This window comes from Marinigracilibium pacificum (genome assembly GCF_012926615.1).
Lineage (GTDB): Bacteria > Bacteroidota > Bacteroidia > Cytophagales > Cyclobacteriaceae > Mangrovivirga > Mangrovivirga pacifica.
Genome location: NZ_JABBNU010000003.1, coordinates 403,701 through 461,371 on the forward strand (window position 1 = coordinate 403,701; position 57,671 = coordinate 461,371).

Annotated in this window: 41 protein-coding genes (1 of these 41 only partly in view); 21 read left to right on the forward strand and 20 right to left on the reverse strand. The window is 35.4% G+C overall.

The annotated features are described in order from the left end of the window. Positions 1–76 precede the first annotated feature (76 nt). Positions 77–871, reverse strand: a complete 795-nt coding sequence (locus HH304_RS06655) for a thymidylate synthase (RefSeq protein ID WP_169679286.1) — start codon at positions 869–871, stop codon at positions 77–79. A 118-nt stretch (positions 872–989) separates the two neighbouring features. On the opposite strand from HH304_RS06655, the gene HH304_RS06660 reads away from it, so the two are divergent. Beyond that, positions 990–3,260 carry an efflux RND transporter permease subunit gene (locus tag HH304_RS06660; protein ID WP_169679290.1) on the forward strand — a complete coding sequence of 757 codons (2,271 nt, stop codon included), beginning with the start codon at positions 990–992 and terminating at the stop codon, positions 3,258–3,260. 2 nt (positions 3,261–3,262) lie between these two features. Here the strand turns inward: HH304_RS06660 and HH304_RS06665 are convergent, their stop codons facing one another. Next, positions 3,263–3,490: a PspC domain-containing protein gene (locus HH304_RS06665; protein WP_169679293.1), complete on the reverse strand. Its 228-nt coding sequence runs from the start codon at positions 3,488–3,490 to the stop codon at positions 3,263–3,265. 643 nt (positions 3,491–4,133) lie between these two features. Continuing rightward, positions 4,134–5,075 carry a 3-oxoacyl-ACP synthase III family protein gene (locus HH304_RS06670; protein ID WP_169679295.1) on the reverse strand — a complete coding sequence of 314 codons (942 nt, stop codon included), beginning with the start codon at positions 5,073–5,075 and terminating at the stop codon, positions 4,134–4,136. A 59-nt stretch (positions 5,076–5,134) separates the two neighbouring features. On the opposite strand from HH304_RS06670, the gene HH304_RS06675 reads away from it, so the two are divergent. Continuing rightward, entirely contained in the window at positions 5,135–6,013 is an 879-nt protein-coding gene (locus HH304_RS06675; protein WP_169679298.1) for an alpha/beta hydrolase, read from the forward strand. A 67-nt stretch (positions 6,014–6,080) separates the two neighbouring features. Here the strand turns inward: HH304_RS06675 and HH304_RS06680 are convergent, their stop codons facing one another. Further along, positions 6,081–6,362 carry a hypothetical protein gene (locus HH304_RS06680; protein WP_169679301.1) on the reverse strand — a complete coding sequence of 94 codons (282 nt, stop codon included), beginning with the start codon at positions 6,360–6,362 and terminating at the stop codon, positions 6,081–6,083. 382 nt (positions 6,363–6,744) lie between these two features. Here HH304_RS06680 and leuS point away from each other — a divergent pair, with 382 nt between their 5' ends. Next, positions 6,745–9,516 (forward strand): leucine--tRNA ligase, encoded by a 2,772-nt coding sequence (gene leuS / locus HH304_RS06685; protein WP_169679304.1) that lies wholly within the window; start codon positions 6,745–6,747, stop codon positions 9,514–9,516. A 235-nt stretch (positions 9,517–9,751) separates the two neighbouring features. Here the strand turns inward: leuS and HH304_RS06690 are convergent, their stop codons facing one another. Next, on the reverse strand, positions 9,752–11,305 hold the full coding sequence (locus tag HH304_RS06690) for a peptide MFS transporter (RefSeq protein ID WP_169679306.1): 1,554 nt from the start codon (positions 11,303–11,305) through the stop codon (positions 9,752–9,754). 199 nt (positions 11,306–11,504) lie between these two features. Between HH304_RS06690 and pckA the strand changes: the two genes are divergently transcribed. Beyond that, positions 11,505–13,124 (forward strand): phosphoenolpyruvate carboxykinase (ATP), encoded by a 1,620-nt coding sequence (gene pckA, locus HH304_RS06695; RefSeq protein ID WP_169679309.1) that lies wholly within the window; start codon positions 11,505–11,507, stop codon positions 13,122–13,124. A gap of 69 nt (positions 13,125–13,193) precedes the next feature. On the opposite strand, the gene HH304_RS06700 is transcribed toward pckA, so the two are convergent. From HH304_RS06700 to HH304_RS06730, 7 genes are all read right to left on the reverse strand, one after another. Further along, positions 13,194–14,183 carry a SusF/SusE family outer membrane protein gene (locus HH304_RS06700; RefSeq protein WP_169679312.1) on the reverse strand — a complete coding sequence of 330 codons (990 nt, stop codon included), beginning with the start codon at positions 14,181–14,183 and terminating at the stop codon, positions 13,194–13,196. A 145-nt stretch (positions 14,184–14,328) separates the two neighbouring features. Next, on the reverse strand, positions 14,329–15,678 hold the full coding sequence (locus tag HH304_RS06705) for a vanadium-dependent haloperoxidase (RefSeq protein ID WP_169679316.1): 1,350 nt from the start codon (positions 15,676–15,678) through the stop codon (positions 14,329–14,331). Then, complete coding sequence (locus HH304_RS06710; RefSeq protein ID WP_169679319.1) at positions 15,675–19,010, reverse strand: VCBS repeat-containing protein; 3,336 nt, start codon at positions 19,008–19,010, stop codon at positions 15,675–15,677. The genes HH304_RS06705 and HH304_RS06710 overlap by 4 nt, the downstream gene beginning before the upstream one ends. Positions 19,011–19,015: 5 nt before the next feature. Then, positions 19,016–22,375: a VCBS repeat-containing protein gene (locus HH304_RS06715; protein WP_456298949.1), complete on the reverse strand. Its 3,360-nt coding sequence runs from the start codon at positions 22,373–22,375 to the stop codon at positions 19,016–19,018. Further along, the gene (locus HH304_RS06720; RefSeq protein ID WP_169679326.1) at positions 22,354–22,860 is read right to left on the reverse strand and encodes a hypothetical protein; all 507 of its coding nucleotides are present in this window, start codon (positions 22,858–22,860) and stop codon (positions 22,354–22,356) included. The genes HH304_RS06715 and HH304_RS06720 overlap by 22 nt, the downstream gene beginning before the upstream one ends. A gap of 73 nt (positions 22,861–22,933) precedes the next feature. Then, entirely contained in the window at positions 22,934–24,409 is a 1,476-nt protein-coding gene (locus HH304_RS06725) for a RagB/SusD family nutrient uptake outer membrane protein (protein WP_169679329.1), read from the reverse strand. Positions 24,410–24,413: 4 nt separating this feature from the next. Next, positions 24,414–27,422 carry a SusC/RagA family TonB-linked outer membrane protein gene (locus HH304_RS06730; protein WP_169679332.1) on the reverse strand — a complete coding sequence of 1,003 codons (3,009 nt, stop codon included), beginning with the start codon at positions 27,420–27,422 and terminating at the stop codon, positions 24,414–24,416. Positions 27,423–27,787: 365 nt separating this feature from the next. On the opposite strand from HH304_RS06730, the gene HH304_RS06735 reads away from it, so the two are divergent. Continuing rightward, positions 27,788–28,789, forward strand: a complete 1,002-nt coding sequence (locus HH304_RS06735) for a zinc-binding dehydrogenase (RefSeq protein ID WP_169679335.1) — start codon at positions 27,788–27,790, stop codon at positions 28,787–28,789. A gap of 104 nt (positions 28,790–28,893) precedes the next feature. Here the strand turns inward: HH304_RS06735 and HH304_RS06740 are convergent, their stop codons facing one another. Then, positions 28,894–29,214 (reverse strand): tetratricopeptide repeat protein, encoded by a 321-nt coding sequence (locus HH304_RS06740; RefSeq protein ID WP_169679338.1) that lies wholly within the window; start codon positions 29,212–29,214, stop codon positions 28,894–28,896. Positions 29,215–29,299: 85 nt separating this feature from the next. Here HH304_RS06740 and HH304_RS06745 point away from each other — a divergent pair, with 85 nt between their 5' ends. The 5 genes from HH304_RS06745 (at position 29,300) to treF (ending at position 34,710) form a co-directional block, all read left to right on the forward strand. Further along, positions 29,300–30,037, forward strand: coding sequence for an electron transfer flavoprotein subunit beta/FixA family protein (locus HH304_RS06745; RefSeq protein WP_169679342.1), 738 nt, complete (start codon positions 29,300–29,302; stop codon positions 30,035–30,037). A gap of 21 nt (positions 30,038–30,058) precedes the next feature. Further along, on the forward strand, positions 30,059–31,018 hold the full coding sequence (locus HH304_RS06750; protein ID WP_169679345.1) for an electron transfer flavoprotein subunit alpha/FixB family protein: 960 nt from the start codon (positions 30,059–30,061) through the stop codon (positions 31,016–31,018). Positions 31,019–31,035: 17 nt separating this feature from the next. Next, positions 31,036–31,638, forward strand: coding sequence for a bifunctional nuclease family protein (locus tag HH304_RS06755; protein WP_169679348.1), 603 nt, complete (start codon positions 31,036–31,038; stop codon positions 31,636–31,638). An 88-nt stretch (positions 31,639–31,726) separates the two neighbouring features. Beyond that, positions 31,727–33,046: a NupC/NupG family nucleoside CNT transporter gene (locus HH304_RS06760; protein ID WP_169679351.1), complete on the forward strand. Its 1,320-nt coding sequence runs from the start codon at positions 31,727–31,729 to the stop codon at positions 33,044–33,046. 59 nt (positions 33,047–33,105) lie between these two features. Continuing rightward, on the forward strand, positions 33,106–34,710 hold the full coding sequence (gene treF, locus HH304_RS06765; protein ID WP_169679354.1) for an alpha,alpha-trehalase TreF: 1,605 nt from the start codon (positions 33,106–33,108) through the stop codon (positions 34,708–34,710). A gap of 916 nt (positions 34,711–35,626) precedes the next feature. Here the strand turns inward: treF and HH304_RS06770 are convergent. Continuing rightward, positions 35,627–35,947, reverse strand: a complete 321-nt coding sequence (locus HH304_RS06770) for a hypothetical protein (RefSeq protein ID WP_271711526.1) — start codon at positions 35,945–35,947, stop codon at positions 35,627–35,629. Between the two features lie 282 nt (positions 35,948–36,229). Next, a complete protein-coding gene (locus HH304_RS06775; RefSeq protein ID WP_169679360.1) occupies positions 36,230–36,475 on the reverse strand; it encodes a hypothetical protein in 246 nt (81 codons plus the stop codon). Positions 36,476–37,020: 545 nt separating this feature from the next. Here HH304_RS06775 and HH304_RS06780 point away from each other — a divergent pair. Next, positions 37,021–38,151 (forward strand): hypothetical protein, encoded by a 1,131-nt coding sequence (locus tag HH304_RS06780; protein WP_169679363.1) that lies wholly within the window; start codon positions 37,021–37,023, stop codon positions 38,149–38,151. 142 nt (positions 38,152–38,293) lie between these two features. On the opposite strand, the gene pulA is transcribed toward HH304_RS06780, so the two are convergent. Further along, positions 38,294–40,288, reverse strand: coding sequence for a type I pullulanase (gene pulA, locus HH304_RS06785; RefSeq protein WP_271711527.1), 1,995 nt, complete (start codon positions 40,286–40,288; stop codon positions 38,294–38,296). A gap of 74 nt (positions 40,289–40,362) precedes the next feature. Then, positions 40,363–41,988, reverse strand: coding sequence for a replicative DNA helicase (gene dnaB, locus HH304_RS06790; protein WP_169679369.1), 1,626 nt, complete (start codon positions 41,986–41,988; stop codon positions 40,363–40,365). Between the two features lie 260 nt (positions 41,989–42,248). Here dnaB and HH304_RS06795 point away from each other — a divergent pair, with 260 nt between their 5' ends. The 3 genes from HH304_RS06795 (at position 42,249) to HH304_RS06805 (ending at position 46,740) form a co-directional block, all read left to right on the forward strand. Further along, the gene (locus HH304_RS06795) at positions 42,249–43,613 is read left to right on the forward strand and encodes a UDP-N-acetylmuramate--L-alanine ligase (RefSeq protein ID WP_169679372.1); all 1,365 of its coding nucleotides are present in this window, start codon (positions 42,249–42,251) and stop codon (positions 43,611–43,613) included. A 3-nt stretch (positions 43,614–43,616) separates the two neighbouring features. Beyond that, positions 43,617–44,423: a 3'-5' exonuclease gene (locus HH304_RS06800; RefSeq protein WP_169679375.1), complete on the forward strand. Its 807-nt coding sequence runs from the start codon at positions 43,617–43,619 to the stop codon at positions 44,421–44,423. Positions 44,424–44,565: 142 nt separating this feature from the next. Continuing rightward, positions 44,566–46,740 carry a bifunctional alpha,alpha-trehalose-phosphate synthase (UDP-forming)/trehalose-phosphatase gene (locus HH304_RS06805; RefSeq protein WP_169679378.1) on the forward strand — a complete coding sequence of 725 codons (2,175 nt, stop codon included), beginning with the start codon at positions 44,566–44,568 and terminating at the stop codon, positions 46,738–46,740. A 76-nt stretch (positions 46,741–46,816) separates the two neighbouring features. Here HH304_RS06805 and HH304_RS06810 read toward each other — a convergent pair whose 3' ends face one another. The 3 genes from HH304_RS06810 to HH304_RS06820 all read right to left on the reverse strand — a co-directional run bounded on the left by HH304_RS06810 (position 46,817) and on the right by HH304_RS06820 (position 50,551). Beyond that, positions 46,817–47,758 carry an alpha/beta hydrolase gene (locus tag HH304_RS06810; protein ID WP_169679381.1) on the reverse strand — a complete coding sequence of 314 codons (942 nt, stop codon included), beginning with the start codon at positions 47,756–47,758 and terminating at the stop codon, positions 46,817–46,819. Continuing rightward, positions 47,755–49,545, reverse strand: a complete 1,791-nt coding sequence (locus tag HH304_RS06815; RefSeq protein WP_169679384.1) for a glycoside hydrolase family 15 protein — start codon at positions 49,543–49,545, stop codon at positions 47,755–47,757. Before HH304_RS06815 ends, HH304_RS06810 begins: the two co-directional genes overlap by 4 nt. A 208-nt stretch (positions 49,546–49,753) precedes the next feature. Next, complete coding sequence (locus tag HH304_RS06820; RefSeq protein ID WP_169679386.1) at positions 49,754–50,551, reverse strand: M48 family metallopeptidase; 798 nt, start codon at positions 50,549–50,551, stop codon at positions 49,754–49,756. Positions 50,552–50,648: 97 nt separating this feature from the next. Here HH304_RS06820 and HH304_RS06825 point away from each other — a divergent pair, with 97 nt between their 5' ends. The 7 genes from HH304_RS06825 to HH304_RS06855 all read left to right on the forward strand — a co-directional run. Beyond that, positions 50,649–51,260, forward strand: a complete 612-nt coding sequence (locus HH304_RS06825; RefSeq protein ID WP_169679389.1) for a fumarylacetoacetate hydrolase family protein — start codon at positions 50,649–50,651, stop codon at positions 51,258–51,260. 1 nt (position 51,261) lies between these two features. Further along, positions 51,262–53,166: a M23 family metallopeptidase gene (locus tag HH304_RS06830; RefSeq protein WP_169679392.1), complete on the forward strand. Its 1,905-nt coding sequence runs from the start codon at positions 51,262–51,264 to the stop codon at positions 53,164–53,166. Positions 53,167–53,183: 17 nt separating this feature from the next. After that, a complete protein-coding gene (gene bcp / locus HH304_RS06835) occupies positions 53,184–53,633 on the forward strand; it encodes a thioredoxin-dependent thiol peroxidase (RefSeq protein ID WP_169679395.1) in 450 nt (149 codons plus the stop codon). A 134-nt stretch (positions 53,634–53,767) separates the two neighbouring features. After that, positions 53,768–54,619 carry a transketolase gene (locus HH304_RS06840; RefSeq protein ID WP_169679398.1) on the forward strand — a complete coding sequence of 284 codons (852 nt, stop codon included), beginning with the start codon at positions 53,768–53,770 and terminating at the stop codon, positions 54,617–54,619. A 64-nt stretch (positions 54,620–54,683) separates the two neighbouring features. Next, a complete protein-coding gene (locus tag HH304_RS06845; protein WP_169679401.1) occupies positions 54,684–55,634 on the forward strand; it encodes a transketolase family protein in 951 nt (316 codons plus the stop codon). A 107-nt stretch (positions 55,635–55,741) separates the two neighbouring features. Continuing rightward, positions 55,742–57,430, forward strand: coding sequence for a 2-succinyl-5-enolpyruvyl-6-hydroxy-3-cyclohexene-1-carboxylic-acid synthase (menD, locus tag HH304_RS06850; RefSeq protein ID WP_169679404.1), 1,689 nt, complete (start codon positions 55,742–55,744; stop codon positions 57,428–57,430). A 1-nt stretch (position 57,431) separates the two neighbouring features. Next, on the forward strand, positions 57,432–57,671 hold the 5' end (the start) of the coding sequence (locus HH304_RS06855) for an AMP-binding protein (RefSeq protein ID WP_169679407.1). Its footprint extends 843 nt past the window's final position; 240 of the gene's 1,083 nt are visible here — the first part of the coding sequence; the start codon lies at positions 57,432–57,434; the stop codon falls past the right edge of the window.

Here is a 57,671-nt window from a genome sequence, read left to right on the forward strand (position 1 = left end):
TGATATATGATAAAATAACGACAATTATTAAAAAAGTCCTAATAAACTTTCTTTTTTTACACTTTTTTAACCCAACCTATACTGCAACTTCTGCTTTAATATGAGGATGTGGATCATATCCTACCAATTCAAAATCTTCAAATTTGAATTCAAAAATATCCTTTACATCCGGATTAATCTTCATTTGAGGTAATGATCGATGTTCCCTTGATAACTGAAGTTTGGCCTGATCAAAATGATTTGAATATAGGTGAGCATCCCCAAAAGTGTGAATAAATTCATGAGGAACCAGATCACACACCTGTGCCATCATCATTGTTAATAATGCATAAGATGCAATATTAAACGGTACTCCCAAAAATACATCTGCACTTCGTTGGTACAACTGACAAGAAAGCTTACCCTCTGCTACATAAAATTGAAACATTGTGTGACATGGAGGTAAAGCCATGCTTTGAATATCACTTACATTCCATGCACTTACAATTAGTCTTCTCGAATCCGGATTATTCTGGATCATATCAACCAATTGGCTTATCTGGTCAACTGTATTTCCATCAGGAGTTGGCCAACTTCTCCATTGATGACCATATACCGGTCCCAACTCTCCGTTTTCATCCGCCCATTCATCCCAGATTCGGACCCCGTTTTCTTTTAGATATTTTATATTGGTATCACCACTCAAAAACCATAGCAATTCATGAATAATTGATCTTAAATGAAGCTTTTTTGTTGTCACAAGTGGAAAACCTTCCTGAAGGTCAAACCTCATCTGATGACCAAATATTGATCGGGTTCCGGTACCGGTTCTATCACTTTTATCTGTCCCTTCGTTCAGAATCTTTTCCATTAAGGCATGATATTGCTCCATAAGTAATGCTTATTTTCAGGTGATATTTTTCAAAACAATATACAAATTTATAAGATTATATCGGAATAACATTAACTTGATACCAGAATACCAAAATCACTATTGACCTCAATCTTTCATGTATAGAAAACTTGCAAGATATTTTCTTTTTACAGCCCTGTTATTCACAATTTTCTTTGGCTACTCACTAAAAGATGTTGGCTTTGATTATGATTTCGAACGTTTCTTTCCAGAGAAAGATCCGGATTTAACTTATTACAATAAGTATAGAGAGGTTTTTGGTGAGGACAATGACTATTTTCTGCTTGGAATAAATTCTGAGAATGAAAATTTTCTAGATACCTCATTTCTTAAAAAAACAATCATACTCAAAGATTCGCTCCTTAAAATAAAAGGTATCACTAATATCATTTCGCCACTTGATGCCAAAAAGATGGTGAAAACACCACTTGGAATGGTTCAAGTCCCATACTTCCACCCTGATTCTCACTCAAAACTAAATCAGGATATTGAAAGATGGGAAAATGAAAAACCTGCACCTTTCTATGATCTAACAAATATAGATAAAGGAGCAATTGCTCTACTAATTATTCATGAACCTATAAAAGAGGATATTGGAGCCTCAAGAGATTTATTTCAAAAAATAGAATCTACTACAGGAGCTTTTTTTAAAGACTACAAACTCGCCGGGAAGCTGAAAGCTCAACCGGTCTTTGTAGATAAAATGCAAAAGGAACTATTACTATTTCTTTCCATATCGGTGGTATTAACAACCATCATTCTATTTTTAGTTTTCAGAAGTTTCAGAGGGATAATCTTTCCACTTTTGATTGTGGTTGTGTCAGTATTATGGACAATTGGATTCATGACAATTACTGGTAAAAAACTTGACTTACTTATGGTTATGCTACCTACAATCCTGTTTGTTGTGGGTATGTCTGATGTCATTCATTTCTCCAACAAATACATTGAAGAATTAAGACAAGGTAAACCAAAACTTAAGGCATTAATTAAAACAGTAAGAGAAATCGGACTAGCGACATTCCTTACCTCATTAACCACAGCAATAGGTTTTTTCACTTTATATACTCTAAACATTGCGCCGATTAGAGAATTTGGAATCTATACAGGTATAGGAGTTTTTATGGCTTATATGGTAACACTCCTTGTATTGCCATCTCTATATATTTTCACAAAGAAGCCAAGGCAATCACACAACCAAAACAATAAAACCTTCTGGCTAAAACTGATGAGTAAATGCTTTAGGTTCGTCTTTAAAAACAGAAGAGCAATTCTTATTTCTTCAATTGTTTTGACCTCAATATGTCTTATAGGAACATCCAGTATAAAAGTTAATGCATTTCTTATTGATGACTTGCCTAAAGATGATCCACTGAAACAGTCATTTGTATATTTTGATGAAAACTTCGGTGGAGTAAGACCTCTGGAAATAGCTATTAAAAGCGAGGACAATAATTCATTATTAGATTTAAAGCATGCAAAGGAGATTGAAAAAGTAGTAAACTTTATAGATACAGCCTACCATGCGGGAAATATATTATCAATCAATACCATAATTAAAAACACTAACCAGGCACTTCATTCAGGGAAATATGAATTTCATAAAATCCCTGAATCAACTAATGATTTTAGAAAAATCGAACCTATGCTTGATGTTTTAAGGAAGCGGGGTGATTTAGATATTTTACTTGATAGTGGCGAAACTTATTCAAGGATCACAGCCAAAATCAAAGATTACGGTAGTGAAATAACCACTCAAAAAAATATTCAGTTTAAGGAATATATAGAAAGTAACATTGACAATTCGCTAATCAGTGTACGATTAACAGGTACCTCAATTTTAATTGACAAATCAAATAATCTATTAATAGGTAATGTTCTAAAAGGAATGGCTATTGCATTAATTGTAGTAGCATTATTGATGGCAATACTTTTCAGAAGCTGGAAAATGATTATCATTACCTGGATTCCGAATTTAATTCCATTATTGATAATGGCTGCAATCATGGGATTTTTTGATATTAACCTCAGACTTAGTACCGGAATAATATTTACAATTGCTTTTGGAATTGCTGTTGATGATAGCATACATTTTTTATCAAAGTTCAAACTAGAACTAGATGAAGGAAAAAGTGTGCTTTACTCCTTAAAAAGAGCTTACCTCAGTACCGGAAAAGCAATAATCCTGACATCATTAATATTAGTGTCAGGATTTCTAAGCTTGGTGCTATCTGATTTTGGAGGAACCTTTTATACAGGATTACTAATCGGAATCACATTACTCATTGCAATGGTTATCGACTTGACTGTATTACCGGTCCTTATATTATTAATTTTCAGAGATAGCGATTCCAGAATAAGAAGATAAAGCTAGTATCCTCTATTATTTCCGTAATATTGTCTCTCCGGCATTATAACCCATAAAATAATGTATACTATTAATCCAGGAAATGCAGCACTGAATAATGACACTAATACATAAATGATTCTTAGCAGACTAGAATCCATATTAAAATACTCTGCCAGACCGCCAATTACTCCTGCCACCATTTTATCTCTTGAAGATCTTCTCAACTCTTTTTCATTATAATTCGCCATACTGCTATAAGTTTAAATTCAATTAATAAGGTAATAGATATTAACTTTTTGTTGCAATATATCAAAAACCATTTAAGCATTCTTCGATACAAAGCATCATAACAATATCTAATCACAATTCATTCCTAAGTTTTCAAACGATTGATTATCAATAATTTAACATAAACACACTAAATTATTTCTGTCCAATACTGAACACCCTTATTGAAAAAATGTACACTATACCTAATAGATATTTCTTTCATCGAAATCTCACATACTTTATGATGCATACAATAATGACAATCTATTAACACATAATAAAATTAAAGTCAAAACACCCAAAAGCACTCCAAAACAAAATTTTAAACTGAATTAACCACAACTAACCAAATAATCACACACCATTAAACAATAAACTAAAAATTTTCATTTGCAAATAATTAAAAAAACTTACATCTATAAGATTTTAAAAAATTGTTAATGTTTAAGTGACAGATTATGAGATAGCTTTGTAAGACTAGCTAACTAAGGAGATATAAGTGAGATATGGATTTGTTAAGTATTTTTGTTTTTGCGATAGTTGTTGGTGGACTGATGTTTGGTAAATCAATTAAGCACGAGATTAAACACAGTAAATAATTTTTTTATATTTCTTATGGGGCTATTTTTTCAACAGCATACTCCCATAAGAATAACCACCTCCAAACACACTGAGGGCGATAAGGTCATCTTTCGACAATCTATCAAATCTTTCTGATAGACCAATTGTACATCCGGCACAACCAGTATTACCCAGGTATTCAACATTGGAAACTGTTTGCTCAGTTCTTAGACCAAGTTGATCTCCTACATTTTTGGTAATTCTGAGATTTGCCTGGTGTGGAATAAAGTAATTAAGATCCTCTGGAGTTAAATCATTCTTAGAAAGAATTTCTCTGGTGATTTCAGTCATATACTGACAGGCATGAATGAAAACATCTCTCCCGTTTGGCATATACAAACCATCAATAAGATTCAAATTCACACTTTCATTTGCCTTCCCTAGTGTACCGCCTCCACGAGTAATAATATCAAGAACCTTAACACTTTCTTCAGAATGCTTCTTTTTAGTTATATAAAGAGCTGAGGCTCCATCACCCCATAAATGCCCAGCCTTTTTATCTGTCACATCTGCAAATCTTGAATTATGGTCAGAAACCACAGCAAGGGCTTTAGTTGCTTTTCCCATAGCAAAATACCCTTCTATTACTTCCATAACATTAATAAAAGAAGAACAAGCAGAGCTTAAAGATAAAACCATGGCATTTTCTGCACCCACATATCGTTGTACAGCATGACCCAAAGTAAATATAGTATCAAATGGAGTATAAGTTCCTCCAACAATTAGATCTACATCTGATAAATCAACATCAATTTTTAATTGAAGATGCTTTACGGCATCAATACCCATAGTATTGGTATTCTCATCATCTTCGGCTTTACGGCGTTCTCTCATCCCTGTTCTTTCTGTAATCCACTCATCCGAAAGACCGGATTTATCCAAAAAGAAATCATTATTCACTACCGAATGAGGCAGGTAATGGGCAATTTGATCAATATACATTTGCTGGTTGAGTTAATTCGGTGTCAAATATTTAAATTAATGAGCAAAATTCCTTTAAAATGAAGCAATATTTTAGTTCTTTTCTATCATACGTATTTTTTTCAACTTTGATTACCTGCGCTTTGCATGCTCAGGAACTAGAAGAAAATACTTTATTAAATAACAGTTGGGTAAAAGCTAAGTCACTTTCTTCAAACTCTCGAGCTAACGATAATGTCTATGTTTATACAGATTCATTATCCAACCAATATATTAAAGGAAAGCGAGGCTTAATTATTGCTTTACCTAATTCGTATTTTGAGAATCCAGCAAAACACTACCCTGTTATTTACATGATGGATGGTCAGAATTTATTTGATGCTGAAACTTCCTATGCAGGTGAATGGAATGCAGACTCTACCCTCCTAGCATCAGGTAGCCAGTTGATTATTGTGGGCATTGATAATGGTAGCGCCCAACGCATAAATGACTATACGCCACGTGAACACAATGAATATGGAGGGGGCAATGGCAAAAACTTTCTGAAGTTTATTATTGAAACTGTAAAGCCTTTAATAGACACTCAACTTAGAACCATACCAGATAGAAATCACACATATATCGGAGGTAGTTCATTAGGAGGATTAATAAGTATTTATGCCCTCATGAACTTTGAAGAAACCTTTAGTAAAGGAATAATCTTTTCCCCATCATTTTGGTTTGATGACCTGATCATGGGTGAATTAAAAGAATGGAATCCCAAACATAAAATTAGTTTATATCTCCTAGTAGGTGGAAAAGAAGGTGAATCTATGGTTCCCGATACTGAATTAGCATATTCAATCTTAAAAACGAAAAAAAAGATCAGAAGCAAACAAATTACCGACATAAATGGAGAACACAATGAAAGATTCTGGTCTAAATACCTGTCATACGCCATTGAATTCATAAAATACTAAAAAAAACCCTCAGATGAATTTTTCAACTGAGGGTACCACACATAAAGAAACCAAAATAAACTAATTGTTATTTTCTGTAACTAGTCTTTACTTTATCAGCTTCAGACTTGTCACCATTATTTATCATTACTTTTTGCTGCTCCTTTTTCTCATATCGGCTTCTTGCAGCTTCGAAGTAACTAATGTTTTTTGCTGTCTTTTTATTTTCATTAACCTCGCTATTCCCCTGAGCTTCTTTGGTGCCTGTTCCATCCGGAGATTCTACTCCTTCTGTGATACTTTGCCCATTCACAAATGTTGCAGACAATACAAATAAAAATAGGGCTCCAAATAAATTTCTTTTAATCATAATCTTTTCCTTTTTAACTTAATAAACATTTTAGCTGGTCGAGGAATAATACAAATGTAGTTATTCCATTAATCATAAAAACGCGGGGTTCTCTCCATATATTACATATGTATTCATTTAAAAAAGAATAGAAAAGAATTGTCTCAGCACTAAAAGACAGTAATTAATAACGTCAGTTTCAAATAAAATACTGCTGTGTTTATTTAAATATTAGAATTAATCAACATAATTCATTCTGTATGTCCACATATATTACTCCTGATTGGCGAATAGGTTTTTGAATACTGACTAAGGGAGTTTTGTGCAATTCATATAAATAATCTTTTGTGTAATCCGAGTTAAAAAAGGTATTTTTGCCTCAAATCGGAAATTCATAATAATTATGCCTCAATACGATCATAAGGCTATAGAAGCCAAATGGAAAAAATTTTGGAAAGAAAATAAAACCTATCAAGTTACTGAAGATACAACAAAGCCAAAATTTTATGCTTTGGATATGTTCCCGTATCCTTCAGGCGCCGGCTTACACGTAGGTCACCCACTAGGTTATATTGCTTCAGACATTGTTGCAAGATATAAAAGGAATAAAGGCTTTAATGTATTGCACCCTATGGGATTTGATTCATTTGGTCTTCCTGCTGAGCAATATGCTATTCAGACCGGACAGCATCCTGCTATTACAACTGCAGAAAATATAAAAAGATATAAAGAACAGCTAGAGAATATTGGATTCAGCTATGATATGTCAAGAGAGGTACAAACAAGCTCTCCTGAGTATTATAAATGGACACAATGGATCTTTATGCAATTATTTAATCATTATTACGATAATAATGAAGACAAGGCTGTACCTGTTAGTATACTAGTTGAAAAACTAAAAACAAATGGCTCTGCAGGTGTCAATGCTACCTGCGATGATGACACCCCTCAAATAAGTGCTGATGACTGGCAACAAATGAATGAGGATGAGCAACAAAAATATTTGCTTCACTATAGGTTAGCCTTCCTTTCAGACGCTATAGTTAACTGGTGTCCTGGCCTTGGTACGGTTTTAGCCAATGACGAGGTTAAAGACGGAGTATCAGAAAGAGGCGGATTCCCTGTTGAAAGAAAGAAAATGAGACAGTGGAGTTTGCGCATTACTGCTTATGCTGACAGGCTGTTAAAAGGTCTTGAGACAATCGAATGGCCTGAAGCAGTTAAGGAAATGCAGAAAAACTGGATCGGAAAGAGTGTTGGAGCTCAGGTAACCTTTGATTTAGAAAATTCTGATCACCAGATAAAAGTTTTCACCACTCGTGTTGACACCATTTATGGGGTAACATTCCTTGTACTTGCTCCGGAAAGTGAAATTATAGATGATATAGTCACTGCAGAGCAAAAGGAAAAGGTTGATGCTTATGTTACTGAAGCAAAAAACCGATCTGAAAGAGAGCGAATGACGGATGTAAAAAACATCTCAGGGGTTTTCACAGGAGCTCATGGTATTCACCCATTTACCGGTGAAAAAGTACCTGTATGGGTTGCCGATTATGTACTTGGAGGTTACGGTACAGGTGCCGTTATGGCAGTACCTTCCGGTGACCAGCGAGATTATGATTTTGCTAAGCATTTTGATCTTCCAATTGTTCAAATAATCGATGCCCAGAAAATAGAAGATCAGGCCGACCCTACCAAGGAAGGTAAAATGGTGAATTCAGGTTTTATTAATGGGTTATCTGTTACTGAGGCTACAAAAAAAGCTATTGAAATTCTTGAAGAAAAAGGAAAAGGCTTTGCCAAGATTAACTACAGAATGCGTGATGCTGTATTTAGCAGACAACGCTACTGGGGTGAACCTATTCCGGTATATTTCAAAAATGAGGTTCCATATTTGATCAATGAAAGTGAACTTCCTTTAGAACTACCGGAAGTTGACAAGTATTTACCAACAGAAGATGGTGAACCTCCTTTGGCAAGAGCTGAGAACTGGAAAACTTCAGAAGGGTATGAATATGAAAAGAGCACAATGCCAGGATGGGCTGGATCAAGCTGGTATCTATTCAGGTATATGGACCCTAAAAATGAAAACACCTTTGCCGATAAGGAAATACTGAAATACTGGAAAAATGTAGACCTTTATATTGGAGGTTCTGAACACGCAACAGGACACTTATTATATAGTCGTTTCTGGACAAAATTCTTAAAAGACATAGGTTACTTAACAGTTGAAGAGCCTTTTAAAAAGTTAGTAAACCAGGGAATGATCCAGGGAAGATCTAACTTTGCTTATCGAGTTAAAGATTCACATAAGTTCGTTTCATATAATCTTAAAGATGATTATGATGTATCAGCTATCCATGTTGATGTATCATTAGTTCATGGAAATGATGAATTGGACACTGAAGCCTTTAAAAGCTGGAGACCAGATCTGAAAGATGCAGAATTTATTCTGGAAGATGGAAAATACATCTGTGGCTGGGAAGTTGAAAAAATGTCTAAGAGTAAATATAATGTTGTCAACCCTGATGATATTATCGAGCAATATGGTGCTGATACTCTAAGAATGTATGAAATGTTTCTGGGGCCTCTTGAGCAATTTAAACCATGGAACACCCATGGTATTGATGGGGTTGCTAAGTTTCTAAGAAAATTCTGGAAACTGTTCTATAATGAAGAAGGAGAATTAATCGTAAATGATACCCCAGCTGATAAAAAAGCATTAAAGGTAACTCATGCTACGATCAAAAAGACAATTGAAGACATCGATAGTCTTTCTTTCAATACAGTGGTGAGTGCGTTTATGATCTGCACGAATGAGCTAACGAAAATGGATTGCCATAGCAAAGAAGTTCTTGAGCCATTGGTTATTGCCTTATCACCATTTGCGCCTCACATATGTGAAGAATTATGGGAAGGATTGGGTAATAGCGAAAGTATAACGAAGGCAGAATTCCCTTCTTATAATGAGACATATCTTGTTGAGGATAGTCATGAATATCCAATCATGATTAACGGAAAAATGAGAACTAAAATATCATTTTCATTAGATACGCCAGTTTCTGAAATGGAACAAACAGTTAAAGAAAATGAGGTTGTTCAAAAATGGCTTGAAGGCAAAGATCCTAAAAAGATCATTGTTGTTCCGAAAAAGATTGTGAATGTTGTTATTTAGCGACAAAACAAATATTAAAAAAAATACAAAAGGCCTCAATTGAGGCCTTTTGTATTTTTTTTAATGGTATTCGATTATTTTGGTGATATATCGAACCTTTAAAATAGGAGGTCTAAAACCCTCTATCTTAAAATAACCATTTATGCTTCGGTTTCAATTGGAACTGGTATTAAATAAAAATCCCGGCTCTTTGAGGAACCGGGATATTTTTATATTATGATTATGTATATCTTATTTAGTGAACATTGGCCATCCAACGTTTCATTAATGGAGCAATAATCAATGCTACTAAAGCAGCTCCAAATGCATAATACGCTATTAATTGAAATCCTTCAGAGTATACTCCTAAAGAAGCTACAGTATCAAAATCACCACTTGGATTTTCCTCAATAGCTAATTGCTTCGCTACAAAACCAACAACCTGGAATGCATAAGCAGAAGACAAGAACCAAACTCCCATCATAAAAGCTACGAATTTTTGAGGAGAGAGATCAGTAATCTTAGATAATCCAACAGGAGACATAAATAACTCACCTCCTGAAATGAAGAAATACATTATGTATAGGAAAATAGCAGGAACCATACCTTCAGCTGATGCACTTCCCTTTCCTAAATAAAGAATGTAAAAACCAATACCTAATAAGGCTAATCCCATAGAGAACTTAAATGGCGTTCTAGGGTTTGCTTTATGCTTACTTAAAAAGCCCCAAAGCGCAGACATTGGAATAGATAATAATATGATAAATGCCGGATTAATAAAGTTTGTCTGAGCAGCATTTAAGAATACCAGGTCAACATTTCTTTTAGCAAAAAGAGTTAATACAGATCCACTTAGTTCATGAAAACCCCAGAAGACAGTCATAAACAAAGTAAGAAGAACAGCTGAGATCAACTTAAGCCTTGCTACTTTATCTACTTGATATAAAATCCAGATGATATAGGCTAAAATTATAACACCTAATAACCTGAATAAAATATTAACTACAGTTACTTCACCAAAATAAGGGTTCAGGAAGCCTATATAATTATAGCTAGATAATAAAAGAGCTACTACAGGAACTGCAATAAAAGACAAAATAACTACCCAGTGTCCAGTTTTGACTCCTAAAGTTTTGTTATCAATCAATCTATCCTCAGGAGGCATACCTTTATCACCAAATACACCTTTCTTCATCCCTGCATAGAAAAACAACAGTCCGGTTAACATACCAAAACCTGCTAATCCAAATCCATAATGGTATCCAAATGCTGTTGCCAGGTAACCACATAAAAGAGGTGAAACAAAAGCACCGATGTTAATACCCATATAGAATATGGTAAAGCCTTTATCTTTTCGGACATCGCCAGTCTCATATAAGGTTCCAACAAAAGTTGATATATTAGGTTTAAAGAAACCATTACCGACAATGATGAAAGAAAGGGCGAGGTAAAACATAATGTTATTCTCAAAGGCAAGGATAAAGTGTCCGATAGCCATAAGAACTCCACCAAGCATGATGGAATTACGATACCCCATTATTTTATCAGAAAGACGGCCGCCAATTACAGTTGAAGCATAAACCATTGAACCATAAGAGGAGTAGACAATAGCTGCAATTGCATCTTTGGCTTGCAAGGCCTCAAATACCTTTTCGACCATGTAGAGCGTAAGTAACGCTCGCATTCCATAAAAACTAAATCTTTCCCACAGTTCGGCAAAGAATAGGTAAAATAATCCTTTAGGGTGGCCGAACATTTCATTCTTACCTGTAGATATTGAGTTATCTAAGGGTTCTACTGTTTGACTCATAGGTTATTGTTAAGTTTTTTCCAGTTTTCAAAAAAATCTGCTAAATCTACAATCTGTATTGCGGAAATACAACTGAAAAGCACATAAGGTAGGAAAGAGGGATAAAATAGCATTTTTGTTTTCCATGTTAATTAATTAATAATTAGTTTTGCGAAAACGTTTGAAATCAACAAAAAACCCTTATTTAATCAATATTGCAATGGTAGAATACGGCTTGAAGTCAACGGTCGCTGGATTAGACAGATATGAAATCGACCGGGCAAGACAGGTATTTTGGAATTTGACCCCCGCAGAATTAGTTGAGCATGCCTTAAATAATGAAGAAGGCAAATTAACTGATACTGGTGCACTTATGTGTGACACTGGAAAATTTACCGGACGCTCTCCAAAAGATCGTTTTGTTGTAGAAGATGAAAAAACAAAAGATTCTGTATGGTGGGGAGACATCAACATTCCGATTTCTCCGGAAAACTTTGACAGGATCTATAATAAAATGATCGCTAACCTTGAAGGTAAAAACCTTTATGTTCGCGATGCTTTTGCTGGTGCTGATCCTCGATACAGACTTAATCTGAGAGTGATCAATACAAAAGCATGGCAGAATTTATTCTGCAATAACATGTTTATGAGACCAGAACGCAACGAACTAAAGGACTTTGATCCGAACTTTACTATCATTTGCGACCCTGATTTTAAAGCTGATCCTTCAACCGATGGAACTCGTCAGGATAATTTCGCTATTATCAACTTTACAAAAAGAATGATATTGATTGGCGGAACAGGTTATGCAGGTGAAATGAAGAAAGGTATCTTCTCTGTTCTTAATTTTATTTTACCTCATGATGAAAGTGTATTATCAATGCACTGTTCAGCGAACATGAGTACTGATGAAACTGATACGGCAATATTCTTTGGTCTTTCAGGAACAGGAAAAACAACTCTTTCGGCTGATCCGAACAGACTCCTTATTGGTGATGATGAGCACGGCTGGACTGATAATGGTGTATTCAATTTTGAGGGCGGATGTTATGCAAAGGTTATTGACCTTAGCAGAGAAAAAGAGCCTGAAATTTGGGATGCTATTAAATTTGGTGCTATTGTAGAAAACACAAGATTCCATGAAGGAAGCAGAACTGTTGACTACAAAAACACATCAGTAACAGAGAATACAAGAACAGCCTACCCTATTGATCATATTGCAAATGCAAGAATCCCATCTATGGGTGGCATTCCTAAAAACATATTCTTCCTGACTTGTGATGCTTTCGGTGTGTTACCTCCTATTTCAAGATTATCTAAAGGTCAGGCAATGTTCCATTTCATTTCAGGATATACAGCTAAGGTTGCAGGAACTGAAGCAGGAATTACAGAACCTCAATCAGCATTCTCTGCTTGCTTTGGCGCTCCTTTCCTACCTCTTCACCCAACTAAATATGCTGAAATGCTTGGTGAAAAGATGGAACAGTATGATGTCAACGTTTGGCTAGTGAATACTGGCTGGAGCGGTGGACCATATGGTGTAGGTTCAAGAATGAAATTACCTTATACCAGAGCAATGATCACTGCTGCATTAGATGGCAGCCTTGCTAAAGGTGATTTTGTTAAGCACAATATCTTTGGTTGTGAAATGCCAACAGCATGTCCAGGTGTTCCTGATGAGGTATTAGACCCAAGAAATACATGGAGTGATAAGAGCGCTTATGATGAGAAAGCTAGTAACCTTGCAGCGATGTTCGTTAAAAACTTCGATAAATTCTCAGACTTTGCTAATGACGAAATCATGGCAGGAGCTCCTGTAGCAAGTGAAAAAGTAAAATAATCTGATAATTAACTCAAATAAAAAAGGGATCCGATTGGATCCCTTTTTGCATTTACTATAAATTCTTAATTAGTTTTTAGTAACTGTATAAGTGTTGTCAAGGAAGTTAATAGAAACGGTATAATTACCATCTTCAGCAATAGCAATATTACCACCCTTATATTCCAAATTCCCAGAGCTTCCACCCCAATCATCAGTCCAGTCATCATCCGCTCTAAACTTAATTTCGCCAACTACTAAATCAAGTGTTATACTATAAATATTTGATCCTGCTGATTCTTGTGTCATATTTTGATCAGCGTTCCAACCTTCAGGAGTTGCCGAACCAATTATACCAATAGAATTTAATTGTTTGAAGCTATAAGTTTGAGTTTCTGCTCCTAAAATATAATCCATGGTAATTAAATATGTCCCTTCACTGATTGGGATATTGGGTCCATCTTGTGTACCAACTTGATCTATTCCAATATCACCTCCATAATTCTCAGCCCAGTCATCATTCATTCTGAATTTTGCCTGTCCATCTACTAATGCAAGGGTTGTTCTATATAAATATTCAGTAGGTGAATTTTCAATTTTCTGCAAATCTGTATCAGCTCCCCATCCTCCTGGAGTTGCATCACCAATGATACCTAACTCTTTCACGGGTTGAATAATAGCACTTTTTTCTTCAATTGTAGTAACAACTCCTCTAATATCAGTTACACTACCTGAAATTAATATTGAATCACCTAACTCCAAAATACCTTCTTCATCCATCCAGATCAGGGTAGTATCTTTTACTCCATTCAGATCTAGAGCATCTATTACAGCACCTGATCCAATCTGACTACCATCTTTATAAGTGACAGTATACTGTGCGGAGGCAAGTCCTCTATCATCATGAAGAATCAGGTCAACTCCTGTTCCAAATGGATAACCACCTAAAGCAAGAGATGCATCTGGAATTCTTATTACAGGATTGGCATTTGCATCAGTATTGATCGATAAGTCTTCCTCACAGGAAATCAATGTGCCAATAAAAATCATGGCAAACATCAATTGTAAAATTTTATTCATTCTTTTCATGTTTATTTAGGTTTTAGTATTCAAATATTATGTTTATCAGTCTATTATTCAGTCTAATATATTAAGTTTTTTGATGTTATATGAAGAAAATTTCTTAAAAAAACACCGCAAACGATTGAAATAAGCCATTTTCTACTTATTCACCCTGTAATGCCATTTGTTCTGTAGCTTCTTTTGTTTTAAGGTTTTCAATTATATAACGGCCTACCCTTTCACCTTGCTTTACACCTTCTTCGATCGCTGGACGATAATGAATTCCCCCATAAAGACGACTCACTGCCGCTTCTTCCGAAGCTTCCATAAATGAATTAAAATTTCGTGCTGGCAGACCATATCTTTCTTCTGTATCATCATAGAAAGAAAACTCTTCTCCATACAAATAGGTTAAAACTGTTGCCGCAGATCTTGATATCACACTATGTCCACTAGTATACTCCGGAAATGGTGGTGTCTGTAATAATGGCACCCATTCTTCATCTACAATCTGATTAATAATGGTTTCAGGTCTTACCAATGAACTTCTATATTTTTCATCCCAGCATGAAATAAATCCATCTGCTAAAGCCACAGAAACCCATGTATACGCTTCAATTGTTTCCGAAAAGTCATTATCAGCCTTATCTGTCACCAATCTTACAATTTCTATCCAATGTCCTCCAGGTGTTATTTTCTTGGTAGCAAACATCATATGCCCTTGTTGATGAGCCACATAAGGATTACAGTCCCAAAACTTGGCAATTGCTTCCTGCTCCTTAGTTAAATTCACTCCAACGTTATATACCTCCATCATTTCTGAATAGAACTTAGATTCCTTATCAGTAGAAAATGGTGTCGGAGGAATAGGCTTAAATTGACTGGCTGAATCAATCACAAAAGGTCTTATTTTATCCCAATGGGGCTCAATCCCTTCCATATATGCTGGTGGGGTCGGTTTCCAATAAGCATCCCCTTCCATAATCGCATATTTCTCAAATGATCTCGTTTGTTTATAGTTATCTTTATCTGCCCATTTCAATACTTCCGCAGATGCCATTGCAGCATATTCCTTCGCATTATCAATTTCAGTCTGGGGAATACCACTTGCAATAAATACAGAATCTAGATCATTTACATAATCTGATATCATATCTTCAGAAAATATTAATGCCCTACCAGTGTTAAGAGCTCCATAAATAGCACTTAATTCATAATTCAAACTAGTATCAGCAGCAGGTTCAAAAGATTTAAAATCAGTTAACTGGCCAGATAAACTAACATATTCGTCATTATTCACTGCCATGATTTCATAGCCTGTGATATTAGTGTAGGCATAGATCCTTGATGCTACAGGTGGAGAAAAAATATCATGAACAATAACATCAGTCAGTTTTGTTAATGACTCTCTATAAAGCGAATCATAATCAATTGAAACCCTCTCTACTTTCTTTGTATCACAACTAATGCCTAAAGCTGCGATAAATAAAAACCCTGCAATTAGCCTTCTCATAGCTTTCCCTCAGATTTATTTATAAAAAATGTTTTTAATTTATCATTGTAGCTACTCACAATAGCAACTTTACCTTTTATTGTATTGAATACTTCAATATCCCGAAAATCAGTAAAACCCAAATTAAGTGATTCAATTTTAAGCTGAGTTCCAATATCGGTAATACAAATACCAGAATTAGCATCAAGCCTTCCAAATTCTGGTCTTAAACCATGGAAATTCCCAATAGCTATTACACCAGATTCTTCTTCATCTATTACCACTGAGGAGTTTATCGGGCCGTACTGGCCAGCAAGAGGCAGGTCATTTACTTGAGCACCTTTATCATCAAAAGATATCATCACGTTTGATAATGTAGTTAGTTCCTTCTCTTCTATTCCTTCAGTTCTCAGACCTTCCAACACCTTACTAACAGGTTGTTCACTAAATTCACTGTAAAATAAATATTTCTTTTTCAGTAATGGAAGTTCTGAAGTCAAAACGTTCTTTCCATATACAGTAAAATACTGATTTTCATAGTAATGAGCAAGAATTTGATCTATTGAACCATTTGCATTGAAATCACCAACATACATTTTTACAGGGTTCTTTGCCGAAACTCTGAGCTTTAGGTTCGGACTCATATTACCTAATAATACAGTTGTAGAGTTATCAGATTTTTTGAATAAATTAACTGACCTCCATAAGCCTTTCAGGTTCTCAAGATTATCCGGTGTGATAACCTCAAAATTCTTTATTCCCCTCCTAAAAGATACTATCTTTGGAGACATCCATTCACCAACTACCAATAATTCTGATCCATCAGAATCTTTGATAATATCTTCAAACAATGCATCAGTAATCATTCCTCCAAATGAAAGCCTGGTTATAAAATCAAATGATTCCTTTTCTTTATCCCACGTAAACACTACAGCAGCTCCATCCCGACCATACTTTTGAATAACTGATCGTTCTCCTATAAACAAATCAATATTCCCATCTAAATCAAAGTCTTCCAGAATCAATGCACCAACATTCAGGTGATTTTCGTTTTGTTTAAATGCATTTTTCCTTTTATAGGAATATTCACCATCTTCACTTAGATAAACCCTGATCATATTCCCTTTATTCAGATCAGCTTCGACAAGTCCAGAACTCCCAAGTACAATATCAGGGATACCATCATTATTCAAATCCTCAATAACCATAGCAACATCTTCAAAGGCACTATCCTGTTCAATTGCTAAAATCGGCATATGAATAAAGGCCCCTGATTTATCCTGAATAAATAAACGTGTTGGTTGTTGTCTACCTCCTGTTAAGAAAAAGTCCTCCAAACCATCACCATTCATATCATATTTAACAATCTCAGCCCCTTCTGTTGATGTCATAAAAGGCTTTAATGACTCAGCAGCATACTCATTATAAAACTGGTCTTGATGATATACATCCCCATCAATAAAAGCATTACTCAATGAAGTAAATGAATATCTGAAATTCCTATTTCTAGGATCTTCTACCAATTCAGCAGAGTTATCATATGTTATTATAATTTTATTACATCCACTAGACAGAGAAACTTCATGAATTCTGAATTTTTGTTCGCCAGGCCACTGGACAAATACTTTTGTTGATAAAGCCCCACTATCCAGGTTAAAAATCAATTCATTCGAAACTGAACTTTGCCATCCCTTATTGACATAGTGTTCTCTAAGCAAATACCCAGACTTATTTCCTACCAGTACTTTAGCTCCAATTCCATTTCTATTTTTAACCTCCGGGTTTAATAAACTCAGTTTTAATATAGCTTTGGAATTGTCACATGGATTAGAAGTATTTTCAAGAATAGTTACTTCATCATTTATATTGTTAATCACCAGGTCAAGATCACCATCATTATCAAGGTCTGAATAAGCTCCGCCAGTAGAATAAGTACTATCAGTGGATCCACTAAAGGTGTAATTCCTGATAAATCCACCTGCCTTATTTAAAAACAATGTGTTGGGGAATTTACCATCAGGCATTTTATTCATTGCCTCATTAAAAATAGAATCATTAAATTCATTCATCAATTTACTTACCCTGCTATTGGATATGAAATTGATGTAATCAAGATCATTCGGACGTTTCATTATTCCATTGGTAATAAAAATATCATTTGACCCATCCCCGTCAAAATCTGCGATTAGCGGTCCCCAGCTCCAGTCTGTTGCATCTACATTGCTTGCTACAGCAATATCCTTAAACGTTCCACCCTGATTTATTTGCAACGAATTACGAGGATTTTGCTCGTAGTAGCCAAAAGACCTCTTGAGTTTATATATTTCATAGCTATCATCTCCACCTGATCTTTTTAGTATACTCTCATCTTCCGGCATCATATCACATACAAAAAGATCACTAAACCCGTCTCCATTTAAATCTCCAAAATCACTTCCCATGGAAAACCTTGAAGTATGCCCAAATCGTAGTTCTAATTCTTCCTTAAAAGTACCGTCTTTCTTGTTTATGTATAAATAATCATTTTCATGAAAATCATTAGCAACATAGATATCCGGATAACCGTCATTATTAACATCTGAAAAACTTACAGATAATCCATAGCCAAGAGCAGAAGAATATATACCTGATTCTAATGTTCGATCATAAAATTTTCCATTTTCTTGAATAAACAGCCGATCTCCGGCTAGATTATCCTGAACAGTTCTCTGAGTAGTCTTTCCATATGATCTAGCTGTATGTACAGAGTGATTTAGAAGATACATATCTAGATCGCCATCATTATCCGCATCAAAAAAGCCTGCATGAGTAGAGTAGCCAGAAAAATCAAGTCCATACTCTTCAGCAGATTCGGTAAAAGTCAGGTCTCCATTATTGATATAAAGTTCATTTCTTCCATGGAAAGCAAGAAATCCACTTACGTTACAGACATATAAATCCAGATATCCATCTCCATTAACATCAGCCATAACAGTACCCGTAGACCAGTTTCCCATTTTACCGATTCCTGCCTCACTTGTAATCTTCTTAAACTTCATTCCTCCAAGGTTCAAGTAAAGCTCATTTTGCTCCATATTGGAAGTCAGGAAAATATCCGGGAGCGAATCATTATTAATATCACCTATGCTTACTCCTCCTCCATTATAATAATAGAGGTAATCAATAATGTTGAAAGAATCTCTTACTGTTAAGGAATTTTTGAAATCAACACCTGTTTTTTCTTTAGATAAATCATTAAAAATTCTATATTCAATAATATTCGATTGAGCACCAGGTTCATTATTAACTTTTCTATTGCAGGAAAAAACAATTGTAATACTTATCAAAAAAATGAATTTAAAAACCTTTGCCATACTGATTAATCTTTGCTGATGGAGGGAGTTTGAGTCTCAATTCTAAATAATGACAGAGGTCCATTATTATTTGCATTTACTAAAAATAAATCACCTCCCTGATTTAACAATTTCAAGTCTCTCACTGCCCCAGGTAAATTCAGTCCAGTAATTGAATTCGGAATTACTTCAAACTCATCATAATTATGATTATATATCAAAAGAGTTCCAAATGATGCATCATAGGCTCCAATCTCTGGTTTAACTTCCATAAAATTTCCTCCCAGTAATATCTCTAATTTACCATCATTGTTAACATCTAAAAAAACCGAACTTTCTACAGTACTAAACTGAGCTTGATCAGGAAAAGGTTTCCATTTAAAACCATTATCCTTTTGAAAAAGAACTCCACTTGATAAATTACTTATTGAAAGGTCGATTGCAGAATTTAATCCTTCTCCAAAAATTTGTTGAACTGTCTTATTCTTAAAATCATTATATTTAAGAAATCTTTTATTAAGATAGGGCATTTGCTTAACCAGATCATGTCTTAATGCTGTTGGATATAATTTACCACCCTTCTGATACTGTGCAAAAACGTGATCTACTGCACCATTTTTATCAAAATCATTTATGAACAAATGTAATGGCTGATTGACAGAAGCCTGAAATCTGGTATTTAAACCCAGATTACCTAAAATAATATCGGTTTTACCATCTTTATTAATATCTTCCAGATTTACTGACCTGTACCATCCACTTAATTCATGCTTATTTTCGAAGGAAATTATAAATCCCTTATTCTTATTCATTAAAATAACTGGAGACATCCACTCACCAACAACTACCAGATCCGGATACTCATCATCGTTTATATAACCTACCTTCAAATCGGTTATCATTCCAAGATGACTTTTTAAATCTTTTGGGAGTTTGTTCGATGAATCTACAAATTTCCCATGACCGGTATTCTCCAAAAGAATAATATTTGAAGGTGCTCCTATTCCAACAACTGAATAACGTTCTGCAATAATTAAATCATAATCACCATCAAGGTCAAAATCAATAATATCAACAGATGAAGACGATGATGGATTATTTCTATTAGGTAAATTCCCGGTTGCATTCGAAAAACCTCCTTTTCCATCATTTAATAACAAAACATCTTCAACTTGTGCAGAATATATATCATATTCTCTTCCACCTCTAGCTATGAATATATCTAGATCATTATCATTATCTGCATCAAAGAGCACAGCATCAACATCTTCACCCTCTTTAAGTTTAAATAATATTTCTGGTGTAACAATTGTATAACCACCTGATAATGATCCTAATATAATTTGTGAAGAATTACCCTTTGCTCCTCCTAAAAAGAAATCACTTATTCCATCTCCATTTATATCACCAATTGAAAGCGCAGGACCTTCTGTTGACCTCATATTATACACAAGTCGATCCTTATCAAAATCAACAAATCTATTTTCCTTATGTTGGGTAATAATCACCTCATCGGTGAAAATTTCTATTGAAGGATTACCTTGAATAAATGGTTTATGAGAAACTGTTTCTGATTTAATGATTGTATTTAGATTATTTAATTCAGTAGACGTTACCTTTTGCCATGACATGTCAGGCCATTGCACCCAGACTGAATCAATTTGCGAGTATTTGCCCAACCCAAAATTAGCCCTGATATCTGAACAAGATTGAAACCCGCGAACTGGGACTATAATCTGATTTTGATAATTACTATTGTACCATATATGAATTATAGCACCTACCGCATTTATATTTCCTGAGCCTGGTTGTTTTAAGAGAAACTTAATAAAATTCGTTGAGTCTTTTTGTATCGTTTTATTTTCATATACAAAAGCATTCATTTCATTATTATTAATTACCAGATCAAGATCACCATCATTATCAAGATCACCATAAGCAGACCCATTACTAAAAGAAGGTGTACTCAGTCCCCAGTCAGATGATTTTTCATCGAATTTTAGTCCATTCAAATTTTTAAATATCTGATTAGGAATTTTTTGTTCTGGTATTAAATCAATAAGTTCCTTATAATCTATTTTACCTCCTTCAAGAATCTTTTGAGTTACATTTTTGTTGGAAATATAGGTGATAAAATCCAGATCAGTCATATCCTTTAAAATGCCATTTGACACAAATAGATCTTTCAGACCATCATTATCAAAGTCGGCTAATAAAGCTCCCCAACTCCAGTCTGTAGCTTCAACACCAGCAAATCTACCAATCTCGCTAAAATTAGCTCCATTGTTTAAATGCAAGGCATTCCTGGTGTATTGTCGTCCGTAACCGTTTTCCCAGTTGTACGTATACTTATCCCAGTTCTCAAAAGTCGTTTTCGACTTATACCTCTGATAATCAGATGGAAGCATGTCTGTAACGAAAATATCTTGCCTGCCATCATTGTTGATATCAGCCATATCTGCTCCCATAGATGTAAGGGACATTGATTTAAGGTAATTGTCTTGAGATTCAGTAAAAGTGCCATCACCATTATTTATATAAATATAATCATGCTCAAAGAAATCATTAGAAATAAAAAGATCTATCCAGCCATCATTATTTATATCTCCTGCAGTTACTCCCAGTCCAAACCCAATAACTGAGCCATAAATACCTGCTTCTTCACTTACATCAACATATTTCCCATTATCATTTCTAAGTAATTTATCTCCACCCTCAGGATCCCTTTTAGGTCTTTCATTCCTCCTTAAATCAAAACTTCCGATTGCTTGATAAGAGTTGTTTAACAGATATACATCAAGGTCATCATCATTATCATAATCAAAAAATAATGCATGAGTACCATAACCAGAGTCATTCAAATTATATTCTTTTGCCTTCTCAATAAAAGTATTATCTCCTTGATTAATGAACAATTCATTTTGTTTATCATCACCCTTGATATCACCGGAATTACACACATATATATCAAGAAATCCATCGGCATTTATATCTACAAGTGTTACACCAGTAGACCATGATTTTGATCCGGCAGTGCCTGATTCCTGAGTTATATTTTTAAATTTCAGGTTACCAAGGTTAAGGTATAATGAATTGGCACCCATATTTGAAACCATATAAATATCCAGTAACCCGTCATTATTTATATCACCTAGTCCGACTCCACCTCCATTATAAAAGTTCCTATAGGTATAAATATTAAAATCCTCATCATATTTGAGTGTATTATTAAAGTCAATTCCTGTAATATCAGGAGATAATAATTCAAACCTCAAGACTTTATCACTTTCATTCTTTTTATCACATGAAAAACAAAAAATCAATAATGAAAAAAACAGAAACAGCGATAATAGTTTTAAACCTATTATTTTAATTTTGCTACACATTTTGTTTCGAATTTCCCTTCGGGTTGAAGTGTAATAAGGATAGCATCATCCTGATAATAAAAGTTATTTTTCGATTCTTCAGATCTTATCAATTCTACATGAAAGATTTCTCCAATTAACAGTCTGGATTGTTGAAGTTGAAAATTTTGATCTAGTTCCTTATTCCAGGGGGACCATTGTGGAAAGCCAAAATACAATGTAAACTGGTTTATTAATTGATTCTCGTAATCAGGAAAAAAATTCAAATCAACCTGGTATTTCATTGAATCAATTTTATGGTAGACACTTATACCTTTCCAACCTTGCCTTATCTCACCTTTAAGATTATACACTGTGCAAGAATCGATAAAAGCATCCCTGTCCATACCATACCCTACTCCAAAGAATAGAGGCTTGCTAACATCAAATGGAGACTGTTTATCAAACTCCTCACCTCCGTCAAGACCACATGAAGTAATCAAAAGTATCAACAATACATATCTCATAATAATAAAATTGTATTTGAATAAAATATGGCCCAGCAAAATTGCTGAGCCATATCAAATTAAATTTTATAATTTAGTAACCAGGATTCTGAGTTAAATTTGAATTGGCTACTATTTGAGATTGCGGTATCGGATACAAATTCTTGTTTGCACTTTGAGGTGTCTTTTCCCACCAACTTTGAGAAGTAAATTTACCGAACCTGATTAGATCTTGACGTCTATGGGCTTCAGCAAACAATTCTCTAGCACGCTCATCAAGAATCAAATCAAGATTAACACTAGATACAACTGGCAGTCCAGCTCTTGTACGAACTTCATTTAATGGTACAAGTGCATCAGATGCTCTATTTAGTCTAAATAATGCCTCTGCTTTCATTAGCATGATATCAGCTAGCCTGAAAATAGGGAAATCATTAGACATGTTTTGACCGGTGGACAAAGTAAATTCATACTTGCCTATTCTTGCACCATCAACTTCTGTTGCAGTTAATAATCCAGCTATCGATGGAGTTAGAATCAAATCATTATTCTGAGTACCATAAGTAATTACTTCACCATCAACAAGAGAAATTTGAGGCCCATAAATAAATGAGCCTTTACGGGAATCAGCATCATCAAACTTGTTAAAATACTCTTCTACAGCACAGAAACCATTCCACGGATTATTATCATAAGGGAAATCAGGTTCTGTCATAGCATAATGTAGAGTCATTTGCCCCATCAAAAATCCTTCAAGCTGATCCTTATCATAAGGTATAACCCATATATTTTCATTTGACCCTTCATTATTGGTTACAAAGTTTGAAAAGAAATCCTCAGATAAGGAATATGGACCATTATTAATTATCTCCTCACATGCATCTAATGCCTTTTGCCATTCTGCATTACCTGTGTACACTTCAGCATTCAAGTATACTTTAGCTAATGTAGCTAAAGCTACCCACTTATTCATACGACCATAAGTATCAGAAACATCTTCACTTAACTCTGGAATCGTTGCTTCAAGCTCTGCTACCACAAAATCATAAACTTCTTGCCTTGTTGCTCTGGATGGATTTGCTTCATCCTTATTCTCTTCTGTTACTAATGGAACACCACCAAACAAATCCATAAGCATATAATAACTCCATGCTCGAAGTGCTCTAACTTCTGCTAAACCTTCTGGATTAATTGCAAATTGATCATAATCAGAATTCACATCAGCTACAATACCATAAAGGGTATTCCATACAGAACTGATTATTGTTTCGTTAGGATCGAAATCCTGAGTGTGAATTTTTCTCCATCTACCTCCATCATCCCAGTTTGTTCCACGAGTGGGCACTGTTATTGCATCAGTAGACACTTCCTGTAAGGTAAATATGTGTTCATTCCCCATGAATGGTGATAAATCACTATAAATCCCTAAAACTACTGCTTTAATTTGCTTCGGATCTGAATATACTTCCTCAGTTGATAACCAGTCAAATTTTTCTGGTTCAGCTTCCATACAACCACTTACTCCTAATAGAGTAAATACTCCCACAATAATTAAATTCTTTATTTTCATAACTTTAGAATGTTAAGTTAAGTCCTACTAAAAATGTTCTAGTTCTAGACCAGGTAGTATTGCGATCTTCTATTCCTGCCGCTAAAGGTCCATCAGAATTATACCTGACTTCCGGACTTACCCCTGAATATCCAGTAATGTAGAAAAGATTCTGCCCAGTAACATACACCCTGCACCTATCAAGCCAGGATCTGTTTGTAGTATTAAAGTTATATCCAATAGTAGCATTATCTAGAGTAATGAAGGATGCATCTTCAACAAAGTAATCATTAATATTTTGTACTGCAGCATTATCAAGTGCTAACAATTCTTCAACAGAAGCAAGTACATTTCCAGCTGCAATCTGCGCTGGAACCTGATAATAAACTCTATGTTGACTTAAAATATCATGACCAACTGCTCCCCTAAAAAAGAAGTTAAAGTCAAAGTTTTTATAAACAAAACTATTTGTCCAACCAAAAGTGAAATCAGGCATTCCATTACCTATTTTAGTTTTATCAAAATCATTGATTATACCATCACCATTGATATCTTCTCGTAACCATTGACCATCTCCATCAATTCCAATCAACTTAAATCCCCATAAATCACCAACTTCTCCTCCTTCAAAAACTCTTGCGAAAGTTTGTCCAGACAATCCTGGGGAACCAGCTCCTACTTTATCTACGAAACCTCCATCACCAGCTAATTCTAAAATCTCAGCTTTTACATGGGCAAAATTTATTCCTGTTGTATAACTAAAATCTGTATTATTAACCACCTGGTAATTTAACGCAATTTCAACTCCTGAGTTTCTTATACTACCAGCGTTAATAACTGTTGTTGGCGCTCTATTTGGTGGCACGGCAACATTTTGTCTTTCAATAAAATCTTTAGTATCTCTAACATACCAGTCGATGGTACCCGATAACCTTGATTCAAATAAAGCGAAATCCACACCAACATTAAATTCGGATTTTTCTTCCCATTTTAAATCTTCATTATCATTTTGAATTGGGGTATAACTTGGCACCCAATCAGGAGTTCCTGTAGGATTTATATTTTGCCAATTACGAAATTCATATTTTAAGAAATATAGATCATCTTCATTTGGCAAGTTACCTGTAACACCATACCCTACTCTTAATTTCAAAATATCAAATGATGATAAATTAGCAAGTCTAGCAATATCAATTCCAGCACTCACTCCTGGAAATAATCCATATCTATTATCTGGTCCAAACCTTGATGAACCTTCATATCTACCCGAAAGAGTTAAGAAAACTGCATCTTTATAATTTATTGATGCTCTGGCAAAAAGAGCTGTCAAAGTATTAGAGTTTTTATAAGAAGTTGGTGCAGTAACTCTTAAAGAATTGTCATCAGAAACCTGCCAACTTAAGGCAGTTTGCATATTATGGTATGAAAATCCATATCTTGCCAATCCTTCACCAAAAATATTATCTCCAACTGCCTGAAAATATTGATATGAATAACCAGCTGTTACATTTAAGTTAAAGTCACCAAAATCATCAAAATAATTCAGATATGCTTCAAACAAATCATTTGAATTTTGATTTGTATACCTGCTCATTGTACCTCCAGAAGCAATTGCATCATCCAGGGGTGTAAACTGTGACACTACCTTACCTCCATATTCATCAAAAGTAGTATTTGAATATTGAATTACTCCTAATAAATTATCAGTAAAATTTAAGTTTAATTTGGTAGTAAAAAATATTCTTTCAGTTTTATTCTCATTGATAATATTTTCAACAAGATTAACCGGGTTGAATTGATTAAAAATGTTTGGAGTTTCAAAGTATCCTCCAAAATTCCTGTCAGCTCCATAAAATAAACTATCAGCTTCACTCCAGCGAACTGGAGCAGTCGGATTAAAAACAACTGCACTTCCAAAAGCTCTGTCCTCACCAAACTTATTTTCTCTTTTTGTAGAAGCAAATTGAACACTAACAGTAGCAAAATCATCAAATAAATTTTGATCAAGGTTTAAACGAACAGAATGTTGTTTCAAACCAGTACCCTTTAACATTCCCTGTACATCACGATAAGTGTAAGATACTCTATATTTAGTCTGACTATTTCCACCACCAACTGCAATATTATGAGACTGTGAAAATCCAGTTTCTCTAGTTATTTCATCTAACCAGTCTGTACTGCTTCCATAGTCGGCTGGCCTTCTTGGATCACCTTCAGGAAACACCTCATTTCCAAGTCTAATGTACTCTTCCGCAGATAATACTTCTACTCTATTGGCAATGCTTTCGAATGAAGTGAAACCATTATAATCAACTTTAGCTTCACCTGATTGCCCTGATTTTGTTGTAACGATAATTACACCTGAAGATGCTCTAGTTCCATAAATCGCTGCTGCCGAACCATCTTTTAATACATCAATAGATTCGATATCATTAGGATCAACAGAATTCAGGTCTCCTCCAATCACACCGTCAATTACAACTAATGGAGAAGTATTAGAACCTGAAGTTGACACTCCTCTTAATTGGATATTATATCCTGCAAAAGGGTTTCCCGGATTAGGAGAAGAAATATTCAAACCAGCAACTTTACCTTGTAACAACTGAGCCGGATTAGATATATTACCTTTATTAAATGATTCTTCATCAACGCTGGTTATCGCAGAAGTTACTTCCTTCTTTTCCTGGATACCGTATCCAACTACTACCACTTCTGATAATGCTTGAATATCTTCGACTAAGGTAATATCAATACTTGTTCTTCCGTTTACAGGAATTTCCTGCTTCTCAAATCCAACAGATGAAAAAACCAAAATGGCATCACTCGCTACAGTTACCGAATAATTACCCATTACGTCTGTCACCGCACCGTTAGTTGTTCCTTTTTCCATTACGTTAACAGCAGGAAGACCCTCGCCATTAAAATCAGAAACCACCCCGGAAACAGTGATTGTTTGTGCTTGAATCGGTGAATGTGCCATTAATGCCAACATCACGATCGCGAAGCACGTTAACTTTTGATAAAGCTGCTTCATAGATTATGTTTATTTAGGTTATCAGTTAAATACAATTAGTATAATTTAAAAATTTTTAATCAGAATAGTAATTACTACCCTCTTAAATTCGGTTTTTCTATTTCTTTACTTCGGAATTACCAAATCATTAAAATATCAGGTTAAATTGCTTTATGTTTCGAAAACGTTTGCAATTACCACCTTCCATTAAAAAGGGCTATAAAGCCATTAAAAATTGATTTTTTATGTAATTCCTTACTAGCATGTCTATCAAGTATAAATAAATATATTACCTAAAAACAAAGATTATTTTACTTTTTTTAACAATAAGTGAAATGAAATAAGGATATTTTATTGAAAACCAGTAAAAAAAGCATTCGCGAAAGATGAAAGCAATTGAAATACAAACACTTACCGAAAACAAAGTTGTCTTATCAGAAAAAAACAAACCAACAGCAAGTGATTCTGAAGTAATTATTAAAGGTTTGGCAGCTGCTTTAAACCATAGAGATCAATATATCAGAGAAGGTCTTTACCCTGGTATAAAGGATGGCGTTACTCTCGGCTCTGATCTTTGTGGGGTAGTAATTGAATCTCCTTCTGATTCTTCACTTATAAATAAAAGAGTAATTGTTAATCCAAACAGACAATGGGGAGACTCAGAAAAAGCTCAGTCCAAAGATTACCATATCATGGGCCTTCCTACAGATGGTGCTTTAGCCGAATTCACAAAAGTCCCTATTGATAAAATATTTGAAGCTCCACAGTTTCTATCAGACGAAGAATGTGCTGCACTACCCCTTGCAGGGATGACTGCTTATCGAGCTTTATTTTACCATGGTCAGGCCGAAAAAGGCCAAAAAGTATTAGTAACAGGTATTGGTGGTGGAGTTGCTCAATTTGCTGCTCAATTTGCCTTAGCTCAGAATTGTGATGTTTTTGTTACTACCAGTAGTGAAGTAAAGGCCTCTAAATTTAAAGAGTTGGGAGTGAAAAATTCTTATAACTATAAGGATGAAAACTGGTATAAAGCTTTAATAAGTGATACTAATGGAGGAGTTGACTTAGTAATTGATAGCGCCGGGGGTGATCTTATGAACACCTATATAAAATGCACCAAACCAGGAGGTAAAATTGTCTTTTATGGCGCCAGTGCTGGTAAAACCAATAAATTTGACCTCCATTCTACATTTTGGAAACAAATAACAATACAAGGGTCAACCATGGGAAGTGATGAGGAATTTACAAAAATGATTGATTTTGTAAACAAACATAAAATTCATCCTATAATCGACAATGATCAATTCACTTTAGATACAGCAATTGATGCTTTTGATAAAATGAAGTCAGGCAAGCAATTCGGCAAATTAGTGATTAAATTAACTTGAATTTTGTTGTGAACTCATTTCAATCTTCATCTTGATAAAATTTATAACAAAATTTAAGTTACCCTGTTTAAAATTTCAATTTCCAGTCAGGGTATAGGGAAAATCTATTCCTGTTCAAACTGCCAGTTGGTATATGCATTTTGAAGTTCAGCCAAAGCTTTAAAATCGCCTTGTTGCTGAGCCAATTTAATACCATCTTCAAATATTTTAGCTGTTTGCTCAGGATCAGTTTCCATAAAATAATGTGCTGCATGATAATATGTCGGAAGATAATTCGGAAAATTTGTTAAAAGTATAACAAAATATTCTTTGGAAGAGGCTGAATTTTCTCCTAAATACTCAAGCGCTAATGCGTAGTAGTTAAAAGGATCGGAAGAATCTTCTTTAATATAGGATTTTAGTAACTCTATGCGTTTTTTATTCATCGTTTTAGGTTTTAAAATAACGTTTGAATGAGTATATTCGTGCAAAAATAGTATGTATTCATAACAAATTTTATTCTGTATAAATATGAAAATACTGGTTTGTATAACACACGTACCCGATACTACATCAAAAATCAGTTTTACTGATAACAATACCAAATTTGATTCTACGGGTGTGCAATATATCATCGGCCCTTATGATGATTATGCACTGGCTCGCGCAGTTGAGTTAAAAGAATCTTTAGGTGCTACAGTTACAGTTCTTAATGTTGGAACTGCTGAAACTGAGCCTACAATCAGAAAAGCATTAGCAATTGGTGCTGATGATGCTATCAGAGTTAATGCATTTCCTGAAAATGGTCATTTTGTAGCTGAACAAATTGCACACATTGCAAAAGAAAACAATTACGATCTAATCCTTATGGGTAGAGAGTCTATTGATTACAATGGTGGTGCTGTTCACGGAATGGTTGCTGAAATGCTTGGATTACCATCTCTTTCACCTGTAATGACTCTTGATATTGAAGGCAATACTGCTAAGATGACTAGAGAAATCGAAGGTGGAAAAGAATATGTTGAAGTTGACCTTCCTTTTGTTGCAGGATGCCAGGAGCCTATTGCAGAGTGGAAAATCCCTAACATGAGAGGGATCATGACTGCAAGATCTAAGCCATTAAATGTTGTTGAAGCTGTTGATACAACAGAGAAAACATCACTTAAAAACTATGAGCTTCCTCCTGCTAAAGGTGAGTGCAAAATGGTAGATCCTGATAACGTACAGGAATTAGTAGATCTATTGAAAAATGAAGCTAAGGTTCTTTAATCAATCAAAAAGAAATTAATTATGTCATCTATATTAGTATTTGCGGAAAGTACAGACGGAAAATTCAAAAAAACTTCTCGTGAAGCAGTTAGTTATGCTGCAGCAATGGGGGGTGATGTGACTGCAATCGCTTTTGGCAACATTGATCAGGCTGAACTTGAGTCTTTAGGAAACAATGGCGCTTCTAAAGTTTTGCATGCATCTGACGATAAACTTAGTCAGGGTGTTATTCAGGCTTATGCTTCTGCTATTGCACAAGCTGTTGAGCAAACAGGTGCTGAGACTGTTATCATGTCTAAATCATCACTTGTTGATGCTGTTTCAGCAAGATTAGCTACAAAATTAGGAGCTGCATTAGTAGGTAATGTTGTTAGTCTTCCTGATACATCAAATGGTTTTGTTGTTAAAAGAAGTATCTACACTAACAAGGCATTTGTTAATGTAGAAATGAACGATGGTAAGAAAATTATTGCCATTAAAAAGAATGCAGTAGCAATTAAAGAAGATGGCGGAGCGGCTACTGTTGAAGCTTTTTCTCCTTCATTATCTGATGCTGACTTTGCAGTAAAAATCACTAAAACTGAAAAAGCTGAAGGCGATGTTCTTCTACCGGAAGCTGACATCGTTGTTTCTGGTGGCCGTGGTCTTAAAGGACCTGAAAACTGGGGAATGGTTGAGGAGTTAGCTAAAGAACTTGGTGCTGCTACAGGTTGTAGTAAACCAGTTTCTGATATGGACTGGAGACCTCACCACGAACATGTGGGTCAAACAGGTGTAAAAGTCGCACCTTCCTTGTATATTGCAATCGGAATCAGTGGAGCAATACAGCACCTTGCCGGTGTAAATGCATCTAAAGTACTGGTTGCCATTAACAAAGACCCGGAAGCACCATTCTTCAAAGCTGCTGATTATGGTATCGTGGGTGATGCTTTCGAAGTTGTGCCAAAATTGATCGAAGCAGTTAAAGCTTCTAAAGATTAATTAATTTTTATATATCTGTGGATAATAGAATACGACTGGAAATACTTGGACTATCATCAAGCCAATCTCAAAGCGGCTCATTCGCATTGGTTTTAGGCGAAGTTGGCGGAAACCGACGACTTCCCATCATCATTGGTATGCCTGAAGCACAAGCAATTGCTATCGAGATTGAGAAGATTACTCCAAACAGGCCCATGACTCATGACCTGTTCAAGTCGTTTGCCCATAGCTTTGACTTCACTGTTGAATCAATTGTTATCAGCGAGTTGAAAGAGGGCGTTTTCTATGCAAAAATTGTTTGCCGAAACGAAACAAAATCGGTCGAAATCGATGCCAGACCTTCTGACGCAATTGCAATCGGTCTTCGCTTTGATGTACCGATATTTACTTTCGAGCAAATAATGGAAGAGGCAGGAATCGAACTTACCGAAGAAGCTGATGAAGAAATGTCAGAGGCTAAAAAGGAAAAGAAGGTTTCTTCCACTGAAAAAAAACCATTCACAGATCGTCTCAAGGATTTTTCTATTGACAAACTCAAAGAAATGCTCGACAAGGCACTGGCTGATGAAAGTTATGAGGAAGCAGCCAAAATCAGAGACGAAATTAATCGTAGAAATTGATATAATATCAAGATTATCATAACCTTTTGTAAAAAGCCTTTCCATCTTTGGATAGGCTTTTTTATTTTTGACGATATTTTTAATTTTTATGGATATTCTTAGAGCCTTATTTGGCATTTTGTTCCTTATTGGACTTGGTTATTTGTTTTCAAACAACAAAAAAGCGATCGACTGGAAGATCGTTGGTATTGGTATTGCATTACAAATCATTTTTGGTTTGTTGATTGCTGAAGTTGAAATAGTAACCAAGCTATTCAGAGGAGTATCCTATGCATTTGTAAAATTCCTTGACTTTGCCGGAGAAGGCGCTTTTTTTCTGTTTGGTGGATTAGCCCGAAACAGCTTTGAAGATTCCTCAGCTGGCCATCAACTAGGATTTATCTTTGCTTTCCAGGTTTTACCTACAATTATTTTCTTTTCAGCTGTATCTAGTGGTCTTTACTATCTGGGTGTTCTTCAAAAGATCGTTTATGGCATAGCCTGGGTTATGTCTAAAACTATGCGTCTTTCTGGTGCAGAATCTCTATCAGCAGCAGGCAACATTTTCCTTGGTCAGACAGAAGCTCCTTTGCTTGTTCGTCCTTTCATTAAAAACATGACGCAATCTGAATTGATGTGTTTAATGACAGGTGGTATGGCAACCATTGCAGGAGCCGTTCTTGCAGCATATGTTAAGTTGTTAGGTGGTGATAGTATCGAAGCACAAACGCAATATGCATCATACCTGCTTTCAGCTTCATTTATGAATGCGCCGGCAGCAATTGTTATGTCTAAAATATTTGTTCCGGAATCGAATCCCGAAGCTATTGACACTGAACTTAAAGTTAATAAAGAGAACATTGGCGTTAACCTTATTGATGCTTTATCACAAGGAACAAGTGTTGGACTAAAGCTGGCAGCAAATGTTGGAGCTATGCTTTTAGCTTTCATTGCTATCATTTATGCCCTAAATGGCTTACTAGTAGGCTTTATAGGTGATTACACTGGGCTTAATCAATATGTAATTGAATCAACAAATGGAAGCTTTGATGGCTTCTCTCTTCAATATATCCTCGGACAAATATTCAGGGTCTTTGCATGGGTTATTGGTGTTCCATGGCAAGACACTCTACAGGTTGGTAGTTTATTAGGACAAAAAACCGTAATCAATGAGTTCATAGCCTATGATAACCTGGCAAAAGGGCTAAAAGGAGATAATCCACTTACTGGCAAGTCGTTAATCATTGCTACTTATGTTCTATGTGGATTCTCTAACTTCAGCTCTATTGCAATTCAAGTTGGTGGAATCGGTTCATTGGCTCCAAATCAGCAAGGAAATCTTTCAAAATTAGGTTTTAAGGCATTATTTGCAGCAACAATAGCATGTATGCTTACTGCTACAATTGCCGGTGCATTGATCAAAGCTTAAACAGGTTGACATTATTCATTGGTTGGTTTAATTTGGGAAACAATTAAACCTAAATAGATATGTCTGATAATCTTAACCGATTTTGGTATTTACTTTTTTTAGTGTTGTTTTTTTCTTGTTCACAGGAAACTTCTACAGTTGAAGAGGAAGTTACAATAGAAGAAAGCTATAAAATAGATAGCAGCTTTTATTCGACAGAATTATTTGAAGATGTTCAACTGGCAGCAGTTTTCCCGGACTCGAAAACTTTCACTGATGCCATTCCGCTAAGATCCATTCCAGCAATACTTGATTTATACAATGAAAATAAGGAATCAGAAAATTTTGAACTTCGATCTTTCGTAGAACAAAATTTCAAATCTCCTGATAAACCAGCTTCAGGATTTGTATCTGACACTTCCCTTTCCGTTAATGAGCATATAAGCCGGCTTTGGCCTGTACTCACTCGTGAAGCTGCCAGACAACCGGAAGCAGGTTCATTGATACCCCTACCCTATGATTATGTAGTTCCTGGCGGAAGATTCGGTGAGATTTATTATTGGGACTCCTATTTCACAATGCTGGGACTAGTTGCTGACAATGAAGAAGCAACTGTCAGAAACATGGTTAATAATTTTAGCTATCTTATCGACACACTTGGGTTTATACCTAATGGTAACCGTACCTATTTCTTAGGAAGAAGTCAGCCGCCTTTTTATTCACTAATGGTCAAACTACTTCATGATGCATATGGAGATAGCATTTCACATTACTTACCTCAACTGATCAAAGAATATAACTACTGGCAAAAGGGATCTTCAAACCTGGTTAACATTGGAGATTCTGAACGTTCACCGGTTAAGGTAGCTGAAAACTTAATATTGAACCGCTATTTTGATACTAAAACGGGTCCAAGGCCTGAATCATATAAAGAGGACGTTTACCTGATGAAGCAAAGTAATCGCGATGCTGAAGAGTTGTATGCTGATATAAGAGCTGCATGTGCATCTGGTTGGGATTTTAGTAGCCGATGGTGTGCCGATGGTAAAACCCTTCAAACTATCGAGACTACCAAAATTGTACCTGTAGACCTTAATGCATTATTATTTCATCTGGAATTAATGATCTCAAGAGGATTTGATGAATTGGGTAATGCAGAAAAAGCAGAAGAATATGCAGAGAAAGCAGAAATAAGAAAAGATGCAATCAGGAAATACTTCTGGGATGAAGAAAACCAGGTGTTTTCAGATTATCATATAGAAAAAGGGGCCGTTACAGGTAGAAAAACCCTAGCAATGGCTTTTCCTTTGTTCTTTGAATTAGCTACCCCTGATCAGGCATCCAAAGTAAAAGATGTACTTATGAAAGAATTCTTGAAAGAAGGTGGTTTTTCTACTACCCTAGTTAAATCAGGAGAACAATGGGATGCTCCAAATGGCTGGGCACCACTACAATGGATTACTATTCACGGATTAAAAAATTATGGTTTCCAAGCTGAAGCTAATGAAGCTAAAACTCGCTGGATTACCAGAAACCAAAAGGTCTTTAAGTCAACTGGAAAAATGGTTGAAAAATATGTTGTTACTGGCGATGTAGAAGAAGCCGGTGGTGGCGAGTATCCTTTACAAGATGGCTTTGGCTGGTCAAATGGAGTGTATAAGGCTTTGAGTAGTCAGGAAGAGTAGTGTTTAAATGTTTTGGAGGTGTTACATGTAACATCCTTTTACACCAAATTAAATTTCATTGTAGGGGCGTTGCATGCAACGCCCCTACAATGAAATTTAATTCTACCAACAATTTATATCTTCAAATCACTGTAACAAGTATCTAAACCGTACATTCCATTAACAACTACTCTTTTACGGATGAGATGTCATTGATTGTTGATTGCAATGCTATAATTAAAATCTGCGTTACAAACTCAGTTCTCAAACAACCTCGTTATGCTTCGCTAAACAAGATAGATAATTACCACTAAGCTCTTCCGGATTTGCAATCCGGAAGCCCAATCTATGGATTTATAATCCATTAATAATTAACTACATGCATATCAAAAACACCACTCTACCCGTCATATTGAACGATTAGCCTCCAATTAACTATGACCCCATTCATATTAATAAAACCACTATTGAAATATTGTTACAACCTAACAGTAAGTGAAATATCTGTCTGTTCAGGGCAGACATGCCTAACCCTAATTAACAAAAACAGCCTCCGGAAATAATCTGGAGGCTTCAATATTATTATAATTTATCTCTCGACACGTGTTATGTTAAAAAGAAACTAGTACCATTTGGCTATTTATTTATCATGGAAATCCATTAATCCTACGAATCCTGCACTTACTGACGATACTAATGTATGTCAGCACAGGAACGATACTCTCGAATCAATGACGAAGCTTTGCTTTTCAGGATAGGTGTCAACATTTTCAATTTTCAGACAGATTTGTCGAACGCGTTTTGCTGAAAAAGCAACGTGCCCGAGTGGAGTTCAGATATACCGAACACGTATTACTTCGTTACGCGCCCGAGTGAGGGTGGAACTAATTAAATACTTTTCGCTAATTAGTAACTAACCATTATATTGTAACATTAATTAATTAGCTAAATCAATTAAAAATAAAATTTGGTAAAATGTTATTAGAATAAATATTAAATAATTCTTAGTAAAGTAGAATGCTTTAAATAAAATTTCTGTTTCATCCAAAAATCTTATTTTTAGTAAAAAAAAATTAAAAACACCCAAAACATAATAAAACACAATAATAATCAAGCTAAACAACATTAAAGATTTAAAATCCTCTAAATCAACTACTCCCGTTCTCAAACCAAAAAACCATATTAAGAAAAATAACACCAAGCAGATAATAGCTGAAATTAACAACTCCTCTTTCTTTTTATTTTTTTTATTAATCATTAAATATATGCAACAGTTCAACCCAATAAAAAATAGCGCAGTTACAATAATCATATTCTATTTATTATATTTTTTTTCACATTTTGAAATAAAAATCTCAGCCTTTTTTACCAAATAATCCATTACCACAATGATAAAACGCTGAAATTTCACCTTCTTTCTTAATTTCATCTACCATAACTGCTAATTTACCTCCCCCATTAATACTACCGATAGACCCACAGAAGGTAAACCCAACTTTATACCCTCCAATTGAAAAAGAATAAACAGTTTTAAAGTATACTATTTAGGATTATAAGTTTCTTGAGAAACAACCAAATCTGATGAATTTAACAACTCTCTATTTGTATCCGTATCTAATGAAATACTGAGTAATTTAAAATCCGATTCTGGCTTATAAAATATGAAGGTATACCTAACTGGGGCAATTTCATACTTTGCTAAATAACTACAAAGGTATAATGAATTTCCTGCCTTACGAGATAAAATAAATTCATAATCAACATAATTCCCATAGTTGTTTTTCACTAATGTTACTTTTTTTTATCAAATTATCAACAGATTCATTGTCTGGTTTAACTTGAATTCGATTTAGTGATTTCTTAACAGCTTCAATTTGGTTCTTTTCATAATCCTGAAAGAAACTACTAATATTACTTTCAATTTGCTCTGGAACTATATTTTTTGGTTTACTAGATTCCGAGCAACCAAATAATAATAACATCAAACTCAGTAATCTAAAAAATTTCGAATTAATCATTTTATTACCATCTAATTTATCATACAAGCTTTTATAACTACTCTTATTCTTTAGATTATTCCTCTAAACAACTTCAATGGAAGTCATAAGCTTTATCTAATCACTAAACTATTGTTATTCAAGATATAAAATTCATAAACCTTGAAAACTGATTTAACGACAATTGCTTGTCCTGACAAATATCGAAAAGTAATGCAATAAAAAGCAAATAACATTTTCGATTTAAACATTATATCACTCTTAATAATACAGTCTTTGTAAAATTTAAGTCATTCTATTATGTTTACGTCTTCTATCAACTAAACATTTTTTTATGAGAGCCATATTTGACATCATAGTTATATCAATTTTTATTCCAATTCTAAGTTTTTCTCAATATAAAGAGGGGAATGGGTATCTAATTTTAAAAGATAAGTCTCAAAAACAAGGTATCATTCAATTCAAAAACTGGGATTCAGCACCGGATTCTATTACTATTATTAGTAATGAATTAAAAGAAAAAATATCTACATCTGATCTAATTGAATTTGGAGTTGACAACGAATTTAAATTCATTAAAAAAAATGTAGAAATAGATATAAAAAGAAGGTATTTAGGTAAAATAACAAACCAAAGAATACCTGAACTAAGAGAAGAATCATTATTCCTAAAGGTCCTAATAGAAGGTAAAGCTTCCTTATATAAATTTTCGGAAAATGATCTGGATTGGTACTTTTATTCTATAGACAGTTCCAAAATCGAGCAACTTATTTATAGAAAATACGAGGTAAATTCTGAAGTTAGAGAACTAAAAATGTTCCAACAACAATTGAACAATTCTTTTAGTGCTAACTCAACATTTGAATATGATTATCATTCTTTGAAATATAAGGAATACATGCTTTTGAACCTATTTCTTGATTACAACAATACTAACAATGATCTCGATTTAAATCTTTCAAAACGGACTAAAAAATGGCATTTAAACCTTGTTTTAAGGCCTGGTTTAAGATCATCCAAGCTTAATGAATTTAAAATATCAAATGACCAAAGTAATTCTATAAGAATTGGCTTGAATACAAAAATTATTCTGCCAATGAGAAGTGAAAGATGGGCAATTAATCTGGAACCAGTATATCATAATTTAGAATACAAGGATTTAGGTTTTAAATATGAGACTTTAGAGTTTAATACCTCATTTTCATATTCAATTATTAAGAAAAAGGATATTCAACTTTATCTAAGTGCAGGATTAGGAACTGATTATATAATTGATCAATATTTTGAAGGATTTAATTTTACTGGAGCTACTTACTTAATTGGAGGAGTTGGTTCAACTTATAAAAATTTCGGAATAGAGTTAAGAGCATCCTCTAGAAAAAACATTCTATCTGAATACATTAACTATAACACTAATATTACCGCTTATGAAGTAATATTAGGATATACCTTTTTTAAAAATTAAGTCTTTTGATTTTCTTTATTTCGGTAAATAATTCATGTTTCTCAATCACAAAATAGTATTCAATGTGGATTGATCGAACCACATTATTATGAATTGTAGGGGCGTGGCATGCAACGCCCCTACAATGAGATTAATACCACAATTACTCCTTCACCAATATCATCATACTGATTTCAGGCACCTCTATTTTACCAGAAGCTGTAATGATACCAGATTCATTAGTTTCATCTTTATTTACAATCACCTTCCAGTCTCCTTCCGGAAGTTCTATTTCCAGACTCTCTCTTCTGGCGTTGTAAACAACTATGACTTTTTCCCAAGTTTCATTTTCCAATCCTGTGGCATCAATTTCATAAGAGACTACACCATCAGCATTCTCCAGAAATTTAATCCTGTCATTTATTTCTTTCTCTCTTCTTAATCTAAATGCCGAGTGACTATTATGAATTTTCAATAGTCCTGATATATAGTTTTTCAGTCCATCATACTCTACCTGACGATCCCAGTTTATTTGATTGATCGAATCGGGAGACTGATATGAGTTTTCAACACCATCCTTAGTTCTAGCCATTTCTGTTCCAGCATGAAGAAAAGTAACTCCTTGCGATGTGATTACAATTCCCAATGAAAGCTTATGCATTGCAATTATTTGCTCTTCCGTATCCTCATCACCATTAGATAATTTCAATCGATCATATAGGGTGTTATTATCGTGACAAGAAACATAATTCATGGTTTGTTCAGGTGAATCTGACCATGGTTCCTTGCTGTAATTAACATCCTTATAATTAATATCATCATGCATAGTCGATGCCACAACACCAAACTGAATGCTAGCTTCTTTACCTTCTGCTCCTGAAACAAATCCTTTTTCTTCTGCAACGAAAACTGAACCTTTCAATCCATCGCGGATATCATCTGAAAAAGCAGCTATTCCATCAAGTTGGGTAGTATTTGCTTTCAGTGCAAGTACACTATCAGGAAGCGGCGAAGAACCTGCCTTCCACCCTTCTCCATATAGTAATATATCTGGTTTTATCTTTCTCAATTCAGCACTGATCTGATTCATGGTTTCAATATCATGAATACCCATCAAGTCAAATCTGAATCCATCGATATGATATTCCTCAACCCAGTATTTTAATGATTCGATCATAAATTTTCTCATCATAGGTTTTTCGGATGCGGTTTCATTTCCACATGCTGCTGCATCTGAAAGTGATCCATCTTCATTGTATCGATAGTAATACCCAGGAACTGTTTCATTAAATGACATACCATCTACACTATGAGTATGGTTGTATACCACATCCATGATTACCCCTAAACCAGCACTATGAATAGCTTGAATCATTTGCTTAGCTTCCTTGATTCTGGTAACACCATCCGATGGGTTAGTGCTATAGCTTCCTTCCGGAACATTATAATTCAATGGGTCATATCCCCAATTATAGTTTGGCTTTTCAAGCGTTTCATCGATCGATGCAAAATCGAAGAATGGTAAAATGTGCAAATGTGTCACACCAAGATCCTTGATATAGTTTAAACCACTTGGAGCTCCATTTGTAGTTTTAGTATTTTCTTCCGTAAAGGCAATAAACTTACCCTTATTCTTCATTCCACTTTCTGGGTGTTTAGAGAAATCACGAACATGAATTTCATAAATCACTGCATCAACTGGACTCTCAAGTTTGGGTCCTTTATCCTGATTCCAGCCTTCCGGATCAGAATCATTCAAATCTACAACCTGAGCTCGTTTACCATTAGCCCCAACAGCTTTTGCATAAGGTCCTGGTACTTCCTGGTATTTCTTATCTTCAACAGTAACTTGAAAAGTATAAAACTTTCCTTTTGCATCTCCTTCAAATTCAAATTCCCAGACTCCATTTTCAATTGGAGTCATAGGATAACGCGCTGTTTCCTCTCCTTCCAAATCATTATCATAAAAAATCAAATCCACCATATCAGCAGAAGGTGCCCAAAGTTTGAATATACTTTTCTCAGAGCTGTATGTTAGTCCAAGGTCATTTCCGGTATAGACAGGATATTCTTCACCCACCAATACCTCTTTGGTTTGATTTGTACATGAAATCATAAAAAAGAAAACAACGAGAAGTAAGTAATAGTTTATTCTCATAATCATTATTTAGGTTATAATAAAAAAAGCCAGAGTAAAATAACTCTGGCTTCTCTAACATACAATATTTATTCTTAAAATGGTGAATCATCTTCTGTTGGATCAAGTCCACCCGAGGAATTCCCTTCACCCGGACCATAACCAAACCCTCCACCCGGAGGTGGTAATTCATCATCAAAATCACTATTAATTTTTGAACCGAAGATAGCTCCTCCTCCATCAGCAGTCCCGCCTCCGGAACTTTCAAATGATCCAAAACCGCCACTTCCGGCAGTATTTTGGAATCCACTATCATCAAGGTCTGTAAAGCGGGTGTATTTACCGATAAATTTAAGCCTTACAGTATCCAGTGAACCATTTCTGTGCTTAGCAATGATCACTTCACCCATATTTGTAGTTGGCATACCGTCTTCATCTTCAGTAATACCATAATATTCAGGTCTGTACAAGAACATTACCATATCCGCATCCTGCTCGATCGATCCTGATTCCCTAAGGTCAGAAAGTTGTGGTCGTTTATCACCACCACGAGTTTCCACGGCACGACTCAACTGCGACAGTGCAATTACAGGTACATCAAGTTCCTTCGCAAGGTTCTTCAATGATCGTGAAATGGTTGCAATTTCCTGTTCACGGTTACCCTTGCTTGACGAATCACCCTGCATCAGCTGAAGGTAGTCAATAATTACAAGCTGAATATCGTGTTGTGATTTCAGACGTCGACATTTCGCTCTAAGTTCAAGTACCGATAATGCAGGAGTATCATCAATAAATATCGGGGATTCAGTTAACCTGGATGTTTTATGAACAAGCTGTTCCCATTCATATTCTTCCAGATTACCTTTCTTAAGTTTCTCTGATTCTAATTCAGCTTCAGCAGAAATCATCCTGTTTACCAGCTGTACTGCAGACATCTCCAAAGAGAAAATTGCCACTCCCTTTCCGAAGTCAACGGCGGCATTTCTCATGGCAGAAACTACGAATGCAGTTTTACCCATACCAGGACGAGCTGCAATAATCACAAGGTCTGACTTTTGCCATCCCGAAGTCATTCTGTCAAGAGCAGAAAAACCAGTGGGAACACCCGTAAGCCCTTCTTTCTGATCACGCTTAGCCTCGAGCTCAGTCAAAGCATTTTTCATGATCGACTTCATATCGGCATAGGACTTACGGATACTCTTCTCACTGATCTCGAAGAGATGTCCCTGAGTTTTATCTAATAACTCAAATACGTCAGTTGTATCTTCAAAAGCCATTTCCTGAATTTCTGAGGAAACGGAAATCAATTCTCTTTTAATCGCCTGCTCAACAATAATACGAGCGTGAGCTTCGATGTTTGCAGCCGAGTTTACTCTGGAAGTAAGTTCAGCAATGTAATATGCACCTCCGACAAATTCCAGAGTACCATTTTTTCGGAGCTGGTTTACCACCGTCTCCATATCGATTGGCTCTGACTCGTTAAACAGAGTTACAATCGACTTATAAATTTCTTTATGATTTTCCTTATAAAATGATTCAGGGTGGAGTACATCAATCACCGCAGTTAATGCATCTTTTTCAAGCATTAACGCACCCAAAACAATCTGCTCAAGTTCCACAGCCTTTGGCGGTACCTTCCCAAGTCCTTTCAAACTCTCGGGAATTGCAGGCCTTCGTTGTTTACGATTGCCCTTACCAGCCAGAACATTTTCATTATCCATAAAGCAAAACTACACTTTAATTTTAGCCATTAATCATTTCCAGTTCTGTTTTTATCCTCATAATATCCACATAGTTATCCACATTCCTGATAATCAGTCCAAAACCAGAAAAAAAATAAGTATATTCAATAATTAATAGAGTTCTTCCGAAGAATGAATTCCATTTTAAAAACGAACTTTTACAAAATATGATATCTTTGTAAATAGAAAAGCAGGAAAAATATACCTACACAAACGATTAACTGAGACTTACACTGCCAATGGAAAACATAAAAAAAGTACACTTTATCGCCATAGGCGGCAGCATTATGCATAACCTGGCTGTCAATCTGGCTGAAGACGGATATCAGGTAACTGGTTCTGATGACACTTTTTTCGAACCATCAAGATCTACCTTACAATCCAAAGGATTATTGCCTGAAAAAGAAGGGTGGAATCCTGAAAAAATCACAAATGATCTTAGCGCTGTAATCCTAGGTATGCACGCTAAAAAAGATAACCCTGAACTTTTAAGAGCTCAGGAACTAAACATCCCTATTTATTCTTTCCCGGAGTATATCTATGAAAGAAGCAAAAACAAACAACGCATCGTAATTGCCGGAAGTCATGGTAAAACAACCATAACCTCAATGATTATGCATGTTCTTAATAAACTGGGAAAACCATTTGATTATCTGGTTGGTGCTAAAGTTGAAGGTTTTGAAACAATGGTCAAGCTTTCTAATGCTCCGATTATCATCATTGAAGGAGATGAATATTCTACATCAGCACTAGATAAAACTCCGAAATTCCTTCATTACAATCATCACATAGCATTGATTTCAGGAATTGACTGGGACCATGTCAATATCTATCCTGACAGAGATCAATATGTCGTTCAATTTGATAAATTAGCTGATCATACTCCAAAAGCGGGGTCTCTGGTTTTTAACGAAGACGACAATCTTGTTAGTGTTATTGGTAATAAAGAACGCGAAGATGTTGTTAGAGAACCATACTCATTGCCTGATCACTTTGTGAAAGATGGTAAAACCTATTTAAAAACTGAGTTCGGAGATATTCAATTGAATGTATTTGGGGAGCATAACCTATTAAACATAGAGGGTGCCCGAAAAGTTCTTTCCAGAATTTCTGTTCAAGACAAGGAGTTTTATGATGCTATAGGATCATTTAAGGGTGCTTCAAAAAGGATGGAATTAGTAGGATACAGTCCAAATGGGGCGGTTTATAAAGATTATGCACATGCACCTTCCAAGATTGCAGCTACTACAATAGCATTAAAAAACCAATATCCTGATAGAAAACTAATTGCTTGTATGGAGCTACATACTTATAGCAGTTTGACCAAGGACTTCTTATCAGAATATGAAGGAAAGTTATCTCCTGCAGATGAAAAAATAGTCTTTTTCAATCCAAAAGCTATTGAAATTAAAGGACTTGATGACTTAAATCCCGAAGATGTCAAATCTGCATTTGGAGATAATGATATTAAAGTATTTAACAACAGTGAAGAATTAAGAAAATACCTTGAAGGACTTGATTTATCAAATGCTAATTTATTAATGATGAGTTCTGGGAATTTTGATGGAATCAATATTGACAACCTGTCTGAAAAACTTTTATAAAACATGTATTTGAACCTAAAGAGTCCACTAGCATTTTTTGACCTTGAAACTACCGGAACAAATATCAGCCATGATCGAATTGTTGAAATTTCGATTGTAAAGGCTATGCCTGATGGTAAAAGGGATATTAAAACATTAAAGATTAATCCTGAAATGCCAATTCCGGAAGAAGTTTCTTTAATTCATGGCATAAGAGATGAAGATGTAAAAGATGCGCCAACTTTCAAGCAAGTAGCTAAAGAGCTGGCTAAATTTCTTGAAGGAGCAGATCTTGCAGGCTATAACATCGTTAAATTTGATATTCCTGTACTTGTTGAGGAATTCTTAAGAGCCGATATCGACTTTGATTTAAGCAATAGAAAATTAATTGATGCACAAAAGATCTTTTTCATGATGGAAAAAAGGACTCTTTCTGCAGCCTATCAATTTTATTGCAACAAAAATCTCGAAGGTGCACATAGCGCAGAGGCAGATACTTTGGCGACATTTGAAGTCTTAAATGCTCAACTTGAAAAATATGAAGGTCAAAATGTAGAGGATGCTTTGGGCAAGCAAGTCGGTGTTATTGAAAATGACATGGACAAATTACATGCTCTTACCAATAAAAAGATGGTAGATCTTGCCGGTAGGATGATCTTCAATAATAAAGGTGAAGAAATTTTCAACTTTGGCAAACACAAGGGTAAGTTAGTTTCTGAAGTACTAAGCAGAGAGCCTGGATACTACGATTGGATGATGCGTGGAGACTTTCCTCTGGATACCAAAAGAAGGCTTACACAGATCAAACTCCGCAACTTTAATATGAAATAATTAGCTTTTACAATATTTTCAACAGCCCTTTCAACTAATTATGGATTTTAAAAATTCATCTTTAATTAGTGAAAAGGGCTGTTTTTTTATGGGAGAACTCAATAATTATTAGTAGTATAAAAGATAGAAATCATATACTACTATGTCAAAAGTAATAATTGTCTCCAACAGGCTTCCGCTACGGGTCGAAAAGAAAACCGAAGGAATGAAATTCAAACCTAGTGAAGGTGGTCTGGCTACGGGACTAGGTTCTATATATAAAGAAGGTGATAATGTTTGGGTTGGATGGCCAGGTGCTTTTTTTTCAGATTCTACAGAAGAATCAAATGTAACTCTAAGATTAAAGCAAGAAAATATGTTACCTGTTTTTCTCACTCAGGAGGAAATTCGGGACTATTATGAAGGCTTCAGCAATGAAACTTTATGGCCAACATACCATTATTTCTCTCAATACGCAGTTTATGAACCAGATTTCTGGGAAGCATACAAACGTGTAAATCAGAAGTTTGCAGATGCAGTTGCCTCAATAGCTAAAAAAGATGACATTGTCTGGGTTCATGATTACCAGTTATTATTGGTACCGCAGATGATCCGTGAGAAATTCCCGGATATAACTATTGGATTCTTTCAGCATATTCCTTTTCCGTCTTTTGAGGTATTCAGGTTACTACCTTGGCGTCGTGAGCTGATTCAGGGTATGTTTGGAGCTGACCTGATCGGTTTTCATACCTATGATGATATGCGCCACTTTTTAAGTGCAGTGAGCCGGGTTGTCGCAAAAAGTAATTCAAGCGGTATTATTGAAGTCGGAAACAGATCTGTTCTTGTAGATAGCTTTCCTATGGGAATTGATTATGACAAATACTCAGGACTGGCAAATTCGGAAGAAACTGCAGAAAGAGAAAAAAGATATCGGGAGTCTCTCGGGGATGTCCGCCTGATACTTTCAATGGATAGACTCGATTATAGTAAAGGTATTCCACAAAGACTGGAAGCTTTTGAAGCCTTTCTGACAAGCTACCCTGAATACAGAGAAAAGATCTCATTGCTTTTACAGGTTGTACCTTCTCGTGATTCGGTAGATAAATACAGAAAGCTAAAAGAAGAAATCGAACTGCTGGTTGGTAGAATCAATGGAAAATTCAGTCGCATAAAATGGACACCAATCCACTATTTTTATCGATCACTGCCAATTCATGCTATTTCCGCCTTTTATACCATGAGTGATGTTGCACTTGTCACGCCTATGCGAGATGGGATGAACCTTGTATGTAAAGAATACATTGCAAGCAAAGCCCATGAAGAAAAAGGTGTTTTGATATTGAGTGAAATGGCTGGTGCTGCTAAAGAATTGAGTGATGCTATTCTGGTTAATCCAAACAACCAAAAGCAGATGGTTGAAGCTCTATACCGGGCACTAACCATGCCTATTGAAGATCAGAAAAAGCATCTCGATATTATGGATAACTCCATTAAAAAATACAATATCCATCATTGGGTAAAGTTATTCATGGACCGTCTTACATTTATTAAAGAAGAACAAAAGCAACAGGCTACAAAAATGGTTGATTTGAGCGCTATTGGAATTATAAAAGATGAATACAGACAAACTGATTCAAGAATGTTATTTCTTGACTACGATGGAACTCTTGTTGGATTCAATAACGATCCAAAGAAGGTTGCTCCGGATGAGGAGTTATTATCTCTTCTTGAAGATCTGAGTAAAGATGAAAAGAACAGAGTAGTTGTCATATCTGGTAGAGATAAATCTACACTTGATGAATGGCTGGGACATCTTGACATTGACCTGATATGTGAACATGGTGTCTGGCTTAGAGAAAAAGGCAAGAACTGGACAAACATTACCAAAATTGATGCTTCATGGAAAAACCAGATTAAGCCTGTCCTGGAAAGGTATGTTGACAGAACACCAGGTTCATTTGTTGAAGAAAAAGATTTTTCACTTGCCTGGCATTACCGCAAGGTAGAAACAGGTCTTGGTGAAATGAGGGCTCGTGAACTAACCTCCCACCTTAAGTATCTGGCTTCCCCAATGGACTTAATGGTGTTAGAAGGAGATATGGTTGTAGAAATCAAAAATAGCCGTGTCAACAAAGGGCGAGCTGCTACTGAATGGATAGATAAATTTCCGGCAGAATTTTATCTCGCTGTTGGTGATGATAAAACTGATGAGGACACATTTACTGCTATGCCCGAGCAAGCTTTTACAGTTAAAGTAGGAATCGGCAATTCAAATGCTGATTATGCAGTTGAAGATCACGAACAAGTCAGGGTATTATTAAAAAGTTTACTATAAAACAAAAAAGCGGCCTCTGAGCCGCTTTTTTTTATGTCATTTGATATAATCTTAATCTCGATAAAACAAGATTGATTTAATTAACTTCTTTTTTAATAAATGAAATTATTGAAGGCAGTAACATATCATGTAGCGGCCCTTCCGAATAATAGCTATCAAGATTTTGCTGATATCCTCCTTCAATTTCCTTAAGAACGTGGTTCATATCCCCGATTTCAATATAATCTGCATTAGAACCTTGTTGAGTCAGATTAAAAACTTGTTCAGGTTTTACTTGAAGATCTTTTGTGCCAGACACCAATAAAACAGGAACATTTACCTCTTTAATCACCTCAGCAGGATCATAAGCTAACCATGTTTTTATAAAATATTGAGCCTGAGGGTTAAATATTGACCTAAGCAAAATGTGTGGAGTTCGAATTGAATCACCAGCAATTAATGTATCGAGGTAACTTTTACTCAGTTCAAGTATCCCGGGTCCCTGTGGCTCGAGTTGTTCTATAAGTACTTTATCTATTCGATAGCCCTGACCGCACACACTTACAACACCCTTAATAACAGATTTTTTACGAGCTGCAACAGCCAGTGAAATTAACCCTCCCTGACTATGACCTAATAAAACCTGATCATACTTCGGGTAAATCTGACTCAGGGTATCACTCCATGAATCCAGATCATTTATAAAGTCATCAAAAGTTATCAGTTCATCAATTTTCCCTGATTCAAGTAGTGCAATTGATCTTTTATTGTATCTGAAAGTAGGTATTCCTTCTTCGGCCAGCCCCTCTGCAAGTTTTCGCAAATTAGAAGTTTTCATCATTTGCATATTTCCATCCTGATTAACAGGTCCGGAACCAGGGGTGATAATCACCAGAATACTTTCTTTAACTTTCTTGGGTATCAGGATTGTCCCTGTAAGCTCTAATCCATCACGAGTAATAGAAATTTGTCTCTCTTCCTGACCAAAAATTACTGTTGTGAAAAAACACAACATAAAAATCAATAAGTTTCTTATCATAAAAATGACGGTTTATCCAATTTTCTAGATATCCTGTTAGCAGCATTGATTAACCCCACATGACTATATGCTTGCGGAAAGTTACCCCATTGAGAGCCCGTCTCGGCATCAACATCTTCACTTAGTAAGCCAACATGATTTTCAAAGCTAATCAAAGTTTCGAATATCTTTATTGCCTCATCTAATCTTCCGACACAAGTAAGTGCTTCAACATACCAGAATGCTGTAATAAGAAATGTAGTTTCAGGAGTTCCAAAATCATCAGCGTGTTTGTATCTATAGAATAATCCACTATCAGCACCAAGTTCTTTCTCAAGATTTTGCAAATGGCTTTTTGCTTCATCGCTGCCATGAGGAATATAATTCATCATTAGTAATTGAAGTGTTGAAGCATCAAGATTCGGACTACCAATTGCCTGAGTATAAACTCCTCTTTCTTTATCCCAGCATTGTTCAATCTTGTCTTTTGCCTTTTTAACTAGTGTTTCAGCTTTATTAATTATCTGATCATCTTTGAGGTGTTTCCCAATCTTTAGTGCGGCACTGGCTCCTGCCCATTGAAAAAGATTAGTATAACAATGCTCCTGAGCAAGAGTTCTGAATTCCCATAAACCTGCATCTGGTTCATCAAGGGTTTTATCAATCAGATCAAGCATTTTGATAATCAGTTTATGACTTCCAGCCCGCTCGTCAATGATGAATCTATTGTCAATATAAAGAGGTAGTAAAGATACAAGCACTTGTCCATACACATCATTTTGAATATGCTCATATGCCTGATTACCAACCCTTACAGGCTGATTACCCATATATCCTTCAAGATTCAGGATATGTTCTACCAATGATTTCTCACCACTGATACTATATAGTGGTTGAAAGCGTTTATTTTCCTGAACTGAAACGTTGGCTATATATTGAAAGTATTTTTCTACTTCTTCAAAGTGACCAATATTATTGAATGCATTCAAAGTATAGAAAGTATCCCTCATCCAACAATACCTGTAATCCCAGTTTCGAGTGCTACCTGGAGCTTCCGGCAATGAAGTTGTACCAGCTGCAATTATTGCTCCTGTATCTTCATATTGGTGAATTTTAAGCGCTAAGGCAGAACGAATAACTACCTTCTGATAGAAATTACCAATACTTGTACTTTTGACCCACCCCCTCCAATACAGGATTGTTTCATTTAAAAACCTTTCAGAAGTCCGTTCGATGGAGGCCTCCAGGGGAGCACCGTATGTCAATACCATATATTTGGCCTCATTAAGAACAAAACCTCTTCCATCTTCGATATATGTCAGAGATATATTAGTAGTCAATCGAAGATTTTGCTCCAGTCCCAAATACTCAATGTGATTGCTTCCTCTATGAGCTTCAGGAACAATTTCGCCATAATTCCCTACAGGATTACATTTTACTTTTATCCGTGGAGTTCCTGAAAGTGGTTCAACCTTCCTTATCATCATAAGCGGTTTATAATACCTGTCATTCTGATAAAATCGAGGAGCGTAATCAGTTACCCTGTAAGTACCATCCGTGGTTTCAATTTCTGTTCTGACCACGTTAGTATTTTCAATGTAGTACTGCTTACTTTTAAAATCGCCATCATCATCAGGAAGAACTGAAAATTCACCACCCTTATTCTTATCCAGCATTCTACCGAAAATGAACGAGCTATCAAACTTCGGCCAGCACATCCAGTCGATATTAGTATTTTTATTAACGTAAGCCAGATAGGCGCAATTTCCAATTATTGCGTAAGGGTAGATATGTTTCTTGTTTTCCATTTATCCTGATTTTGTAGATACCAAATTCCAAGAATAAAACCTTTTGATCAAATCATAAAACGATAGGGACACTAATCACCAACAATATGAAAATATCCGATGATCATTAAAGATTGATCTGATTTAATGTAAAATTTATAAAAGTTAGACTATTCGAAGGGGTTAAAAAATAAAAAGCCCAAAAACTTAAGTTTTTGGGCTTTTAAAATCATTTGTTCTTTTTGTAGTATTCCATGGCTTCTGGCATGGCTGCTTTCAGATCTTCAATTCTTGTTGAGTGACTTGGGTGAGTGCTTATAAATTCCGGTGGTTGTTGTCCTCCCGAAGCATCCGACATTCTTCCCCAGAAGTCAACTGCTTCTTGTGGATTATAACCTGCCATCGACATGAAAATCAAACCAATTTTATCAGCTTCAGACTCATGTTTTCTTGAGAAGCTTAACATTCCCAACTGACCTCCAACACCGAATCCTTGTAAGATCAATTCCTGACCAACAGAAGGATTTTGTCCCATTAAGGCACCAAATGTTCCAATTGCCCCTTGTAATATCATGGCATTACTTATACGTTCTCTACCATGATTTGCAATAGCATGAGCTACCTCATGCCCCATAACCACAGCTACTCCTGTTTCATTTTCACAAATTGGCATTATCCCGGTATAAAAGGCAACCTTTCCACCCGGAAGACACCATGCATTGGCGATATTCTCATCAACAAGGGTAAACTCCCAGTCAAAGCCATTTATTAGTTCAGAGGAATTATTCTCACTTAAATACCTTTCTACGGCAGATTTTATCCTTGCTCCAACATTAGAAACCATTTTTGCCTGACTGGTTCCTTTGATAACTTTACTCGAATCAAGAAAAGCATCATATTGCTGAAAAGCAACCGGTATTAATTCCTCATTGCTAACTAAACTAAGTTGTCTTCTTCCCGTCACAGGTACTGTAGCGCAGCCATAAATAATAAAAGCTACAAAAAATATTGCAAGTACTTTCTTCATTGTTTTTGAATTCAATTTTTACACAATATAATATTAACTTTGAAACTGGTGTAATTATATATTCTATTAAATCAAAACTTAAACTTATTTAATAAATATGAAAATTCTGGCTATTGGCAGAAATTATGTTGATCATATCAAAGAATTAAATAATGAAATTCCGGATAAACCGGTTATTTTCACTAAACCTGATACGGCAATATTAAAAAATAACGATCCATTTTACTATCCTGATTACAGTAATGACATTCATCATGAAATTGAAGTCATCATCAGAATAAGTAAACAAGGAAAAAGTATACAGCCTAAATTTGCTCATAAATACTATGATGCAATAGGATTGGGCATTGACTTCACAGCCAGAGACCTTCAAACTGAAGCTAAGGAAAAAGGTCTGCCCTGGGCACTTGCCAAAGGATTTAATGGATCAGCGCCAATCTCTGATTTTATTCCCGTTAGTGAGTTTGAAGATCTTCAAAACCTGGACTTCGAGCTTCAGGTAAATGGTGAGACCAGACAAAAGGGAAATACATCTTTGATGATGTATAAAATTGATGAGTTGATAGCCTACATTTCCAGATTCATTACACTGAGTACTGGCGATATTATTTTTACAGGAACACCAAAAGGAGTTGGTCCTGTTAAGCCTGGAGACAGACTTACAGGAATTTTAGAAGGAAGAAAAATGCTTGATTTTGACATCAAATAATATGAATATTTTTTTCAGGTTAACACTAATTATTTCATTCACATTAATTTCACTGGGTACATTTGGACAGTCTAATGGTTCATCTGAAGGTCCATATCTATTCCCGATGAACCCGCACAACCGGAATTATCTTGCCGGAACCATGGGAGAATTACGTTCTACGCACTTTCATGGTGGTCTGGATATAAAAACTGGTGGGGTTGAAGGTTGGGACGTATATGCTGCAGCAGATGGCTATGTTTCCAGGATAAAAGTTTCCACCAGTGGTTATGGAAATGTTTTATACCTGAATCATGCCAATGGCTATTCGACGGTATATGCACACTTAAGTGAATTCGGACCTGAAATTGCCGAGTGGGTAAGAAAGAAACAATACGAACAAAAAACATTCGAAATTGAGTTATTCCCTGAAGCCAATCAATTTAAGTTTAACAAGGGAGAGCTAATCGCATTAAGTGGTAACTCAGGGTCAAGCTCCGGACCCCACCTTCATTTTGAAATAAGAGATGAAAAGGAAAGGCCAATCAACCCACTATTTAATTATTACAAAAATGAAATAGTTGATGACATCCCTCCAACTCTTTATGAAATAGCATTTGAACCTTTATCTAAAGACTCAAGAATAAACGGTTTGTATAAAAGACTTGAGGTAAGACCTTCCAGAAGAGGGAATGAATACGTTATCAATGAAAATATAAATATTGAAGGGCCAGTTGGAATTGAAGTAAAGGCATTTGATAAATTTAATGGCATACCAAATCAAAACGGGGTACCTATAGTTCAATTACTGGAAGGTGAAAAAACAATATTTGATCAATCACTAAATTACTTCTCCTTTGCTGATCAACGGGATATTTTAATCCACACAAATTATGAAGCAAAAGTTAATGGTGGTGGAATGTTTAATAAACTCTATATTGAAGATGACAACCCACTACCATTTTATGATAGAGGATTAGGAAAAGGGGCTATTCAATTAGGTAATGGCAGCACAAAAAACTATAAAATCATTCTTAAGGATGCTTATGGAAATGCATCAGTGGCAACATTTAACTTATCAGGTGAAAAAGTAAATTCATCTGCTACTTACACCCCTACTGAAGTTCCATATGAAATCACTAGAAAAAGAAACAACTTAATCATATCAACTCCAAGAACTGAAAGCCCGGATAGCATAACAGTGTTTAGTGGATTTCAAAAGCACTACGAAACACCTGCATATGAAACATCGAATGCCAAATTTTACCTTTGGGATTTGAACTGGGGAGCTCCTGATTCTGCACATATCAACGGAAGCTCACACGTTTTTAATTTTGTAGCAACAATACCTAATCGTACCAGCTATAAATTCTTCAGTAAAACCGCTGACATTAGTTTCCCATACAGATCTTGCTTTGACACTCTTCAATTAGAGTATTTCTATAAATACGATTCTGCTAATAGCATGGAAGAGTTTCATGTAGGTGATGAAAAAATACCTTTGAGAAAAAGTATCGCTGTCACCTTAAAGCCAAAAAACAAATACAGCGATAAAGCGGGAGTTTACAGAATAGGCAAAAATGGAAGATGGTACAGTTATGAAGGTGGTAAGAAAACCGGTGATGCATTTACATTTTATACCCGATACTTTGGTGACTTCACAATAAAAGAAGACAATGATCCTCCTGCAATTAAACCAATCACTGTAAATCAGAATTCTTTGAGATTTGTAATTGATGATGATATGTCAGGAATTGACACATATAACCTTTACATAAATGGTGAGTGGGTATTAATGAAATACGATTACAAAAAGAAAGTCATCGAATCAGAAAAACTAAATCCAAACATTCCGTTTAAAGGAAAGTTATTACTAAAAGTTACCGACAATGCTGGTAACCTAAAGGAATACAGCACAAATCTATAAACCAAAAAAATAAAATTATGAGTTTAGAAATTGGTGATATCGCGCCGGATTTTGAAGTTAACGATCAGGATGGTAATAAAATCAAGCTTTCTGATTACAAAGGTAAAAAAGTGGTTCTATATTTTTATCCTAAAGACGCTACCCCTGGATGTACAGCTCAGGCATGCAATCTAAGAGATAATTATGAAGCCCTTCAGAAAGCAGGATATGAAATCCTTGGAATTAGTTCAGACGATGAAGCTAAACACCGTAAATTCATTGAAAAGCAAAATCTTCCATTTACACTTCTGGCTGATACCGAAAAAGAAGTTCATGAAAAATATGGTACCTGGGTTGAAAAAAACATGTATGGCAGAAAATACATGGGAACAGCACGAACCACATTTATAATCGATGAAGAAGGGAAAATAGAGGATATAATTGCAAAGGTAAAAACCAAAGAGCATACGTCACAGATACTCAAATAATTACGACAAATACACGCACTTAATTACATCGTATTAATATAAAGGATAAGGCCGCAAGTTTTCATGGAAATAATTTATTTTTCATGTAACTTGCGGCCTGTTTGATATAAATAACATTATCCTTAGCAAAAAGCATGGAGCAGCAAGTAAATATTGAAAAATTACAAGATCTGGCATCACAAGTCAGAAGAGATGTTCTACGAATGGTTCACGCCGTACAATCAGGTCACCCGGGAGGTTCTTTGGGTTGTACTGATTACTTTGTGGCGATGTACTTCGAGATCATGGACTACAAAACCCCTTTTAACCCGGATGGTATAAATGAAGATTTATTCTTCTTGTCTAACGGACACATATCGCCGGTATGGTACAGCACCCTGGCACATGCCGGATTTTTTGATGTTAGCGAATTAGCTACATTTAGAAAACTAAACAGCCGTTTACAGGGTCACCCTGCTACTGAAGAAGGTTTACCTGGAATCAGAGTAGCCTCTGGTTCATTAGGACAAGGACTTTCAGTAGCTGCCGGAGCTGCTCAAGCTAAAAAACTAAATGATGACAATCACACTGTTTATGTATTAATGGGTGATGGTGAATTACAAGAAGGTCAGGTATGGGAAGCAGCAATGTATGCAGCTCACCACAAAATTGATAACCTGGTTGCTACTATTGACTACAATGGACAGCAAATCGATGGTCCGACTAAAGACGTAATGGACCTTCAGGATTTAAAAGCTAAATGGGAAGCATTCGGCTGGTCAGTTATCGAATCTAACGGTAATGATATGGACAGCATTGTTAAGGCAATGAAACATGCTCATTCACTTACTAAAAAAGGAAGACCAGTAGTAAACCTGATGAGTACTGAAATGGGATTCCCTATCGACTTTATGGTTGGAACTCACAAATGGCACGGAGTAGCTCCTAACGATGAGCAACTTGAAAATGCTTTGGGTCAACTTAAAGAGACTCTTGGTGATTATTAATTACCAAAACAGACTTTTAAATCAAATTCAGAATTAAAGGGTTCGCCCTCAAAAATATAAAACAATGAAATTCTCTTTTACTGAAAAGAAAGATACACGTTCAGGATTCGGTGATGGTTTACTAGAAGCCGGGCAACAGGACGAAAGAGTTGTTGCACTTTGTGCTGACCTTACGGGATCATTAAAAATGAATGCTTTCCAGAATGAATTTCCGGAAAGATTCTATCAGGTTGGTATTGCTGAAGCAAACATGATGGGTCTTGCTGCCGGTATGACTATCGGTGGAAAAATTCCTTTCACAGGTACGTTTGCAAACTTCAGTACTGGTCGTGTTTATGACCAAATCAGACAGTCAATCGCGTATTCTGGTAAAAACGTAAAAATATGTGCTTCTCACGCAGGATTAACTCTTGGTGAAGATGGTGCAACTCACCAGATTCTTGAAGATGTAGGAATGATGAAAATGCTTCCTCACATGACAGTTATCAATCCTTGTGATTACAATCAGACTAAAGCTGCTACTTTAGCTATAGCGAAGCATGAAGGCCCTGTTTACTTACGTTTCGGTCGTCCGAAATGGCCTGTATTCACTCCGGACAATCAAGAGTTTGTTATTGGTAAAGCAATCAAAATGATTGAAGGTAGTGATGTTACAATCTTCGCGACTGGACACATGGTATGGTATGCTATCGAAGCTGAAGCAAAACTAGAAGCTATGGGTATCAGTGCTGAAGTAATTAACATCCACACTATAAAGCCAATCGATAGAGAAGCAATCATTGAGTCAGTAAAGAAAACAGGATGTGCTGTAACTGCTGAAGAACACCAGATCAATGGCGGTCTTGGAGAAAGCGTTGCTTCTGTACTTGCTCAGGAATTACCTTCTCCAATTGAGTTTGTTGGCGTTCAGGATACTTTCGGTGAAAGTGGTGAGCCTGAAGAACTAATGGCTAAATACGGATTAAGCCCTGAGGCTATCGTTGAAGCTGCTCAAAAAGTGGTCAAAAGAAAATAATAAGATCATAAATAATTACCAAAGCCCTGACTAACATCAGGGCTTTTTTATTGGTTACAAATAAGTATAGGTGTTTTAGCTTATGTTTAATATTTTTACTCAGCATTATGATATTAGAACATATAAATCAGATACCTGTAATTGCCGCTGCTCATGGTGTCACAAGAGCCATATTATCACCGGGATCGAGAGTAGCCCCTCTTACACTGGCATTCACCAGATATAAAAAAATCAACTGTTATACACTTTCTGATGAAAGAAGTGCCGCATTTACCGCTATGGGAATGTCAGAAGCTACAAATGAGCCTGTAGTTATCGCTTGTACTTCAGGAACTGCAGCCTCGAATTATATTCCGGCAGTAACAGAGGCATATTACAAAAACATTCCGCTAGTAATCCTGACTGCTGACAGGCCACCGGAATGGATAGATCAATGGGATGGTCAGACAATCAGGCAAAAAGACTTATACTCAAATCATATAAAAAGATCATTTGAACTACCAGTGGATGTTAGCCATCCTGATGCTCAATGGCAAGTCAATAGAATCCTTAATGAAGCTTTTATAGAAGCAAAAAAAACACCTTCCGGTCCTGTTCATATCAATATTCCTTTAAGAGAACCCTTCTATCCGGGAACAGGTGAAACATATCATTTTCAGGAAGAATCTACGCATATAATAAAACCAGTAGAATCAAAAAGTAATATTGAAAAATCAATCTTATCAGAATTAGAAAAGGAGTATGAAAAGGCTGAAAAAATTCTGATCCTTGCCGGGCAGAGTGATTATGATAATACTATTTATAAACACCTTTCTAAATGGGCAGCAGATAGAAACATTCCGGTAATAGCTGATATAATTAGTAATACATTCAATTGTGATACAGCAATTACCAAAGGAGATATATTTCTAAAAAATATAACTGAAGAAGAGAAACAAAGCCTGGTTCCGGATCTGATTATCAGCTTCGGAAAATCAACAATAAGCAAAAATATGAAGCTCTTTCTTCGGGACAATGCCATCAAATCAGATCATTGGCATATTGGCATTACAGATTATATTTCAGATCCATTTAAGAACTTGACTAGAGTCATCCGGGCTGATATAGAATCATTTATATCTTCTACGGAAGAATGGGAGATAAAGGATAGATCATACTTAAAACAATGGACTGAAAAAGAAATAGAAGCTGATCATAAAATTGATTCATTAAAGCCTAATCCGGAAAAACCATTGAACGAACTGGTTGTCACCAAGGAAGTAATAACAAATTTACCGGATAACTCAAACCTTCACCTGGCTAACAGCATGCCTGTTCGATGGGCAAACTTTATATCAGGAAAGGGAAAAAACATAAAAATATACGCCAATCGAGGCACAAGTGGCATCGATGGAACAATTTCAACAGCTTCCGGTCATGCCCTGGCTAATAAAAAGAAATTCAACCTGGTACTCACAGGAGACCTGTCATTCTTCTACGACAGAAATGCTCTTTGGCATAATTACACCAATGAAAATTTCTGCATCGTAATGATGAATAATCATGGTGGAGGTATTTTCGGTTTAATTGCCGGCCCGTCAGATCAACCGGAAAAAGAAGAATGGTTTGAAACAAGACAAAAATTGACTGCTAAAAACACGGCTTCAGATTTTGGCTTTAATTATATTAGTTGTAACAATATAGAAGACCTGGAATCAGCATTAGAATCAATAAGGAACTCTAAAGGAAACACCATTATTGAAATCTTCACAGATAAAGACGAAAACAAAAAAGTATTTCAACACCTTCGAAAGTAAGATGGCTAGAAAACACAACAGCTTTGTTTTAAATGGAAGAGAAATAAAGTTTGTCGAGGTACTGAACAGCAGTAAGGCGATCAAACTCATAACAGATTTTGAAAAAGAAACAGTCGATGTAATCAAGTCATTCCTTAGTGAAGATGAAAAAATTATCCAGCAAACCTCCGGGTCAACCGGTATTCCAAAAAAAATAGAAATTACCCGAGAACAATTAATTGCTTCAGCAAACATGACTGGC

Coding starts and splice junctions, on each gene's coding strand:
- HH304_RS06700 (WP_169679312.1), bottom strand. CDS start 14,183: ATGAATAAAATTTTACAATTGATGTTTGCCATGATTTTTATTGGCACA.
- dnaB (WP_169679369.1), bottom strand. CDS start 41,988: ATGGATAATGAAAATGTTCTGGCTGGTAAGGGCAATCGTAAACAACGA.
- HH304_RS06665 (WP_169679293.1), bottom strand. CDS start 3,490: ATGGCGAATTATAATGAAAAAGAGTTGAGAAGATCTTCAAGAGATAAA.
- HH304_RS06815 (WP_169679384.1), bottom strand. CDS start 49,545: ATGGAAAACAAGAAACATATCTACCCTTACGCAATAATTGGAAATTGC.
- HH304_RS06675 (WP_169679298.1), top strand. CDS start 5,135: ATGAAGCAATATTTTAGTTCTTTTCTATCATACGTATTTTTTTCAACT.
- HH304_RS06795 (WP_169679372.1), top strand. CDS start 42,249: ATGGAAAACATAAAAAAAGTACACTTTATCGCCATAGGCGGCAGCATT.
- bcp (WP_169679395.1), top strand. CDS start 53,184: ATGAGTTTAGAAATTGGTGATATCGCGCCGGATTTTGAAGTTAACGAT.
- HH304_RS06735 (WP_169679335.1), top strand. CDS start 27,788: ATGAAAGCAATTGAAATACAAACACTTACCGAAAACAAAGTTGTCTTA.
- HH304_RS06810 (WP_169679381.1), bottom strand. CDS start 47,758: ATGATAAGAAACTTATTGATTTTTATGTTGTGTTTTTTCACAACAGTA.
- HH304_RS06780 (WP_169679363.1), top strand. CDS start 37,021: ATGAGAGCCATATTTGACATCATAGTTATATCAATTTTTATTCCAATT.
- HH304_RS06825 (WP_169679389.1), top strand. CDS start 50,649: ATGAAAATTCTGGCTATTGGCAGAAATTATGTTGATCATATCAAAGAA.
- HH304_RS06715 (WP_456298949.1), bottom strand. CDS start 22,375: ATGTGTAGCAAAATTAAAATAATAGGTTTAAAACTATTATCGCTGTTT.
- HH304_RS06800 (WP_169679375.1), top strand. CDS start 43,617: ATGTATTTGAACCTAAAGAGTCCACTAGCATTTTTTGACCTTGAAACT.
- HH304_RS06725 (WP_169679329.1), bottom strand. CDS start 24,409: ATGAAAATAAAGAATTTAATTATTGTGGGAGTATTTACTCTATTAGGA.
- menD (WP_169679404.1), top strand. CDS start 55,742: ATGATATTAGAACATATAAATCAGATACCTGTAATTGCCGCTGCTCAT.
- treF (WP_169679354.1), top strand. CDS start 33,106: ATGTCTGATAATCTTAACCGATTTTGGTATTTACTTTTTTTAGTGTTG.
- HH304_RS06805 (WP_169679378.1), top strand. CDS start 44,566: ATGTCAAAAGTAATAATTGTCTCCAACAGGCTTCCGCTACGGGTCGAA.
- HH304_RS06770 (WP_271711526.1), bottom strand. CDS start 35,947: ATGATTAATAAAAAAAATAAAAAGAAAGAGGAGTTGTTAATTTCAGCT.
- HH304_RS06750 (WP_169679345.1), top strand. CDS start 30,059: ATGTCATCTATATTAGTATTTGCGGAAAGTACAGACGGAAAATTCAAA.
- leuS (WP_169679304.1), top strand. CDS start 6,745: ATGCCTCAATACGATCATAAGGCTATAGAAGCCAAATGGAAAAAATTT.
- HH304_RS06660 (WP_169679290.1), top strand. CDS start 990: ATGTATAGAAAACTTGCAAGATATTTTCTTTTTACAGCCCTGTTATTC.
- HH304_RS06730 (WP_169679332.1), bottom strand. CDS start 27,422: ATGAAGCAGCTTTATCAAAAGTTAACGTGCTTCGCGATCGTGATGTTG.
- pulA (WP_271711527.1), bottom strand. CDS start 40,288: ATGAGAATAAACTATTACTTACTTCTCGTTGTTTTCTTTTTTATGATT.
- HH304_RS06670 (WP_169679295.1), bottom strand. CDS start 5,075: ATGTATATTGATCAAATTGCCCATTACCTGCCTCATTCGGTAGTGAAT.
- pckA (WP_169679309.1), top strand. CDS start 11,505: ATGGTAGAATACGGCTTGAAGTCAACGGTCGCTGGATTAGACAGATAT.
- HH304_RS06760 (WP_169679351.1), top strand. CDS start 31,727: ATGGATATTCTTAGAGCCTTATTTGGCATTTTGTTCCTTATTGGACTT.
- HH304_RS06655 (WP_169679286.1), bottom strand. CDS start 871: ATGGAGCAATATCATGCCTTAATGGAAAAGATTCTGAACGAAGGGACA.
- HH304_RS06720 (WP_169679326.1), bottom strand. CDS start 22,860: ATGAGATATGTATTGTTGATACTTTTGATTACTTCATGTGGTCTTGAC.
- HH304_RS06690 (WP_169679306.1), bottom strand. CDS start 11,305: ATGAGTCAAACAGTAGAACCCTTAGATAACTCAATATCTACAGGTAAG.
- HH304_RS06710 (WP_169679319.1), bottom strand. CDS start 19,010: ATGGCAAAGGTTTTTAAATTCATTTTTTTGATAAGTATTACAATTGTT.
- HH304_RS06740 (WP_169679338.1), bottom strand. CDS start 29,214: ATGAATAAAAAACGCATAGAGTTACTAAAATCCTATATTAAAGAAGAT.
- HH304_RS06830 (WP_169679392.1), top strand. CDS start 51,262: ATGAATATTTTTTTCAGGTTAACACTAATTATTTCATTCACATTAATT.
- HH304_RS06845 (WP_169679401.1), top strand. CDS start 54,684: ATGAAATTCTCTTTTACTGAAAAGAAAGATACACGTTCAGGATTCGGT.
- HH304_RS06820 (WP_169679386.1), bottom strand. CDS start 50,551: ATGAAGAAAGTACTTGCAATATTTTTTGTAGCTTTTATTATTTATGGC.
- HH304_RS06680 (WP_169679301.1), bottom strand. CDS start 6,362: ATGATTAAAAGAAATTTATTTGGAGCCCTATTTTTATTTGTATTGTCT.
- HH304_RS06745 (WP_169679342.1), top strand. CDS start 29,300: ATGAAAATACTGGTTTGTATAACACACGTACCCGATACTACATCAAAA.
- HH304_RS06840 (WP_169679398.1), top strand. CDS start 53,768: ATGGAGCAGCAAGTAAATATTGAAAAATTACAAGATCTGGCATCACAA.
- HH304_RS06705 (WP_169679316.1), bottom strand. CDS start 15,678: ATGAGAAGGCTAATTGCAGGGTTTTTATTTATCGCAGCTTTAGGCATT.